Below are 55538 nucleotides of genomic sequence, written 5' to 3' on the forward strand. Positions count from 1 at the left end.
GGTTCTCGACGGAGTTGTTTGAGCGCTACCAGCGTTCGGAGAAGGCATTGGTGTCGGCGCTGGTCGAGATGTACGTGCAGGGCGTTTCGACCCGCAAGGTGAAGGCGGTGACGGAGGATCGGAGCGAAGCGATTTGAATCGCTCGTGAGTCCCCACTTCGTCCGAAGCCATCAGGCTACTGTAGCCGACCGCGTCCGCAACAAGGATAGCAGCTAGTTTGCGCTGCACGTGACCCTTGACCATTTCTGCTCCGTGACGGGTGCGAGAAAGCTCCAGTCTACTTTGTAAAAAATGAGCTGTGGAGCGATTGTTCAGCCCGCGCTGAATGTCGCGCACTCTGCCGTCTTGCTTTGTCTAGATCGGGATTTCGGCGCTGCCTGCTCTTTCCGGTACGCCTTACGACGGTTTAGCGGAGTGTGGGCTGTGATTGTGCCAGGATTGTGATAGTCGAGTCACCGACTGTGGCTAAGTTGGTTAGCAAAATCAGCAGGTTACGGTGCCAATAAATTTTGAGGTTCGAGTCCTCGCCTTCATCTTCGTCTTTCAGGCGCCGAGATAGCAGCCAGCCCGCCCGCCTGCGAAGCTGGGGGACGCGGCTCGTCGGCAAAGAATTGTTCCGGCATCGCTGGCTGGGCGATACGCACCAGATCGTTGAGCGCGGAGCGGATTTGCGGCCAAGGAAACTCAGAGCACTCTTCCCACCCCTCGCCCTCGCGTAACACGGCATCAAGCTTGCCAGCCACGCCGGCGAGAGTCGTGGCGGCGATGGTTGAGAACGCTTCCAGCAGATCCTGCGCCCGGTCGCCAGCCTTGCACTCGGCCCTGAGCGCGGCAATGTACCCGGTCTCCTCGGCAGCCTCATCCCAGCGTGCCTGATGTGCCGCGAGACCAGCTTCGGCTTTCTGGCGGAGACCAGCCATATCCGGCCTTCTGCCTAGCAATTCATTGAGAGCCTCGATTGAGTGGATCGTCACATCCTCCCCCTCGGGCAGGCGGACCGTCGCCCGAGGAAAGCCGACGCTCTCGACAAGCCTCGTCTCGAGGCGCTGCTGCGTGCGGCAAAGCCGCTCGGTCAGCCGGTGGGCTGCCTGCCATTCCCGCCAAAGCGCCAGCGCTGGGTCGGAGAGGGACATCTTCGTCGCGGCAGCGTTGCCGGTGAAAGTACCTTTTTCAAGCATCAAAGCGGTGGACGTGATCATTCCTCCCGCGAGCACTTGCCTACGGGTGACGAAAGGCAGAGTCGTGGTATTGTCGGAATCAGCCATGATCCGAGCTCCTATCAGCTTGGTTATGGTTAGGTCGGGCTAAGCGTGTCAGCGCTCAGCTCGGCCGTTTTAGGGAATCTCATCATACAAATTGATTGACGTCAATCGGATTGTAGCCGTGGAAAATGCGCTAACGATAGAGCAGTGTCGCGGCGCTCGGGCGATGCTTGGGTGGAGCCAAGACGAACTAGCTAGAGCCGCAAATGTGGCTCGGCAGACGATTGCGGATTTTGAGCGTGGGGCGCGCATTCCGATCCCCAACAACCTGATAAGTATAAGGCAAACGCTTGAGATGGCCGGAATCGAGTTCTTGTCCGAGAATGGTATTCGTTTAAGACCCCGCGTCTGAGAACTGTCTGCTACTAGGCTGGGCCAATCGTTGCCGGCGATAGTTGCGAGCCAAAAGTGCCACGTGATGGGCGCTTTCACAGCCCCAGCCCGCGTTTTCTGCCAAAGCTCCATTCGATACCACCGCTGTTTTGCACGAGGCCAGTGATGTGCTGGCCGATGCGCTTCTCCAGCATTGGCTGCCACGGAACGAGCTGAAACCCGAGACCATCGTCCAGCATGGCGAAGCGCCCGCTGGCAAGACTGACCGGGCCGACAAGCGTGCCGCTGACATGGTTGCCGGGCTGGACGGGCACGAAAGTGAGGCCGCGCGCAGCGGCCATTTCCTTGCCGACGCGCGCGACCTCCTGACGCTCCAGCGTGGCAACAAGGTCGCGCGAGAAGGTGATGGTCCCGGTAGTCGCATCGCGTGCGGCATGGCCCATCCTGACGAGCTGGGCAGCCCGTCTGTCGAGAGCGTTGTCCACGTCGAGACCAAAGCCTGACCGGACCAGCGGCACGGGGGTCCTGGCCATCAGCTCCCGGTCGAGCCAGGTGGCACCGTCGCTGCCGATCTGCGCGTCGAGGTCAAGCGTCGAAAGCACGCGGACGGAGAAGTCCTTGCCGCGGTTCTGGCCATCGTAGGCGATGCCGCGCTCGGTCAGGTCTTCAGGCACGCGCCAGTGGTCTTCGTCGATACGTTCGACATGGCCCGCCCGCCGCAGCGCTTCGAGACGGCGGACATGGAAACGGACGAAGGCGTCCGGGTCCTTGCCCCGCTCCAAAAATGCCTCGCGGATTGCCTCCAGGTGTCTGCTCGGACGATAGATGCCGCCCTCGCCCGCTACTGCGCTGATGTTGCGGTCGGCCGCACGCGGCACCTCCTTCGGCAGGATCGGATCAAGCGCGATATGGCCGCGCTGAATGTCATCGAGCTTTGCCGCATCCGCGGTCTCGACATAATGGGTGCGCCCGTCCACGCCATCGATGACAAGCGACAGCCGGTCGCTCATCTCGTCGCCGGCGAGTCCCTTGGCGAGCACTCGGCCGACGATCGGCTCGGTTGTGGTCTGCCGGTGCATTGCGTATTGCGCCGCGCCCCGTTCATCGGCGAGGCCGTGCTCTTCCAGCGCCCGGTGCATGGTCTTGATGATATCGTTGCGCTCGCCAAGCGCCCGCAGCGTGCTTTCGGCTGCGTCGGAGATCACCCACCGGCCGGGCTCGATCTCGCTCGCCAGGCCGAAGTGCTCCAGTCTCTTCGCCCGATCGATCAGCAGATAACGATTGCTGGAAATTGTGTAGCTGTCGCTGGCATTGGGACGGAGATCGACAAGATCGTGCTCCCGCTGTTCGGCAATCAGCATGCGGTCGAGCGGGGTCAGCCGTTCGGCCCCGACCTCATTTGCCAGCTTGCGGGCGACCTCGATCTCGCTTTGCAGCCCGAGTTCCCGTTCCACCAGTTCGCTTGCCCGATGGCGGATGCCATGGGCGATGTAGTCGCCGGCGATGTTCAGGATCTTGCCGTCATCGGTGATGCCGCGCAGCAGCACATGGGTGTGCGGATGACCGGTGTTGTGGTGGTCGACGGCAATCCAGTCGAGGCGGGTGTCAAGGTCGGCTTCCATCTGCCGCATGAGATCGCGGGTGAAGGAGCGCAGATCTTCCATCTCGGCGGCATCCTCCGGCGCGACGATGAAGCGGAACTGATGCCGGTCACCGCGCCCGCGCTCGACAAAGGCTTTGCCGTCGGCCTCGTCCTCGAAGGCCGAGTACACCCTGCCCTTCTCGCCATCCCTGGTCACGCCGTCGCGCTGGAGATAGCGCAGATGCGCATCGACGGCCTTGCTGGTTGTCACAAACTTTTGGCCGCGCCCGCTCGCCTTCCCTCGCCCCGGCAGCTTGACGACGCGTGCCTTTACCACGACGCGGCGGGAGCGAAAGCGGACGCCATTGGAGTCCTGCTTCCACCCGCCGCCGTCCTTTGGCAAATCTGCCGCCATCTTGCCGCCGCGGCCGCGGGCGTTGAAGCGGCCGCTCCCCTTCCCGGCGCTCCTGCTTGCGCCGATGCGATAGGGATTGCCGCCCTGCTTGCGGATCGCGATCTCGACCTGGCGCACGAAGGGCAGCGTCCGCGAATTGACCGGCGCGCCGCCATGCCGCATCCGACCGGTGCGAACCTGGAATCTGTCGCTGTCACGATCTGCCATGACGACAGCATCGGGAATCAGATTCCGCGCTTCAAGATGGCCGGAGCGCATAGCGTGCTACGGCGCGCAAAGACTTGTTGTGGCGAAGAATGGCGGATCGCACATCGCTGCGGCACGATAGTTTTGCTTTTCAGATCAACAGAATAGCCAATAGCCGTGAACACCGCACCTCGCGTCGTCTCGCGTTGCGTCGGCGTCCGCTCGAAAAAACAATGTGCAGACAACAACTTACGAGCGAAGCGAGGGCGAGCGCCAGCTCGCTTTATCTTGTCTTACTAATCGGGCCCCTAATGTCAACTACAATAATGGCTTTCCAGCTGCATGACATCTCCAATTCTACTTCATAGTCACTGTAAACTCGTGCGCACTTCTTGCAACCACGCTTCCCTCGGCAGGGTCCCTGCGTTACTACGCGCTCGGCTCAAATCAGCCGTCGCATGCTCTCCTTCGGGCCGCATTGATGGCCTCATGACGAGACGGTCCTAGCGATCACGGCGCATTCATCCCGGTGGCGGGCGGATGCCGGCAAGATAGCGGACTCAGTCTCATCCAACGCCCTGCCAGGGCGCCGCCCGTGCGCACGGGAACTCTTCGAACTCAGATCTCAGGACCTCCTCTAAACTGTCGAGACGCGCCCATCGTCAAGCCGTTCTCAGCGCCTTCAGCGTCGCGCGCATCGTCGGCGTGACAACCGCCCCGGCGCCTGGATCGAACACACTACCGTCAACCCACATACGGTGCAGGATGGCGGCAAGCTTGCGGGCGACTGCTGTGATCGCGCACAGCATCGAGCGCTTCTTGGCGATCTTGAGCCCCCACCCCTTGAGTGCCGAGCCGCGGCGCGAACGCAGCAACATGGCCGCTGCCGCCTCGCACAGCGCCTCGCGTGCAGTCATGTCGCCCTGCTTCGTGATGCGTCCCGTGAAGTCGATCGAGCTGCCGGACTGATGACGTCTCGGCGTCAGGCCAAAATGCGCGCCGACAGTGCGGGAGCGGCTGAATCGATGCGGATCATCGATCGCAACCTTGTACGTCAGGGCAGCTACCGGTCCGACCCCAGGCACGGTCATGAAGCGCCGGCAGACAGGATCGGCAGCGACCGCATTTAGCAACATCGTGTGCAATCGATCGTAGCCCTCAAGGACCGCGTTACGGACCGCCAGCAAGCTGTCGATCATCCGTTCGAAGACGAAATCGGCGCCGTCCAGCAGTTCGCGCGCGCGGGCCTCGAACTCGTGCCGGCCGATCGCGCCAACCTTCAAGCCATGCACCCGCAGCGAGCCGCGAATATGGTTCTCGAGATCCACCAACTTGCGCTTGAGAAGCTTGCGATTGGCCAGCATCGTGCGAAACCGCTGGTTCTCCACGCCCTTGACGTGGACGGCACGAAACCACCCCATGCGCATCATCTGCGCAATGCCGCGCGCGTCGTTCTTGTCGGTCTTGTTGCGCATCGCGCTCAGGCTCGTGCGCATGTGACGGGCCTCGACGACAATTACCGGCAGCTTCCGCAATAGCAGCTCACGCGCCAGCCAGACGCCTATCGAAGACGCCTCGATGCCGATGCGCTGAGCGCGCTCCACGTAGCCCTTCAGTGCGGAGTGGAGCGCGTCCGGATTGCTCTCCACCTTTGTCTCGAATACGATCTTGCCGTCGCAATCGACGATGCAGATGCTTGTTTCATCCAGCGATGCGTCAAGTCCAATGTAAACCGGGTTGTTCATGAGTCTCTCCTGACTGCAGTGAACAAATACGCTGTCAGGCTCTCAGATTCCTTGCGCCGCTACCACTCTCGGCGGTCGATCTTAAGGGCGAGCCCGATTAGGAGAGCCGTCCCTCTTTGTTTGCATGTTTGCACGCCCTCTCGCCCTCTCTCGCCGTCAACCCTCCCACTGCAACCCCCGCAACGCAACAAGCCGAAATGCATTCGACCGGGAGTGTCACTATCAACGTAACGCTGTAGAAGGGCGCTGGACCAAATGGCTATCTGCGGCGGGTCTCTCGCCAGACACCGGTTCCACCGACAAGTTATCCAGCCGTGGCTCGACCGCAGTTAAGTCAACTACGGCAAAGTTTGTGGAAGACTGAATGTTGGGCGGATGGATCGCCGCGAGCACTGTCTCTGCCGCAACATGCGCGCCACAGTCGCCATGCATTGCAAAGACACTCCGGGTGTCGCCCGTGCGCGCGAAAACCAACCAATGAAGTGCGTTCGCCCTGCTGCATCCTCGCCGTGAGCGCATCGGAATGGGAACCGCAGCAATGATCAGCGGTGCCCGTTTCCTAGCGTAATCGACCGTCTCGCGGCGGTGGGCGGCCGGCGCGACATGCTCTTGATTTCGCCATGATCGGAATTGTAGGCGGCGAAAACGCCGTCGCAGCCGAAGCGGTCGAGCTTCTCGCGGAGATGCGCTGTACGTGCAAACATATTGTCACGCGGTTGACAACGGTCGTCGCCGACGCGGACTTGATGCGCAGCTCCTGCCATGTCGGCGGCATGATCTGCATCAAGCCCATCCTTGCTGCACACCAGATGAACATCGCCAACGCTCTCGACATGCATTATGACGCGAAGCAACCGCTCGGGCGATGGCGAAACGTTCGCGGCTTCCCGGATATGTCGCGATCATGGATCAGCGGATAAAATCGTGCTGCTGGAGCGCTCAGCCGCTCACTATCCGCTCAGGTTCTGCGTAAACAACCGACGCTGAAAGGGTGAGCCAAGCATGCAGACATCATCGTCATGCTGCTGCGGACGACAGTGCATATATCACGCTTCTGATGCGTCGACAGCCTGCGGCCGTGCTCGCTTCCGTCAAGAGCAAGGCTTCGCCGGCCGGACTTGCTTGCCGCAAATTGCGCCGCGATGGGCGTTCTCCGCCATTGGCAAGCGTCCGGCCGCCTGACCTTCGCTGCGCGCGGCGCCCGCCTGACGGGCGATCGGTCGAAGGGCTTGACCGACGCCCGATCGATCGAAGAGCTTGACGCAGCAGAAACGCAGTCGGAGCACCCGACCAGCTTCGTTCATTGCGCCTCGATAGCGGCTCCAAAACAGACTCCGTGCGTCCTTGTCGGCGTCGACTGGAACAGATTGGGGCGGACCGGTTGCGTGAAGACGGTTGTCGATCGAGAGAGATAGGCGCCGACCTTGTCGCGGTGCGATTCCACGCTGCACCAGCCCTCCATGCCTTCGCAGCAGACGCGATGGTCAGGCGCGTTTTCGGCACGGTTGCTGCGAGCCTTCACGGCTCGATCGGGGCCGGATCGTTGGAAACATTCGGCACTGGAAAGGTGGCGTCGGCGCCCAATAGGACCGCGCGACCGATGATCGAAATTTTGGAAGCACGGAAATAGCAAAGCTCAGGTCGTCGCATAATCCCACGGGTGAGAGGCGGTGCCTCGCCCGGGGTGAGGCACCGCGTGTCGATCAGCGGGACCAGATGAGCTTGTGCTCGCCGTTGTCACTCTGGACCAGGGTCGCGTAGACCGGGGCCGTGAAGGAGGGGTCGTCGAGCTTGACCGAAACGTAGTCGGCGCCGGTGTCCTTGGCTGCCTTTCTCCAGCCTGCGCCGAGTTCGACGCCATTGGCGGCGACCCGGTAATCGGGGCCTCGCTCGTTGTCCTTGGCGACGGGCCGGATGGTCGCCTTCATGTTGACGTTGAGGGTGCGGATCGTGCCGGTAAAGGCGCCATCGTCGCTGCGGGTGAAGATGCCGATTTGAGCCATTGTGGTATCTCCTTACTGTTCCTCGAAGCCGCCCAGCGCGGCCTCGATAGCGGTCTTCAGGCGACGGGACGGCCGGCTTGCACCCGTAGGGCCGCAGCGTGAGCGGAGGGCGGCGGCAGCCGAGCTTCTTGGTTCGCGAGGAATGCGCCTCAGCGCAGGGGAAGAAGGTCAGCGAAGCCGTTGGGGGCCTCAGGCCGGTCTGGCGCCAGACCAGCCATGCAGAGAGGCCGCCTGGGCAGCTCCGGGGCACAGTCGCCCGGGAGAGACCGGCGCGGACCAGCTCCGCCGCGGCAGAGCGGCAGAGCACGCCCGCACACGATCCGCCGCGCCATAGCGCCAAGGCGGCCACCGCCAGGGCGATGGCTATGACGGTCCTCTCCACGAGGAGCTACTCGGCCTTGAGCCCGATGATGAAGCTGGCAAAGCTGGCCAACACGAGGGACTGCTCACTGAGGTGTCGAGCCGGTACAGCCGCACTCGTCCTACGGCGCTGCGTGCGCCAGCAATGAAGCGATCAACGCAAATGGCGCCCTGAACCGACCGCGACGCAACTCCGGCGGAACGATGACCTCGACCGTCTCCAGCTCCAGATTTTCGCTAGGATCCATGTGGAGGTAGACTTCGGTCGTGCGGATGTCGGCGTGACCGAGCCACAGCGCCACCTTCCGGATACTTTTTGAAAGGCGTGCCCACTGTAGGACTTTGGAGACTTCCGTGTCGGCCCTTTGGTCCTGAGCTTTTCAAGTTCCAGTCTGCCTTTATGCGACTTTCGAAGCACAGATCGTGAACATAAGAGGCGCACTGAGGCATGTTTTTGTCGTCGACCGCCTTTTTGGCAAGTTTCCGGCGATGAGCGCATTTGGTAGACGAGTGCCCGTCGTTCTTGACGTATCCCGCAAACGCGGAGCATATCAAGTGCTCAAGTTCTCGCGTAGAAATCGAAAAAGTTCTCTGATATGCAGGAGGACCTCGCAAAGGAACGCAAGGCCACAACGCGCCTGTGGGCCAAGCGGGAGGCTCAAATACAAGGCGTAATCGAGTCGACCGTCGGGATGTACGGCGATTTGCAAGGTATCGCTGGAAAGGTGATGCAAGAAATTGAGGGCTTGGAGGTTCTGGCCATCGAAGCATCTCTGCCCGATGCCGAATAGGCAATCGGCATGGAGCAACAGAAAAAGATTGGCAATCTGGAACGGCTAGCCAGACGAACAGGGGACGGACCAACACGCGCACGACGCGGGATGCGTTGCCATGGCCGCTGTGCAGAAACAGGCATCGCAATAGTTCCAATGCATTCGTTGCGTTTGGCGCAAACCGCCACTATGAAACGGACAATTTCGCCGACTGTCTTTCAAGCCGCCATGAGAGTTTCGTGACAGAAGAAGCTGAAAGCAATGCCGACAACCTGATCGAACTCACTGCCGACGTCGTCTCGGCCTATGTCTCGAACAATCCGGTTCCGGTCGGTGACTTGCCGGCCCTCATCAGTCAGATTCACGCCGCATTGATGGGCACCGCCGGCGGCGGTGCTGCGCCGGATAAGTCCCGGGCTCTCAAGGCTGCCGTGCCGATCAAGAAATCGGTCACTCCGGACTACATTGTCAGCCTTGAGGACGGGAAGAAGTTCAAGTCGTTGAAACGCCATCTCGCGACCCACTACAACCTGACGCCCGACGAATATCGCACCAAATGGGGCCTGCCAGCGGACTATCCGATGGTCGCGCCGAACTATGCCGCAGCGCGCTCGGCATTGGCCAAGACGATGGGGCTCGGCCGAAAGCCGAAAGAACCGGAAAAGCCGGCGCCGCTGAAGCGGACGCGCAAGAAGACCGCGGCCTGATTGCTGCAGATCCATCGGCCTATGTAGCCCGGACACAAAATAGGCGGGAGTAACCAGCCTTCCACAGGCGAAGCTGGGGTTGAACGCTTACCAAGGGTTGCCGATCAGACACTCTCAAGTTTTGGTGCGAGAATAAAATCGAAAACGGGCTCGGGCTGGTCAGGCTTTGGTTCTGGCAAAACCCGGGAAGTTACGGCTGCTTCGGCATATTCTGCAAGCGCGGCAGGTGTCATCCCGAGCGCAGTCTCAAAGAGCCGGCTCGGCACCGTCACCACCTGACGAAAAAGCGCGGCAGCTCTTGTGGCATGGCGTACGGCAGCGACCCGCTTTCCCTCGCGTATTTTTACCCCGGCCGCCGCCAATAGGATCAGTCCCTTGAAGAACAGGCGGTGCTGGGTGCTTCGTTTCGCAGCGTGCCAAAGAGGCTCCCAAGCCTCATGGGCTTCCCAGTAATAGCCATGGTTGAAAAGGTCGATTCCCCATCGAAAGACATCCGAGCCTAACGCTTCCCCAAGGGCGACGGGTCGGCGGCGTCGGCGTCGCCAAAAAGCTGGCGGAACTGCTCGGCCTCGGCCCGGATTGAGGCGAGCTCCAGGCTCTCAATGGACTCGCTGGCCAGAACGCCCTCAAGAAAACCCAGCCAGTATGCCTCGACTTTCCGACCATTGCTCTTGGCGTGTATTCGCCCAAGCGTAGATCCGCCGTGCTTTAACTCCGCCATCATCCCCTCCCTGAACAGCAGTTTGTGAAACATATTTGCGACCAGCCTTCGGCGCAATGACATCAACTCACAAATACTGACTTGCCCCGGATAGAGATTTATGACGACCTTCGGCCGGACCGTGAGCGCAATACCAAGGAACTGGTAGAAGCGCTCGCCGACATTGCGACGGCCCGTTCGATGCGCGATCTGCAGCGCTACAGCAAACAGCGTCAGGTCCACTGCGCTCTACGAGTACCCATGCTTAGGGGGGCTATCCCGTCCAAGCCGCGGAACTCGGTCGCGCCTTGCGCCATGAAGCAGTGGTTTGGGGTCTGATCATCGCCGGAACCAATGCGCAATCTAGACAATCCGGACATTCCGGACTATATATGCGGCATACGCAATGGAGGCAATCATGGTCGCAACAGTCCGAAAGTCCGAGGTCGCCAAGCAGGTCACTATGAGCAGCGCTGCGGTTGCCGACATCCTCGACGTGCTGGCTCGACATAACCCGGGAATTTCCAGGGCGGTGCTGAAAGGCAAGAGCAGGCTCGTGGCCGCGGTCACGGCGGCTACCGTTCGGCTTTCCGACGAACAGCAGCGCCAGATTCTCGCTCATGAGAAGAAGCTCGTCGAGGCGATGGGAACGGTCGCAGCCGATCTTGCTGGTCATGACGATCAGGGGCTGGTTCAGGTCGACGTCAAGCTGCCCGTCGAGGTTAGTCAGGGCGATGGCCTCGGCCAGGTGGTGGATATCGAGGAGGGGCGGCGGCGGCTTGCCGCTTTTGCGACGCCGCTTCGCCTCGAAGATTGGGCGGGACCCGTTGCTGGGCCCAGCGAGATCGAGAAGGCGTTTGGCACCCGCCGATCGACCTTGCACGACTGGCACAAGCGCGGCGCGGTCATCGGACTGCTCAAGGGTGAGCGAAAGCATGTCTTTCCGATGGCTCAGTTCGTCGACGGCCGGCCGGTCGAGGGTATGTCCGAGGTCTCGAGGATCATCGGCAATCCCCGTGTTGCCTGGCAATGGCTGGTTCAGCCCAAACCCAGCATCGGGGGAACGCCGCTCGACCGGCTCAAGCAGGGGCATGTGTCCGAAGTTCTCGATGCAGCAGAACGTGATTTTGCCTGATCGTGAAGCTGGATCCAAAAGTTGTCGCGGACCTTGCGCTTCCGTTCTGGCCCAAAGCCTATCTGCGCGTGATGCCCAAGGCTCATGCCGCGACGCCGCTCGGCATGGGGTTCGGGCAGACGCGTTTCGCGGCGCCGGACAATTCGTTCCAGTTGGTCTATCTCGCTCGCAATCTCGCCACGGCGATCGCTGAGACCATCGTCCGCGACCGATTCGAGGGGAAAGCCAAGCGCGTTCTCGACATTACTGAAGTCGAGGACTGGGTTGCGTCGGAAGTATCGGCCAGAGAGCCGCTCACGGTCATAGACCTGCGCACGACGGGCTTGCTCAAGCTCGGCGTGACGACCAATGCCGCACGTGCCAAGCAACAGGCCGCCGGCCGCCGTCTCAGCAAGGCGCTCCATGACCGCTTCGCTGTCGATGGCGTGCTCTATTCTTCTCGCCTGACGTCCGCTGAGTGTCTCGCCGTTTACGATCGTGCCGTGAATTCCAAGCTGCAATCAACTGCGGCAGTAAGCCTTGCGCAGCACGCTGGGCTGATCGCCGCTCTGACGGCGATAAATGTATCGGTGAGGGGGCTCGCATAAATAGAGTCGACATTGGCGAGTCAAATCTCAGGCTCTATGGAAAGCTGAGCGCAAGCTATCGCGACTTTGCGCATGCGCTGCACTGTGCCGACCATATCCTGAAGAAGAAGCTGAACGGGTGGCCCTGGTCGCGGCGCGGCAATATTTACAAAGAACAGACGGCCTACACGACATCGCTCGTCGTATCATACTGCCGACCTTTCACACACAGCCATGGTTGGCCTCAGTTTCCGAATGAGCTTGTGCAGCGCACCGATGACGAGAGCGAGCTGCACGAGCGCCTGCGAGCCTATCGAAATCAGATATTTGCGCACACGGACTCGACACATTTCGAGTATCGGCCGGTGTCCTGGCCGGCAATTGATACGGTCATAACGACCGAGCCGGCATACCGTCTATCACATTGAAGGCACTCCCTGGCGGCTTGGCGGTCAGCTGCTCCTGGAACTTGGCGAAGTCGGCTACCTCCCAGTGCTCGGCGAGCTTTCCGTCGGCGATCCGATAGAATTGAAAAGCAGCGAAATCGACGCGATTGCCGGTCGCCTTGATCTCACCGAAGTCATTTTCACCTGGGTGCCGCTGACGCGATTCATGACCGCCACCCGATCGCCCTCGCCGATGATCTGCTCGATGGTCCAAGTGAAATCGGGAAAGCTGGACTTTAGGCCCTCGAGATAGCCGCGGATGACGTCGATGCCAGAGGATTGTTCATTCAGCTTGTCACCATAGTCCTGCGAAACAATGTCGGCGAGCTGGGTCAGATCACCGGAACATATCGAAATAGCGGCGGACGATGGCTTTATTGGCATCAGAATCGGACATGGGCTGCTGTACCCGGTTCCATTCGCTGGCAGGCTGCATCGTCGGCAGTGACCGTGCTGAGCCGCCTGTGACTCGAAGAGTCGAGTAGATGAACGAGCGCTGGCCACGGCGAGAGGCGGTCGCTTGGAGGGCGGTAGGTCTGGAAGGTTTGGCTTTTGTCTCGCTGGCCGAGAGGGACTTCATGCACGAGCGCAGCAACGGTTCAGGTGGAAAGCGTTTGGTCGTTGCCAAGACCATCGGCGACTTCTGAAATAGCGAGCGGGCGTGCTGGTCCTTCAGGGGATAATTCCCCGAGGGCCCCGGCGTAGCTGAATCTGGCGGGTACCGCAGCATTTCTTGAACTTCATACCTGAACCGCAAGGACATTGATCATTGCCGCCGAGTTGCAGCCGGCCGACCAGGGGCAGCAGCGCTGCTGAAGGCAGGAGCGCTGCCGCAAGGGCAGCCAACTTGCCCGAGATTCCCGGTACGACGAGGCGACGACCGGATTTGAACCCTCGCCACGCCCGTTCGGCCACATACTCCGGATCCACCTTGGGCAAGATGTTGAAGAGCGCCGTCTGATTGGCGCCTGATCTTGCGAGAAACTCCGTCGACACCGGGCCTGGTGCAACGCATGTGACCGTCACACCGGTTCGGCGCAATTCCTGGTGAAGCGCCTCTGAGAAGAAGCGCACGAAAGCTTTGCTGGCGAAGTACAGAGCCATATAAGGCCCGGGAACGAACCCGGCCACGGAACTGAGATTGAGCACCCCGCCCCGTCGGCGCGCCACCATTCCCGGCAGAAAATGGAGGGTCAGTTCTGTGAGGGAATGTATGTTGAGATCGATGATGCCCAGTTGATCATCAATAGGCAGCGCCGTCGTCGCGCCCCGCAGGCCATAGCCGGCGCTGTTGACCAGGACATCACAGACCAGGCCGTGTGTGGACAGAAAGCCCTCCATGCGCGTCGGCGCATCGCCTGCCACGAGATCCAACTCGAGCGTGAATGCCTCGCCGCCCGCCTCCCTAACCTCAGACGCCGCGGCGGCCAAACCCTCGGGCGAGCGGGCAACCAGCACAACCGCACCGCGCTCCCTTGCCGCGACGCTCGCAATCGCCCGGCCAATTCCACCCGAGCCGCCAATCACGACGATAGCTGGCCGGTATTCACAGTGCGAAATCACGTCGCGTTCCTCTGTCTTGCAGGAGCGGAAACTCCTTGACCGAGCAGCATCACTTCATTGGCGACAGTGCCGTTCAGGATCTTTTCGAATCTCTCCAGTGCTCGTGCGACGTTCGCTCCATCCATGACCCGGTGATCGTAGTGGATGCGGACATTCACCGATCCGTCTTTGCCGATCGGACCGTAGTTCAGAAGCGTGGTCAGTGGTGTCAGCGGGTTGAGTGATTCCGCACCGAGACCAGAATAGACCGACAGTTGGAAGGTACCGAAGTAATTTGCCCTTTGCCGGGCGATGTTCAACCCTAGCCACATAAGCAGCCACCTGACTGGCGCGGGCGCACCTGCCACCCGCAAGGCACGCCGAAACTCCGGGACCTCCAGGATCGGCCGTGATCGAGCCGCATGGATGGATCCCTCAAGTTCCGTGATGGAGTAGCGCTCCGGGCACTTGATGCAGCTCAGCAGAACGGCCGGCTCGCCATCATATTCGCGCTCGTGGGCAATCGAGGCTACGCTTGCCGGATACTCATAAAGCTGCGGCCAGGGCAACTTGACATAGGCGCGCCGCAGCTCCGGCATCTCTAGGGCAAGAAGCGCATATCCTTTCAGGAAGATCGCGGTCCAGGAGGGCCTGGTCTGCTGCGCCATTCTAGCCCTTACGAGTGGGCTGAGGTTCATCTGACGCTGCACCGCGACCCGTGGCACGCCGATCGAAAACCTCATCAGATCGCCAACAAGGCGCCGGGGCGCGGAAAGCTTGAGGGCTCGGCCTCGCATAAAACGTACCTCTAATAAAGATAAGGGACTATTCGCCTGGTCTTTTCCATATAGGCACGGTATTGCGGGCCGAAATTCTCCAGCATCATACGCTCTTCCTCGTCCACTCTCAGCAGGAAAAGGACTGCGAACCCAATCAAACCCGATATGCCCGCAATCCAGTTCGCCAGCAAAAAGACCTGGCCGAGGCCAATGAGCAGGAACGAGGTATACATCGGGTGGCGGACCAAAGCGTATGGTCCGGCGCAGATGAGTTCATGCCGTTCGCGAATCTCCAGCGTAATCGACCAGTTCCGGCCAAGTTCCTTATGGGATCTGCGAAAAACCCATAGCGCGGAGCAGAAGATGATTGTGCCGAGAGCCACGGCCCAAACGCTGGCCGGGTGGTCAGCCGCTGCGGGCATGCCGGTGACAACATAGAAGGCAGGCAGGATTGCGAGGCCAAACAGAGCAGATGCAAGCCCGACGATGTCGGAACGTGAGCGGTAGCCAGTTACAATTCGCACGCGCCTTGCCCGGCGCTCGAAGGGATACCGAATCACGTACCAAGCAACGATGCCGATCACCCAAATGACCTCGCCAAGTGAGGCTGCCGCAATGCTCACTTCAGGTCACCAGCGCCCTTTCTGCGATCGCGACTGTAGCAGCTGCCCCTGAGTATGGCCACTTCACCCATCGTCTCGATTTCGTCACCGGCCGACCTTCAGGCGCAGCGATCCTCTCCGAGTTAGCCCGCAGACGCGAAAGCCGGAGGGGCAGTACCGATCGCATTCGGTCCCATTCATCCCTCGAATCTTGGTTATGTATTCATCTCCCGAAGCTCGGTTATGAATTGTTGCGGCCGGAGCTGAATGGCGGGAGTCTTATATCCCATGGAATGAGCGATGTCCGCCACGAAGCCGTTGCAGTTCAAGACCGTCGCCTGCCAGACATGCGAGCTCGCCTGCAGCTTGCGGATGTAGGCAACGACTTTGTCGTATTCGGCCCGGGTCAATATGATTTGCCAGCTTGCGGATCTGTATGGTTCTTCCAGATCACCGTCGCTCCACCCGGTTTCGGCTGGCACCGGCACGATATGGCCCAGAACATAGGGAACCGCACTGTTCGAAGCCGGGTGAAGGCCCGCGACTTGGGGATCGATCATTCTCCCGGCCCGGTCCAGGCGCCCAAAAACTGCGTAGGTGTGGCCGTAGCTTAGGGCGTAGCGGGAGCGGAACTCGATGAAGTACCGCTCGTCGTTTTTTTGAGGCGCAGCTCCGCCATCGGCATAAGATACGAAATTCGGCTGGGGCGGCAGGTCTTTCGTCTGACATGCCGCTGCCGGGAGGGCCACCAACGCCACAAGCAAGAGACGGCTACTTAGAAGCGTCATCGCCGCGTCCATTCCCGAACTTCACAAAGCACAGACCTAATAACGGCCTATGCTCGCCAACCGCTATGAAGCCGGCCAAAGCCCCGGCTGCGTATGTATGGGGAAGGGCTTGGCACCCCTTCCCCATACAAGCCGGTCCTTACTTAATCACTGGTTGCTCTACCGGAGCGGGTGCCGGAGCCTTACCCTTTCCTTTGCCGATCCAGTCGTTCGCGCAGCCGCTCAGGCTGGCAACGGCGAGCACAGCAACCATTGCAATCAATATCCTGTTCATCAAGCAATCCTTTCCCCGGGGGCGGAATAGCCTATGGAATCGCCACAACTAAAACGATATGCAGCCCCGCGAAGTTAGCTGCGATCTACACCAACGCCTAGTGCAGAAATGACACAGTTGGCACCCGGTTGCCGGCGGCACCTTTGCGGTGACGTGCTGGCAGGGTTCACCATCCAACGAAGATCAGGCCTGCCCACCATCAAACAACCACCACCGTCGTGCCCAAAGGAGTACGGTCGTAGAGGTCAATGACGTCGTCATTTATCATACGGATGCACCCGTTCGATACCGCTGTGCCTATCGTCCATGGCTCGTTTGTACCATGTATCCGGAAGTGGGTGTCGCGCCCGTCTCGATAGAGATAAAGGGCACGCGCACCAAGCGGGTTGTTTGGTCCGCCAGGGACCCCCCCTGCATACTGCACCAGGCGCGGCTTGCGCTGCATCATGCTGGCGGTGGGTGTCCACGACGGCCAGTCCGCCTTGCGGCCGACGGTCGCTGTACCCTTGAAGGAAAGTCCCTGCTCGCCGACGCCAACGCCGTAGCGCGTCGCCCACCCGTCAGACTCGACGGCATAGAGAAAACGGTGCGAAGTATCGACGACGATCGTTCCGGCCGGCTCGTTTCCGTCGTACCGCACATGCTGCCGTCGGTAACGAGGATTCAGGCCACGCCTTGGTCCGAACGCGGATGAAATCGACGTGCATCCGGAGATCATCAGAGCCAGACTACCCAGCACGAGCCCCCGGCGCGCAATGTGGTGTTCTTCCATTTGTACCTGCTAGGAAACTGGTCATCTACCGCCGCCCTCGTCTCTACCATTCCGAGGCCTGCGGGCCAAGTCTCGCTGTGTGGTGGCAAAAATGAATTCACAGGATTAAACAAGCGAATTGGAGCGAAACTTCTTGCGATGACCGTCTGCCTCTGTTCGGTTATGTCAGAAATGGCATAGGACAGAGCCGATGAAGCCTGACTTCCATGGTAAAGTCGCGATTGTGACCGGCGCAGGCTCCGGAATAGGTGCGGCTGTTTCACGGCAACTCGCGCAAGAAGGAGCCGAGATTGTTGTCGCCGACCTTGATGCCGAGGCCGCGCGCTGCACAGCCGCCGAAATAAGCTCGCAAGGAGGCAGGGCCTACGACTTTGCGGTAGATGTCACGGATGCGGCAGCAGTGGAAAAGCTGATCGAGTTCACTGTCCAGAAATGCGGCGGACTGGATATGGCGGTAAACAATGCAGGTATCGACGGCATTCGAAAAGCAACGGCAGACTATCCGATCGACAACTGGCACAAACTGATAAACGTTAATCTCAATGGCGTTTTCTACAGCATGAAGTACGAAATCGCCGCGATGCTGGATCGAGGCGGAGGTGCCATCGTGAACATGTCCTCTGTTCTCGGTTCCGTTGGCTTGCCAACTGCGTCCGCTTACACGGCAGCGAAACACGGGGTCGTTGGATTAACCAAGGTTGCGGCGATTGAATATGCTAGGATGGGCATCCGGATCAATGTCGTCGGCCCCGGCTGGATCGAAACGCCTCTTTTATCGGAGCAAATGGAGGCATTAGCCAGCCGGCGCATGGCGGGTCTTCAGCCGATGGGCAGGCGCGGGAAACCGGAAGAGGTAGCGGCTCTTGTGTGCTTCCTGTTGTCCGACCAGGCCAGCTTTATCACTGGGAGCTACCATCTGGTGGACGGAGCTTACACCGCCCATTAGTGCAGTGGAGACCGGTAACTTCTCTGGGGTGAGCGCGGCCACGATTTGTTAGCGTCGACTGGGCCATCACCATCTCTTTGGTTTCGGAGGTAGTGATGGGAATGGAGTGGACGATTTCGATCGAAGGGACGAACGAATTCGGCGACATCTGTCGCCGAGAGGTCCGGATCGACAAAAGCGATGAGCGTCTGCGTGAAGGAGACCTGGGCCTGTCGATCGACGACGGCAAGAAGATCATGGCCACCCTGCAAACAGCGGTTGTGACCCAGGAGGCGGAAGCCTACACCCTGTTTCGACGGGTCTGTCCGGATTGCCACAATCTTCGGCAACCGACAGCAAGTTCCACGTGCGGGTGTCGGCGGCGTGATGCGGCATCCGTCCGCGGAGGGTATGAAATCGCGCAAAATCGTAAAGTGGCGCACAGCACGCGATTCGAACCGCCAACAGGCGCAGGGACTCAATTTAGCAAGTGAATTCAGTAGCAGCACTTGCGCGGCCTGAGACATAGGTGACGTTTTGTACCGGACACATGGGTAACACTTTTGGCTTTTGGCCGGAGGTGTTGATGCCGTGGAGAGAGTGTTCGGTGATGGAGGAACGTCTACGTTTCGTTGCCCGCCTTCTCGCGGGAGAAGGCATGAGCGATGTGTGCCGGGATTTCGGGATTTCGCGCAAGACTGGCTACAAGATCTTCAACCGCTATAGGGAGGAAGGGCTGGAGGCGCTTTGCGACCGCTCGCGGCGGCCGGTGAGGTACGCCAACCAGTTGCCCGAGCAGATCGAGCGGCTGATCGTCGAGACCAAGCGTGAGAAGCCGCATTGGGGCGCTCGCAAGATCAGGGAGTTGCTGGTCAGGAAGCTCGCCGGTGATGTGCGTATCCCGGCCAAAAGCACCGTGCATGCCGTGCTCGACCGTCACGGCCTTGTGAGCCAGGCCCGCAAGAGGAACCGGGCGAGCAAGGCCGTGGGCACGCCATTGTCGCAAGCCGCCGCCCCTAACGATCTGTGGTGCACCGACTTCAAGGGGGAGTTCAGGCTCGGCAACGGTAGCTACTGTTACCCCCTGACGGTCACCGACCAGATCTCGCGCTATGTGCTCGCCTGCGAAGCGCTTGAATCGACAAAGGAGACGCCGGTCATCGAGGCCTTCGTGCGGCTGTTCAGGGAGCGCGGCCTGCCCGCCGCCATCCGCTCCGACAACGGGCTCCCTTTGCTTCGCCTAACGGCCTCTACAATCTCTCGCGCCTGTCGGTGTTCTGGCTCAGGCTCGGCATCGTCATCGAGCGCATCCAGCCGGGCAACCCGCAACAGAACGGCCGCCACGAGCGCATGCATCTGACCTTAAAGAAAGAGACGACCAGGCCGCCCGGCATGAACATCCTCCAGCAGCAGGCGAGGTTCGACGCTTTCATCAGCGAATTCAATGAGGAAAGGCCACACGAGGCGCTCGCCATGCGCACCCCGGCCGAGCTCTACACGCCGTCCTCAAGAGCCTATGACGGCCTGCCGGAACTGGAATACCCCTTCCACGACCGCGACATCCTGGTTACCGCTTGCGGCCGCATCTGCATGCACAGGAAGAGGATCAACGTCTCGACCGTGCTCGCCGGTCAGAGGCTGGGAATCAAGGAGATCGACGACGGCATTTGGCTCGTCAGCTTCATGCATTACGATCTCGGGTATATCGACTTGGAACAGAGGACCTTGCAGACCATCGACAACCCGTTCGGCACGAGGTTGTCACCCATGTCTTAAGTACAATCTGTTACCCATGTCTCCGGGTTGGACAACTGTATTGGCGGTATCTCTCTCCCGACTCGAACCCCTGAACTCACACAACCATCCTATTTATACGCCGTGACCGCAGTTTACCGCAGGGCTTGATCGGCGCCCTTCCGGCGGAGGTTGATACAATCTAGATCCTGATCTCTGAACGGAAGTCCGTGCACCAGGGCGGACACATGCCGGCGGCGAGATCATGAAAAGCGACACCCTTTCCTATCCTCCTCGCGGCCTCTCTCGAGAAGAGGCCGCCCGATATATTGGCGTGGGCATAACCAAATTCGACCAGATGGTTGCTGACCGCCGCATGCCGAAGCCGAAGAAAGTTGACGGCCGCGTGATTTGGGATCGACTTAAACTCGAAGCGGCGTTTACCGAATTACATGGAGACGATGATGAGAATATCGTCGACTTCCTGTTGCAAGGGAATCATCGCAGGGAATAGATTCATTCTGCCATGACCGACAAATATCCAGGCCTCTCCTCCTATACCGATCGCCACGGAAAGCTGCGGTGGCGGTATCGGACGAAGGAGCGTGTGGTCAGTCTGCCGGCCCCCAATCAGCCGGGTTTCAAGGAGGCGTACCAAGCAGCGGTCGAGGGCCGGAAAGTCCCTAAAGCTCCCGTCGTGCGTATGCCTGGAGTCGCCCTGCCCGGGACGTTTGGAGCGGCCTTTCAACGGTTGAAGATCTCGGTCAAGTGGTTGGCGCTTGACGAAGCCAGCAAGCGCAAGAACACGCGGCTGATCGAAGAATTTTTAGAACTGCGCGTGGTCCCTGATCACCCGCTCATCTGGCGGGATGTAGCGGTTAAGAACCTTAGACGTATCCATATTGAAGAGCTTCTTGGCCGCTTCATCGCCACGCCCCACAAGGCCAAGCATCTGTTAGTGGGCATACGCAAGCTGGTCTATGTCGCAATGCGACAAGACTGGATCGAAATCGATCCGACAGCGGCGGTCGAGTGGCGGCCCGCCTATACCGGCTGGAAAGCGTGGCCCCGCGAAGCGATGGCGCAATTCGAAAACCGTTGGCCGCTCGGCACCGCGGCACGCACCTGCTACGGGTTGGCACTTTGGCTTGGCAATCGTCGCGGCGACGTTGCAGGGCTGCGGTGGGACCAACGGGTGACGCGTCGCGTCATCATTGACGGGGTCGAGCGTCAGTTCGACGGATTTGATATCGTTCAGGCAAAGAACAAGGGGCGGACCGGCGGCAAACGGCTCTTCGTGCCCATAACCCCGATGCTTTCGGAAATTCTCGACTCCGCTGACGAGCGCGGGGAAACCGTCTTGGTCAACGCTTATGGGCAGCCGTTCTCCGCCAAGTCACTGACTGGAATGATGGCGCACTGGTGCAAGCTTGCCGGTCTTCCGAAGGGCCTGACCCTGCATGGATTGAGGAAGTCGCTTGGCGTCTATCTGGCGGAGGCAGAGGCCTCAACCAGGCAGCTCATGGATGTGCTGGGTCACGACGACATCGATCATGCCGAACTCTATTCGCGCGAGGCATCGCAGGTTCGGCTGGCGGTGCAGGGCATGGATCGAGTCGTGCGTCTCGTGACGCGCAAGCCGATGCCTGGCGAACCTGTTGGCGAACCCCGTGGCGAACCACCCTATAAAGCATTGATAAATAACGATAATGGTGGGCCCGGAGGATGTGCTAGAAACGTCAATTTGATTGGGTTTTTCGTGGGCCAAAATCAGAAGTATTCCCGTATCGTTCCGTATGGTTCCGCGATGCTCTCACCATCGAATTGGCCGTGCCCTGCTTATATTAGTCCAACAGCAGCCCAACTTCGAAGGTCCGGCATAGCCTCCGCGTGTGTCGGCTGAGCGCACATCTTAGATCACGCGCGTCCTCCGGCGCGGCTCGGCCCTGCAACGGCGAATCTAGGACGATCCGCGCTGCTGTAACGTCGCACGCCCATAGGAATCGAGGACACGGGTGATGCTGCCAATCAGCAGGTCATACGCGACGGGCTCGATCCGACCTGCCGCAACCTCGGCATCGAGTTGCCCCAGATACTGGCTGATCAAAGGGCGGGGAATGTCCCTGTCGCCCAGAAAATCCAGCAGCGTCTGTGCCGCGTGCTGTGCGTCGGGCGTCGGCCAGTAGTAACGGATGCGGTCGCTGAAGGAGAAGTGCCGCTGCACGCGCTGCTCGTCCGGCGTACCCGGATAGTATTTCTGCCAATTGTCCGGCGAGGCAAGCATGACGCGCTCCATCGCCGCCGGTAGGCTTTCACGAGACGGGTCTGGCGCAAGCACGTCGGCGATGTGGCTCAGCCCGTACAACGCCTCGCGCAGCGCGAAGGTGAGCCAGGGTCCAACCTTGAGGATGGCGAAGCCGTCGCGCACCAGAGCCCCAAGGGCCTCGTTTGGCTGGTAGTCGGTCGAATGCGCCTCGAAGACGAATTGCGGCATGCGCCCGAGCACGGCGACCAGCTGCGTCGCCTTCCGCGGCGCGTAGGCGATGATCTCGGCATTACCGAATTCGACGCCCGGCTGGACGACGACGCCGACCGCACGCGCAAAGGCAGCATCGAGGCCGGCGCGCGAAAATGCCTGTCGGTGGATCTCGACGGTGCGCAGGGCGTCATCGGGTTCGGTGACATGCATATGATCGAGCGCTTCGAGCGCGCCGCCCGGCACCGGAACTTCGGTGCCGATGATGTAGACCGGTTTCTCGCCGCCAATGCGTTCGACCGCCGCCTCGGCGACGGCCGCAAGCGCGGCGGCGCGTGCAGCGATGGCCTCGTCGGCAAGCGCGGCTGGATCGTCGGCGCAAGCCATGCTGGTGTCGAGATGCAGCTTGGTGAAGCCGGCGCCGGCGTAGGCGTCGATCATCGCCTTCGCCTTCGTCATCGCCTCGGCGGAAGGAAGATGCTTCCACGGATTGGGACCGAGATGGTCGCCGCCGAGGATCAGGCGATCGAGCGGAAAGCCGGCCCTTTGCGCATGGCCCTCGACGAAGCTGCGGAAGCCGGCGGGCGTCATGCCGGTGTAGCCGCCCTCGTGATTGACCTGGTTGCAGGTCGCCTCGATCAGCACATCGGAACCGCGCGACGCGCCGTGGCGGAGCGCGGCCTCGATCACCAGCGGATGCGCCGAACAGATCGAGGCGATGCCGCCTTTCTCACCCGCGGCGCGCTTCACCGCGATGCTGGCAAATCTCTGCATCGCGGCCCTCACGGCCGGCCCCTCCCGGCGGTGGTTGCGAAAGCCTCAACCTCGGCCAGCGGAAAGATACCTTCCATTGGCCCCTTGCGAGTAACGGCTAGCGCGCCACACGCATTGGCGATCATGAGCGCCTGGGCGGGTGCCGCACCACGAAGCCAGAATGAGACGAAGGCAGCGCCGAAACAGTCACCGGCGCCGGTCGGATCGACCTCGTTGATGGCAAAGCCCGGCAAGGCCACCGTGCCGTGACGGTCGTGGAAGGCGGCGCCGTCGGCGCCCTTCTTGAGGACGACGCAGGAAACGCCGCGCTGCAGGAGATCGTCGACCGCGCCCTTTTCGTCGCCGGCCGACGAAAACAGGAACAGTTCGTTGCCGCTCGGCAGGAAGACATCGGTTTGCTTGAGCACTTGGTCGAGCGCTTCGCGCATGCCGGAGGCCTGCATGATCTCGCGGCGAATGTTGGGGTCGAAGGACACCGTCCCGCCCTTGGCCTTCACCGTTTGGATCGCCGACAACGCGACATCGGTGGCGCGGTCGGAGAACAGTGACGAGCCCATGATATGGACATGGTCGGCGCCGGCCAGCATGCTTGTCGCAGCGGCATCGATCCCGACCAGGCCGGCGGCGCTGTTGCGGATGTTGAAGACAAAGTGCCGGCTGCCATCCGCCCGGTAGGTGACGAAGGCGGTGCCCGTCGCGTGGCCCTTGTGAACCGCGATCGCCGACACGTCAGCTCCCAGGGTCCGCAGCCGCTCGATGTTCAACTGGCCGAAATCGTCCTCGCCGACCGCGCCGATCAGGCCGGCGGGTTGGCCGAGCGCTGCGGCCTGGCCGATGAAGATGGCGGGCGCGCCGGACGGATAAGGCCCCAGCAGCGGGCCCGGTTCGAGAAAGCTCTGGCCGATACGCTCGGCCATGATCTCGACGAGGATCTCGCCGGCTGAGACCAGCTTCTTCATCGCGGAATTCCTCCCGGCGTCTCGCTCTAGTCCGACTGCGGACTTCAGTCGCGCACAATTGTGCCTGGCGGCAACCGACATCCAGAGTCAATACGGCTTGCACTTTTTGCGCCAATTAATAAATTCACGCGTGGAATAATTTTGTTATACGCGTTAAAACAGCTACAGTTTTCTGTAAAATTTTGCCTTGCGGTTGCACGCCGGCGCACCGTAAGTAGGTGCCGGACAGCACAAGGAACGAGGTTTCCGGAAGGCGGGGAATCGCTGGCGATGAAGCACAAGACGATGGAGGATTTCGCCCGCTCCTGTGGCGTCTCCAGGCCGACCTTGTCGAAATATTTCGACGATCCGACCAGCGTCAAGCCGGCGACGCGAAAGCGCATCGAGGAAGCGCTGCGCTCGTCCGACTACCAGCCCAATTTGTTCGCGCGCAACCTCAACCGCAAGCGTACCCGCAGCATCGGCATCATGGTGCCGACGGTGGCCGATCCCTTCTATTCGGAGATGGTCAGCCGCATAGAACTCAGGCTGCGCGACGAGGGCTACTGGCCGATCGTGATCTCCTCGCACGGCTCGCGCGAACTCGAAGTGGAGGCAACGCGAACGATCCTGTCGCTGAAAGTCTCCGGCGCGCTGATCGCACCGCTCGGCGTGCGCTCGGACCACCGCACGCTGGAAAAGCTGACGAAGGCGATCCCGGTCGTCTATTTCGACACCTATCTCGAAGGCGGGACGCCGTTCGTCGGCAACAACAACGCACAGAGCGTCTCGACCATCGTCGATTATCTTTGCCGGTCCGGCGGCGCCCCGGTCTATTTCGACATCCCGCATGTCAACCACAACTCGCCGGAACGGCTGGAGAGCTATGTCGCCTCGATGAAGCGGCTCGGGCATGAGCCGGTCGTCATCGGCAACACCGAGGACTACACTTGGGATTTCGAACGGATCGGCTACGAGCAGACGGAAACGATGCTCGACAATGGCGGCCTGGCGGGAAAGGCCATCCTGTGCAACAATGACCGCTTGGCCTTTGGCGTGATGGCCGCCGCCTATGCGCGCGGACTCAAGATCGGCCGCAAGGGCGATTGCGACCTGCGGGTAGCCGCCCATGACGATCATCCACTCAGCCGCTACACCTGCCCCGGTCTCACCACCATGGCGCAGGACTTCGCCTCGATGGCCGGGCGCAGCGTCGAGATGCTGCTGGCGGTGCTTGAGGAGGACGACACGGCGATCCCACCCAAAGTCAGTCTCGATGCGACGCTGGTGATGCGTCAGTCGGCCTGATCTTTCCCAAAAGCCGAATCGAAGCCGCGCCATGCGGCGACCGCAGCGCCAACGGCCTGTCGCGCTGCCGTGCCATGGCGGCCCATGGAAACAAAACCATGGATCTGGCCTGGCCAACGCCGCAGCACGACCGGCACACCGTTATCTTGCAGACGCCCGGCGTAGGCCTCGCCTTCATCAGCGAGGATGTCGTGACCCGCGATGGCGACGAAGGCTGGCGCCGCGCCCGCGAGGCTTTCCGCCCTGAGTGGCGAGGCGCGCCAGTCGTCGATGTCGGCGGCATAGCGGACATAGTGATCGCGAAACCAGGCCATGGTCGAGGCGGTCAGGCCAAAACCTTCGGCGAAGCGGCGATAGCTGTCCGCCGTCTGCGCGGCATCAGTGTTGGGATAGAACAGCAGCTGCGCGGTCAACGGAATAGGATCGCCCCGCGCGAGAAGACTAAGCACCGTGGCGAGATTGCCGCCGGCGCTGTCGCCGGCAACGGCAATGCGCAGAGCGTCGATGCCGAGATCGCCAGGTGCCTCTTGTATGAAGGAGAGCACGGCGCGGCAATCCTTGACCGCGGCCGGGAATTTGTGCTCCGGCGCCAGCCGGTAGGCGGGCGAAACGACGACGCAAGCCGCCATATTGGCGAACCAGCGGCAGATCTCGTCATGGGAATCGAGATTGCCGATCACCCAGCCGCCGCCATGCAGGTAAAGCAGCGCCGGGGCAGTTGCATCAGGCGCGTCCTGCCCGCGATAGATCCTGAGCGTCAGCGAACCGCCGGGTCCAAGGATGGCGCGCTCAGTGACCGAAGCCACCGGCTCGCGCTCACCCTGCTGGTCCGGAAGGCCTTCTTCGTAGGCACAGCGTGCCTGTTGCGGTGTACCGGTCTCGAATGGCAAGGCGTCGGCCTGCCGGCCGAGCTCGAGCACATGCCGGGCTTCCGGGTCGAGTGGGGACAGGGACGGCGCTGAAGGCGATGTCATCATGGATCTCCCTCCCCATCAGGCAAGCAGACCTGCCGCCTCGTCCTCGCCGAGCAGCGGCGGCTGGTCGACGGTCCCATTGACGGCAATTGAGCCGCGGCTTTCGCCCGAAGCCAGGATCGCCTCCATGATCTCCAGAACATGCAGCGCCAGATCGCCGGAGGCGCGGGGCTTGCGCCCATCGGCCAGCGCCCGCGCAAGATCGGCGACGCCTAGCATGCGGTAGTTGGCGCGGTCGGGTGCGACATAGGGCCAGTTGCGCGCACCGTAGAGTTCGGCCTCGCTGGCGAAATCGGCCCAGTCGTCGCCGCGCGCCGAGAGCGAAACTGTGCCGCCGAATGTGTCGGGATCGGGCAATCGCAGCGAGCCTTCGGTGCCGTGCAGTTCGATCGGATGGTTGGAGTGCTTGAACACGTCCCAGGACGCGCCGAAGGTGACGGTGGCGCCAGAGCGGAACTCCAGCAGGGACAGGATGGTGGTCGGCGTGCCGACCTTGAAGCTGGTGTTCTTGTAAGGACCTTCGGCTGATATCAGACGTTCCTCCTGACCGCGCGTCGCCATCGCCATGACGCGCTCGACCGGGCCGAGCAGGTTGACCAGCATCGTCAGGTAGTAAGGGCCCATGTCGAAGACCGGGCCGCCGCCTGGCTGATAGTAGAATTGCGGATTGGGATGCCAGTGCTCCATGCCGCGCCCCATCATGAAGGCGGTGCCGGTCACAGCGCGGCCGATCGCACCCTCATCCATCAGCCGGCGCGCCCGCCGGCCGGCAGCGCCGAGGAAGGTGTCGGGAGCCGAGCCGAGCTGCAACCGGCGCGCCCTCGCCTCCTCGACCAGCCGGCGGCCGTCGGCGGCCGATGTCGCCAAAGGCTTTTCGGTAAAGACGTGCTTTCCCGCCGAAAGCGCCGAAAGCGAAATGTCGAAATGCGCCGCCGGTATCGTCAAATTGAGAACAAGATCGATGTCCGGGTCGGCCAGCAGCGCGTCGACGCCGAGTGCGCGGATGCCATGCTCCCTGGCGCGCAGCGCAGCCATATCGGCCGAAATGTCGGCGCAGGCGCTGAGCTCTACCCCGCCGAACAGAGCCGCATTGCGCAAATAGGTCATCGAGATGTTGCCGCATCCGATGACGCCGACGCCGAGCTTTGTCTTTGATTTTCTGTGCATTTCAGATCGTACCTCTAACGCGGTCATGGCCTGGCTACGGCAAGGTTCATAGTCGAAAGCCGCTATATAACATTTTAAATCTTGACGCGCGTAAAATTTTTATAGAGCATGTGAAAACGCTGGCGCAGCATTGGAGGCCGCCAGCCTTGAGGAGGAGAACATGACTGACATGAAAAACGGCCAACGGCCGATGCGAATCCCGTGAGTCATGCGCGCACTGGATCTTTCCGTCGCGGTAGGAACCGAGACGGGTTCAGGCATAGATCACCTTGGCCCTGATCCTATCAAGCTGGCTGCGTATTGGACCGGGCAGGCCATCGTCGGTGATCACCACATCGACGGCCGACAGCGAAAATGCCTTGGAGGTCCCGCTGACGCCCCATTTGCTCGAATCGGCGAGGAGGACAACGCGCCGGGCCATGCGAACGAGGTTTCGCTTCGTTCGCGCCATGTCTTCGTTCACGTCGACCACATCCAGTGACGAGTCTATCGCATGCGCTCCAACAAAGACCTGATGCGCCACCAAGCCGCCGAGAGCCGTATCGGCATCGGTGATCAGTGTGCTCACCGTGTCGGGATAGACCCGGCCGCCGATCATATGAACGTCGAGCCCGGGACGATGCATAAGGTGCTGCACGATATTCATGGCCGTGGCCGCGACCACGACATTGCTGAGCGGCGGTAACTGCATGGCAAGCTGCATCAATGTCGAGCCGCCGTCGAAGATGACCGATTGGTTGTCCTCGAAGAGGTCTACCGCCGCCCGCGCGATGCGCTTCTTTGCGTCGAGGTTCGCTTGCATCCGCCGGGCGAACGCGGCCGTAGTCGAATCGGTGGTACGGGTCACCGCCCCTCCACGGGTCTTGGTCAGTAGTCCCTTTCGGTCCAGTATCTCGAGGTCGGAGCGCACCGTGACTTCCGACACGCCAAACCCGTCTGACAGGTCCTTCGTGCGAACCTGTCCGCTGCGTTGCACCTCACCCAGGATCGATTGGCGTCTCTGCTCCGACAACATTGCCCTGCCCTTGCCTCCCTACGCCAAGCAACCGCTCTGGCCTCGGCTCACCTTAGCAAAAATACGCAAATTCGAAAGCTTTCGAAAGATTGTTTTTCTTATTTCTTTCGGAAACACTGGGTCCAGGATTTTGAAATCAAACGATTGGGGAATTTTGCACTCATGAGCCTAGGAACCAAGGTGCGTCTTGCGCGCCTCTTCTCGCATCCATCGGGGAACCTTTTTGGCGGCGCCGTCGACCACTTCGTCGGCTATGGTGACGTGCGCAAAGGCGGCCTTGCCGACCTGCCGGGTGCGCTTGCACGCGTCATGGCGGGCAGACCCGATTACGTCAGCATCCAGCCTGGCACCGCGCGCCATCTGTGGCCGCAATATGCGGGCAAGGCTTCTCTGGTGATTCAGGCGGGCTGCTTCACTCCGGACGATCGCATCAGCGAGTTGATCGCAACGCCCGAGGATGCGGTGCGCGCCGGGGCCGATGCGTTGGCCGTGGCCATTCCGGTGCGCGGCGCGACCGAGGGCAAATACATACGCTGGCTCACCGATTCGGTAAACGCGGCGGCGCGCTACGGCATGCCTGTGGTGGCGCATATCTACCCACGCGATTTCACCGACGGAGCAAGAATCGTCTTCACCCCCGACGAGATCGCCTATGCGGCGCGCATCGGCTACGAGTCCGGCGTCGACGTGATCAAGATCGGCTACACGGGCGATTTCGAGTCGTTCCGAGAGACCGTCCGGACCTGCCCGGTGCCGGTTGTGATCGCGGGTGGTCCGAAAACCGATACGCTGCTCGGCGCGCTTAAGCAGACGGCGGACGCCATCCGTGCCGGCGCACGCGGTGCCGTGGTAGGCCGCAATCTCTGGGGGCATGGCGATCCGGAGAAGGCTGCGCTTGCCTTTCGGGGCGTCATCCATGACGGCCTTTCGGCGCAAGACGCCCTGGCAAAGGCGGGTGCCTGAACGATGCCCACCGTCCCTTCAATCCTCGGCTTCGGCGCTATTGCGATCGACGACATCGTCTATGTCGATCAGCCGTTGTCGGCGGGCAAGGGGAAGGTTCTGCATAGTGCCCGGTCTTTCGGGGGAAATGTCGCGACGGCGCTAGCCGCCGTCGCGCGGCTCGGCGGAAGCGCCGGGTTCGTCGGATGGCTGGGCAGCGCCGCTGACGACGCCGTGCTGCGCGATCTCGTTGCGAGCGGAGTTGAAACCGAATTCGCGCCGCGCCACCCGGACGCGCGCCCGGTGCGCTCGCGCATTACCGTCGGCTCGGACGGGGAACGGTTCATCGCGTATGACGACGACGCGATGCTGGGCACCGCGTCGGACTTCCCGGACGAGGTCCTCAGCCGCGCGACTGTCCTGATCGTCGATAGCTACGCGATCCGGTCGCTGGATGTCGTGGCTCGCGCTCGCGATCTCGGCCTTGCGATCCTCGGCGATATCGAATGGAGCTGCGGCCCAGCCACGGAGCGGCTGATCGCGCTCTGCGACCATCTCATTCTTCCCCTCGGCTTTGCACGGACTGCCACAGGGCGCCGATCGCCCGCCGAGATGCTCGATGCATTGTGGTCGCCGTCGCGGTCCGCCGTGGTTCTGACCGATGGCGGCAGGGGCGTGTACTATCGCGGGCGTGAAGAGACAGGTCTCTGGCATCTGCCCCCGCACCGGGTTGTGGTCGTCGACTCGACCGGCGCGGGTGACTGCTTTCATGGCGCCTACGCGCATGCGTTGATGCGCGGAGCCGACACCGCAGGCCGGGTGGCATTCGCGGCCGCGGCGGCGGCCCTTTCGATAACGGGGCGTGGCGGGCGCGAGGCGCTTCCGACCGACGACCAGGTCACGGAACTCCTGGCATCGACGAACGCGCCGTCAGCAGTCGAACTGAAAAATGCATATGTCGATACTGGAACATAGCCTGAAACTATCCGAGGAAACATTTCGCAGGTGAACACAAGCCGAGGAAAATTATAAGAATCATTGGCTTATACTTGTGGAGGGAGGAAGATGGCAGAAGTCATTCTAGAGAATATCTGCAAAACTTACGGGAACAATTTTCGCGCAATCGACCAATTGAACCTATCGGTCGAGGACGGCGAGTTCTTGATTCTCGTCGGGCCGTCCGGCTGCGGCAAATCCACCGCGTTGCGAATGATCGCGGGATTGGAGGACATCACCAGCGGCAGCCTTCGGATCGGCGGAGTCGACGTCGTCGACATGCCGCCCAAGGACCGCGACATCGCGATGGTCTTCCAGAGCTACGCGCTCTACCCGCATATGACGGTGTTCGAAAACATCGCCTTTTCGATGCGGCTGGCAGGCAAGCCGAAGGCCGAGCGCAAGAAGCGCGTGGACGAGATCGCCAAAACCCTTCAGCTGACGTCTTTGCTGGACAGCAAACCCGCGAACCTGTCAGGCGGACAGCGCCAACGGGTTGCTATGGGCCGCGCCATGGTACGCGAGCCGGCCGCCTTTCTCATGGACGAACCCCTTTCCAACCTCGATGCGAAACTGCGTGTTCAAATGCGCGCCGAAATCACCAGCCTGCAAAAGCAGCTCGGCGTAACGACCATATACGTGACCCACGACCAAATCGAAGCGATGACGATGGGCGACAGGGTCGCGGTGTTGAAGGGCGGCGTGCTGCAGCAGGTCGACACACCCAAGAGACTGTATGAGTCGCCGGTGAATGCCTTCGTCGCCGGCTTCATCGGTTCTCCGTCGATGAACCTTTTCGAAGCGAACCTAAAGGGCGGCGAGCTCGGTTTTCGCGACTTCGCCATCCGATTGCAGGATGCAGCGTTCGTCGGCAGGCCCGCTCTGAGGTCCTATGAGGGGCGCAAGATCGTGTTCGGCATACGGCCCGAGGATCTTTATGACAGCAGCCTCGAATCCGGCCGCAATTATCAGACGATACCCGCAAAGGTGACTTCGATCGAAGAGCTCGGCTCTGAACATATCGTCCACCTGAACATCGACGCGGTCCGGGTGGACTCCGGCGATCCGGACGCAGCGGAGGATTTTGGCCTGGCATCGAACGCGGTGGCGAGATTCGAACCGGCCAGCGCCATCCACTCCGACTCGGAAATCCGGTTGGCCGTGGATGATGCCAAGTTCCATTTCTTCGATCCCGAGACGCATCTGGCGATCTGAATATCTGCAGCAGACCGTAGGCGAGAGGGAGGCGCCTGCGAAAGATACTCGCAAGAAGGCTTCTGAATAAACCAGACGATCGTCCGCATTGTGCGGTCGATCTTGTAGAAGGAGGAGAAAATGATGTTTCGGATACAACCCGCGATGCTGAAAATAGCCGCGGCCGCATGGTTGCTTGGCGCAACCAGCGCCATGGCGGACACAACGCTGGAATTCACCCAATGGTGGGAGCCTGAATTGCCGGCTGGCTCGCTCAGGGCAATCATGGATGACTTCGAGGCCGCAAACCCCGGAATCAAGGTGACATTGGTCAGCGGCCCCTACGCGACCACGCGAGACCAGATCTCGGTGGGTGCCGCAACCGGAACGCTCAGCGACGTCGTCGGTCTCGACGGCGCCTGGGTGAACAATCTGAATGCGCAGAACGCACTCGCCGACATGAATCCGATGATGGATGCGAGTGGTTTCGACAAGAGCCAGGTCGCGGACATCATCAAGGTGGACGGCAAGGCGGTGATGTTTCCCGTGGCTTCCTTCGTCTATCCGGTCTTCGTGAATTTGGACCTCGCCGCCCAGGCAGGCGTGACCAAGCTGCCGTCGACCCGTGCGGAGTTTCTCGAAGCCGCCAAGAAGATGACGCACGCCGACAAGAACCAGTATGGCTGGGTGTTGCCCCTGTCGCTGCAAACGCCATCCGGCGTCCAGAACGACATGATGTCTTGGGTTTGGGCTTCGGGTCAGTCGATGATGGCGAACGGCAAGCCCGCTCTCGAGGGCAAGCCGGTGGTGGATATGCTCACCTTCGTCAAATCACTGAACGACGCCGGCACCGTCTCGCCCGGCATCGCCACCAAGACCGAGCAGGAAAAGGTCGAGGAATTCGTCAACGACCGCGTCGGGATGATGATCGACTCGCTCGCGCATGTGAACCTCATCCGCAAACGCAACCCCAAGCTGAATTTCGACCTCATCCCGGTCCCGGTCGTAGAAAACTATACCGGCAAGCGCGGCCTTCCCTATGCCTCCTGGGGCATCGGTATCTCTGCTGCCTCGAAACATCAGGAGGAAGCCTGGAAACTCGTTCAATATCTAATGAGTGAAAAGGTGAACGCCAAGCTCGTGTCGCTTGCAAACGCCTTCCCGGGCAACGTCAACGCCAAACCCGATTTCGTGACCTCGGACAAAGCTTTCGGCAAGGCTTTCGAAATCTTCAAGACCGGTTATCTCGCCAATGAGTTCACGGGCCTGCCGGTGGCTGAAGACCTGATGACCCAGTTCGACGTTCAAGCCCAGAAGATGCTCGCCGGCGAGCAGTCTCCGGAACAAGCTGCAGCCACCGCTCAGAAGGGCTGGATGGCGAAATTCTGATCGGCCTGTTCCCGTTTGCTATGTTCGACCGGGTGGCCTGACTTCGGGCAGGCCACCCGGCAACAACGGATCGGCAATTTGAGATGGACCTGTTTCCGAAGCTTACCTTCTCGCTGAAGGCCTATCCCAAGGTTGGCACATGACCCGGCAAAAGCGCTCCCACCACAAGCTGAAACGAGCGGTCGCACCCTACCTCTATCTGTCGCCCTCGCTGCTCATAATCGGGCTTCTGATGCTGCTGCCGATGGTGACGGTGATTGCCTACTCGTTCCAGAACAGCGCGGTGCTGCGTCGTGACCCGTCCTTTGCCGGACTGAAACACTACCAGGCGATCTTCGACGACCCCGTGTTCTGGGCTTCGCTGTGGCACACGTTCTACTTCACATGCATGAGTGTGGTTTTCCACATGACCATCGGCATGATCTTCGCGCTCATGCTGAACAGCGACCGCGTCAATCCGACGCTGCGCAATATCCTGCGCGTGCTCTACATTCTGCCCTGGCTGTTCACCGCGGTGATTATCGCCGTGATCTGGCGCCTCCTGCTCGAGCCGAACGGTGTCGTGAACAGCGTTCTCATGCAGATGGGCATCATCGGTTCCAAGGTCGAGTGGTTTTCCTCGCCCGAGACCGCGCTGCACGCCGTCACCTTCGCCAATATCTGGGCGGGCTACCCGCTTTTCATGGTCAGCCTGCTCGCAGGCTTGCAGGGCATTCCCAAGGATTTCTACGAGGCCGCCGATATCGACGGGGCGAAGGCCTACCAGAAGCTGATCTTCATCACGATCCCGCAGCTGATGCCGATCATCATCAGCATCTCGCTGCTCGACTTCATCTGGACCATGCAGGTCTTTCCATTGATCTGGATAACGACGGGCGGCGGTCCGATCTATTCGACCGAGGTCCTCAGCACCTACACGTACAAGCTGGCGTTTTCGAGCTACAACCTGTCGCAGGCTTCGGCGAGCGCCGTGGTCATCCTGCTGATCTCCCTCGGCCTGACGCTGTTCTACATCCGCTATCAAAAGGCTCGGTAGTCACCATGAGGAAAAGGCACTCGCCGAAAGACAGGCTGATCACCGTCGCGCTCCATGTTGCGCTTGCTGCAGGGCTCTTTTTCGCGGCCTTCCCGATCTACTGGATGCTGAGCAGCTCGTTCAAGTCGAATACCGAAATCTTTGCCCTGCCACCAACCGTCCTGCCGAAGGCCTTCACGCTGGAAGCATATGCGGCCATCCTTGGCGACCCGGTAAAGCTGCGCTTCTTCTTCAACAGCTACTTCGTGGCCGGAGCGGTGACAGTGCTGACGGTGCTGATCGCCTTGCTGGCGGCCTATGGATTCAGCCGTTTCAATTTCCGCGGCAAGGGCAGCCTCAACACGCTCATCATCAGCACGCAGACGATCCCGCCGATCACGCTTTTGATCCCCTTCTTCGGGCTTGTCGTCTCGTATGGCATCTTCGACACCTACGTCGCACTGATCCTGACTTACCTGGTATTTACGCTGCCCTACGCGATCCTGCTGATGACGGGATATCTGAACACCTTGCCCCGCGATCTCGATGAAGCGGTGGCTGTCGACGGCGGCAGCAGCTGGACGGCGCTCTGGCGGGTGATCGTCCCGATTTCACTGCCTGGTATCGTGGCGACGTCGGTCTACACCTTCCTGTTGTGCTGGAACGAATTTCTGTTTGCGCTGACGCTGACGAAGTCAACGTCCATGCGCACCGTCCCGATCGGCATCCAGCTGTTGATGGGGCAGCACGCCTTCGAATGGAACCAGATGATGGCGATGAGCGTGCTCGGCTCGCTACCGCTCTTGCTCATCTACCTCGTTGCCCAGAGGTTCTTCCTCGCCGGTATGACCGCCGGCTCGGTCAAGTAGGATGTCCCTCCCACAGAGAACTGATGGAGTAGGCCGCGCATCGAAATCGATGGATTGGACCTTCTCTGCTGGCAGGCGATATCGCCGCGGCCTCAAGCGTCGTCATAGCGCCGCTGATCGTGCTGGAGCCGTTCTTCCAGCGCCACATCATCGAAGGGCCTATGCAGGTGGAATCAAGGAATGAAAGGATGAACGTGAAAGACCTCAAAGTCGGCTGCCAGACCTTCACCTGGGAAATGCTCGGAGACCGTTTTGCCGGCGGCCCCGACGACCTGCTCAAAGCGATCGCCGATGGCGGCTATGCCGGCATCGAGATCACCGATACGATGATCGGCCGCTATGCCGGCAAGCCGGCGGAGTTCGCTGCGGCGCTGAAGACATCCGGCCTGACGCTGGTCTCCTTCGCGTTCGGTTCGGACAGCGGCTTCACACTCAAGGAGAAGATCGGCGCCGACCTCGAGACCGCCAAGCGCTGGATCGATTTCGCCGCCGCCTTTCCGGGCGCGATGGTGTCCATGGGCTCGGCCACCGTCGTGTCGGACGGTCCGCGCGACGACAAGTTCGCCATTGCGGCCGAGGTCTACAACAAGGCTGGTGAACTCGGCCGCAGGGCCGGCGTCCAGGTCGCGGTGCACCCGAGCTCGCATCACAGCACGCTGCTCTACGACCGCCCCGATTGCGACCGCATCTTCGGGCTGCTCGATGCCTCGCTGGTCGGCTGGGTGCCGGACACCGGTCACATCCTGCGCGGCCACAAGGATATGGCCGACACGCTCACCACCTATCGCGATCGCATCTGCTACGTGCACCTGAAGGATGTCGATGCGAGCGGCACCTGGGCGATGCTCGGCAAGGGCGTCTGCGACACCGCGAAGGTGATCGAGATCGCCAGTGCGGCACCCAACTTCAATGGCTGGCTGGTGCTGGAGGAAGAGTCCGAGACCGCCGCCGCCGATCCGGCCGGCGCGGTCAAGACCAACCGCCAGACCATGCGCGGCTACGGAGCCTGAGACGATGATCCGCAAGAAAGACCGTCGTCTTCGTGTCGGTGTGCTCGGCTGCGGGCCGATCGCTCAATTCGCGCATCTGGAATCCTGCGTGAAGGCGAGCAATGCCGATCTCTACGCGATCTGCGACGCAGCACCCGATCTGCTTGCACGTATGGGCGCGACCTACGAGCCGCAGAAGATGTATGGCGACTATGACGCGATGCTCGCCGACCCTGCGCTGGAGGCGGTGATCGTCGCCACCTCGGACGCCTATCACGTGCCGATGTCGATCAAGGCGCTCGAGGCGGGCAAGCACGTTCTCTGCGAAAAGCCGATCGGCGTCTCGGTCGAGGAAGGCCAGAAGCTTGCCGACGCGGTCAAGCGCTCCGGCAAGGTGCTGCAGGTCGGCCACATGAAGCGCTTCGACCCGGCTCTCGAAGCGGCGCGCGATTTCGTGCGCGACGAGATGGGCGAGATCCTGGCGCTGAAGGCCTGGTATTGCGATTCCACCCATCGCTACACCAACACCGACGCGATCCAACCTCTGCCCATTACCAGCAAGCTGGCGAGGAAGCCGGCCGGCAATCCGAAGGCCGATCTCAGGCAATACTTCATGCTGGCGCATGGCTCGCATCTCGTCGACACGGCGCGCTTCCTGTGCGGCGAGATCACCGCTGTACGAGCCCGCCTCAACGAGAAATTCGGCGCCTATTGCTGGTTCGTCGAGACCGAGTTCGCCAATGGCGCGCTCGGCCATCTCGACCTCACGGTTGCCGTGCGCATGGACTGGCATGAAGGTTTCCAGCTCTATGGCGAAAACGGCTCGGTGATCGCGAAGACCTTCAATCCCTGGTATTTCCGCGCAAGCGAGGTCGACATCTTCCATGAGAAGGATGCGACGTCGCGCAAGCCGCTTGGCGCAGACGGCCATTTCTTCCGCCGCCAGCTCGAAGGCCTCGCTGAGACGGTGCTCGACGGCAAGCCGATGCGCGGCGCCAATGTCGACGACGGGCTCGCCTCAATCCGCGCCATGGTGGCGATCGCGCGCTCGGTCGAGAGCGGCGAACGCGTCGAGATTGCTGGCGTGACGGGAGCGGTCTGATGCAGATCGGGGTGTTCGCCAAGACCTTCCCGGGCAGCGAGCCGGCCGGCGTGCTGGCGTCGGTCCGTGACGCGGGTTTTGCGGTCACCCAATTCAATCTCGCATGCGCCGGCCTGCCATCGATGCCGGATGATGTTCCCGCAGCGGCGATCTGGGCAATCAATGCCGCAGTCGACAGCTCCGGCGTCGGTCTCGTGGCGCTGTCCGGCACCTACAACATGGCGCATCCGGACAAGCAGGTACGCGACGATGGCTTGCGTCGGCTGGCGATGGTGATCGAAGCCGCCGCAAGGCTTTCCACGCCGCTCGTCACGCTCTGCACCGGAACGCGCAATCGTGACGACCAATGGGCGCACCATCCTGACAATGCCGATCCCTCGGCATGGACCGACATGGCGGTCGAGATGGAAAAGGCGCTCGAACTCGCCGAGCGTCACGGTGTCAATCTTGGGATCGAGCCCGAACAGACCAATATCGTCACCTCCGCTCCTGACGCGATGCGGCTCATCGCCGAGATGGGTTCGAAGCGGCTGCGCATCGTGCTCGATCCGGCAAACCTGTTCGAACAGGCGGATGCCGCGCAGGCGCGCGCCATGGTTGCGGCTGCAGTCGAGCGCACGGCAAGCCATGTCGCCATGGCCCATGCCAAGGACCGTTTCGCCGACGGCCGGTTTGCCACCGCCGGGCAAGGCGTCGTCGACTTCGCCGACTTCATCGCCCGGCTGAAGGCGACAGGTTTCGACGGGCCGTTGGTGACGCATGGGCTTTCGGCCGGGGAAGCGCCCGGCGTCGCCCGTTTCCTCAAGGGGCTGCTGTGATGGCGCGCCCGACGATCCTGCTCCGCGATGGCGCCGCGCTTCGGGTTTCCGATACGGGCGACGGGCTGGCGGTCGTCGTTCAGCACGGGCTGGGTGGCGGCGAGGCGCAGGTTGCGCAGACCTTCCCCACAGGCTTTCGTCGCATCACGCTCGAATGCCGCGGCCATGGCGGCTCCGGCCTTGGCGAGCGACGGCCATTTTCGTTCGAGATGTTCGCCGACGATGTGCTCGCGGCCGCCGACCAGGCCGGCCTCGACCGCTTCGTTGCCGGCGGCGTCTCGATGGGTGCCGCGATCGCGCTCCGCCTCGCCTGCCGCCATCCCGACCGCGTCGCCGCGATGGTGCTGGTGCGGCCGGCGTGGACGTTCACGGCAGCACCGGTGAACATGCAGCCTATAACCGAGGTCGCCGAACTCATCCTCGACCGTGGCGCCGAGAGCGCGCGGAGTATCTTCGCGCAATCCGAGACGGCGACGCGGCTTTACCGCGAGGCGCCCGACAACCTGTCCTCGCTGTTCGGCTATTTCGACCGGCCGGACGCCCACGCCTTTGCGCAGGTGCTCGCCAACATCGCCGCCGACGGGCCCGGGATTTCCGAGCGCGACGCCGCCGCCCTGCGCATCCCGACGCTGGCCATTGGCAACGCCAGCGACGCGGTCCACCCGCTGTCGGCCGCCTATACGCTCGCCGCAGTCATCCCCAATGCGATCTTCGCCGAGATCACCCCCAAGGCGCTCGACAGCGCCAGCCATTTCACCGAATTACACGCCGAGATCTCGGCCTTCCTTCACGCCCACTCGAACGTCCGGAGCCTCATTCCGTCATGACCAGCAAATCTCTCTCAGGCCCCGCCGCGATAGCCGCTCTGCCGCGCAACCGGCTGCTCGGCGAATTCTCGCTGTGGTCGGCCGATCTCGCCAATATGGAGCGCGACCTGAAGCGCATCGAGGCCCATGCCGATCTGCATCACGTCGACGTCGCCGACGCCCGCTTCACCCCCGGCTTCCTGTTCTTTCCGGATCTGGTGGCACGAATCGCCAAGCTGACGACCAGGCCGATCCATGTTCATCTGATGGTCGAGGCCGAAATCGTCGAGGAGCAGACGCGGCAGCTCATCGAGGCCGGCGCCGACCTGATCAGCGTGCATGCCGAGAATGGTGAAGCGGGGCTTCGCGCCGTGCGGCTGGCGCATGAGCTTGGCGCCGAAGCCGGCGTGGTGCTCAGGCTGGAAACGCCTGTCAGCGTCGTCACGCCTTTCCTGCCTGAAGTGGCGTTCGTGACGCTGCTCGGCACCTCCATCGGCGTCAAAGGGCAGAGCCTGTCCGATCAGGCCTGCCCGCGCCTGATCGAGGCACGCGCGCTGATGCGGAAGGCCGGCCGTGAGGCCGACATCGTGCTTGCCGCCGATGGCGGCATCCGCCACGAGACAGTGCCGCTGCTGCGCGCCGCCGGCGCCGAGACGGTTGTGCTGGGCTCGCTTGCCTTCGGCGATCCCGACCTTGCGCAGCGCATGGCCTGGCTGCACGGACTGAAGGTCGCCGCCTGATGAGCACGCTTGCGCTTGCCTTCGATCTCGGCGGCACGGAGCTGCGCGGCGCGCTCGTCGAACGCAGCGGTGATGTCATCGCCCGGGTTTCGGCACCGACGATGGCAGCCGCGGGATCGGAGGCGGTGATCGGCCAGATCATCGCGCTGGCAGGCACCCTGCTGGCGGAGCATCCGCGGGCAAAGGTGGTCGGCATCGGCATGTGCGCGCCGGGGCCGCTCGATCCCAAGGCGGGCATCGTCATCGGGCCGCCGACCCTGGCCGGCTGGCACAATGTGCCGCTGATCGACATCCTCAGCCGGCAGTTCGGCCTGCCGGTGCGGCTGGAGAACGACGCCAATGCGGCGGCCCTCGGCGAATGGCGCTTCGGCGCCGGCCGCGGCACCGGATCGCTGGTATTCGTGACCGTGTCGACCGGCATTGGCGGCGGCGTCATCGCCGACGGCCACATCTATCACGGCAGGCGCGGGCTGGCGGCCGAGATCGGCCACATGACCATCACCGGCGAAGGCGACCGCTGCTTCTGCGGCGCCGTCGGCTGCTTCGAGGCGGTCGCCTCCGGTACGGCGCTCGGACGCCGGGCGACACGGCTGACCGCGCCGGGCGACGGCTCGCTGCTCCGGCGGCTGTCCAACAATGGCGACGTCTCGGCGCGACACGTCGTCGAGGCCGCGCGGGCGGGTGATGTGGCGGCTCGCCCACTGGTCGAGGCCGAGGCGCGGTGGCTGGGCATCGGCTTCACCAACCTCCTGCATCTCTACTCGCCCGACCTGATCGTCATGGGCGGCGGCCTTTCCAACGGCTTCGACCTCCTGGCACCGACCATCAGGGCGACCGTCGAGCACCGCGCCATGCAAGCCTATCGCGACGTGCCGATCGTTCCGGCCGAACTTGGCGACCGGGCGGGCCTAGTCGGCGCGGCGAGCCTGATCCTATGGGAGGGCGAGCCCGGCACGGCGCTGGCGATGGTGCAGAACGAGGAGACGACAACCGGCGCCAGGGAGGCAAGCCAAGGCTGAGCTCAAGCTGCGCGGCGCGCGCAAATCCTATGGAGCCGCCGAGATCATCAAGGGCATCGACCTCGACGTCGAGGACCGCGAATTCATCGTCTTCGTCGACCCGTCCGGTTGAGGGAAGTCCACGCTGCCGCGCATGATCGCCGGGCTGGAAAGGATCAGCGCAGGCGACCTCATGATCGACGGCGTGCGCGCCAACGACATCGACCCGTCCGCGCGTGGGCTGGCCATGGTGTTCCATTCCTATGCGGCCTATCCGCATATGAGCTTGGCCGAGAATAGGGGGCTTCGCACTGAAGATCGCTGGGGTGCCGCCGCAGGAGCGGGAGCGCAAGGTGAAGGAGGCGGCCGACGTATCCGGAATGGTGGCTCCTGACCGCAGCCTGCGCTCTGCGGAGGATCGACAACGCGCGGATCGGTAGCCGTTTGCGAGAATGTCCATCTCAAGAGTCTTAAGGCGTAATCAGTAGTGCAAAGGTGTCAATGCCCACTCCCAACAATCCTCCGGCCGCGGTCAGACGCCCTGCACAGGCTGGGAGCGAATATCCACGATGCCCGGCGGCGGCTCCCAATGGCGCGGGTGGCGAGCGCGCCTGTACCTCGCGCTCGACCCTGCAACGGGTCGAGGCGGGCGACACGAATGTCAACACCGGCATATATGCCGCCGCAATCACAGCTTCCTTTGGCTCGGAAAAACGGCGCGCGAGCGACGGATGAATCGACCGAGTTGACATCGTGCAACGTTCACCTCATTGCTCTCTAACAATGCTTCCGGGGGGCGGCTTTGCTTTTCTTTCGATCTCTCTGCCGTGCTGTGCTCTTGACTGTGGCCTTTTTTGCAGCACTGCCGAAGATGCCGGCACTGGCATGGGCCCCGGATACTGTCATGACCTTCCAGGTGATCCGGAACTCGGACCCCGCATGTGAACCAACCTGCCCTGCGTGGATCTACGCTGCAGGTTCGATTGAAACCTCGTCCCCATCGGCTTTGCGCAAGCTGCTGAAGAGCCTCGGCGCAGTTCACCTGCCCATCGTCTTGGCATCGAATGGTGGTGACCGTCAGTCCGCCCAGGAACTCGGCAGGATCGCGAGAAAGAACAAGCTGACAATCGCTATTGGGACTTCACCGGTAGTTTGCAAAGACAAAGCCTCGGTCTGTCGCACGATGCCAGAGATTGACGGCCAAGGTCGATTCGAAGAAGCCAACTGCCTGTCTGCCTGCCCCTTGTTCCTTGCTGGTTGCGTCAAAAGGCTCAACAGCGACCGCAACTTTATCGCGGTCCACAAGGGACAAGCCGTCCTGTACTCAAATGGCGACAGGACCTTCACTCAAATAAAGTCCGCCAAGAGGGTTGCCAAAGTTCTAGCCAATGCTCACCTGGAGAAGAAGCAATATCTCCGGGAAATGGGCGTAGCCGTCGCGCTGGAGGATGAGGCTTTCAAGCATGGCGGCGACGACTTTTATGAAGTCCCGATCGATCGGCAGCGCAGTTGGGGCTTGATCACCGGCTCAGTCGAAGAGTTGGATTTCACCGATCCCCAATTCTGCAAAAGACAGCCGCTCCCCGAGAATTGCGTCCCAAAACAAAATGGCCTGCCACGACGTAAGTCATGAAAATGGGTGGCTTATTTCCGCGCAGCCACTCGACCGGAAGAGATCAGCCGCGTATCTCAGTCAAGCAAGCCGCCGTTACGAGGCCAACCGGCTCTTAAGCCGTTTCTCGCGGAGACGGGTGCCAGCCCGCCAGGTGCGGGCGGTTCGTCGTCAGTCGTCTGCTGGGCGATCCGTACCAGATCGCTGAGCGCCGAACGGATTTGCGGCCAGGGAACTCGGAGCATTCCACCCAGGCCTCACCCTCGCGCAACACGGCATCGAGCTTGCCCGCCACGCCAGCGACACTCGTGGCAGGCGTCGTTGAGAGCGCTTGCATCAGATCCTGCGCCCGATTGGCAGCCTCGCGCTCAGCTCGAAGGGCCGCAGCATAGCCGCCCTCCTCCGCAGCCGTGTCCCAGCGTGCCTTATGCGCCGCGAGGTCAGCTTCGGCCTTTTCCCGGAGATCCGCTGTGTCCGGGCGCTTGCCGAGCACTTCATTGAGCGCCTCGATCGAGTGGACCGTCACATCCTCACCCTCGGGCAGGCACACGGTTGCGCAAGGAAAGCCGACGTTCGAGACAAGCCTCGTCTCCAGGCGCTGCTGCTTGCGGCAAAGCCGCTCGGTCAGCTTGTGGGTTGTCTCCCATTCCCGCCAAAGCGCCAGCGCTGGGTCGGGGGGCACATTCGTCATCCTGGCCTCGCCAGCAAACGCGTTCCCTTCAAGGGTCCACGCGGTGGTTGCCGCCACTGTTCCCGCAAGCACTCTCCTGCGGGTGACGAACGGCAGAGTCGTGGTATTGTCGGAATCAGCCATGATCCGAGCTCCAATCAGCTTGGGTGGTGGTCAGGCCGCTCAGGGTGTTACCAGCACCTCGTGCGGCCGCCTCTGTTGCCCTCCTGATATGTCACTTTTTGTGACTTTAATCAAGAAGAATGTCATGAAAAAGGACATATCGGCCCACCAGCTTCGTGCAGCGAGAGCCTTAATTGACTGGACGAGAGAGGATCTGGCCAACGCATCCGGGATAAACGTTCGCACGCTCGTCAGAATTGAGAATGCCCAAACGGCTTCGAGGCAGACCACTCTAGAGGCGCTAACTGCAGCATTAGAAGCTGCCGGTGTCGAATTCATTCCGGAAAACGGCGGCGGTGCTGGCGTTCGCCTGGCGCGTCGATCAGACGATGCAAAAGGCAAACTGTGATCCTTTTGTATGGACCGGCTCCCTTTCGCAAAGGCGTACAGGGACAGGGAAAGTGGCGCAGATGTGTCCGCCCTATGGAGCGGCGCGTTTGTGGGTCGTCGCGGGAGACCTGATACGAGTGAGTGCCCAAGTTGGGAACAATCGACGCACGCGCGGTCGAGACACAGTTCATTCTCCGGCAGATCTGAATTACGGCTCTCGCCCCACCTGCGCATTTTGCGGCGCGAGCATTCCTCACATCCCGATTCCGACCCCGCGTTTTCTGCCGAAGCTCCAGTCGATGCCGCCGCTGTTTTGCACGAGCCCGGTGATGTGCTGGCCGATGCGCTTCTCCAGCATTGGCTGCCACGGAACGAGCTGAAACCCGAGACCATCGTCCAGCATGGCGAAGCGCCCGCTGGCAAGACCGACCGAGCCAAGCAGCGTGCCGCCGATATGGTTGCCGGGCTGTACGGGCACGAAGGTAAGGCCGCGCGCAGCGGCCATTTCCTTGCCGACGCGCGCGACCTCCTGGCGCGCCAGCGTGGCTACGAGGTCGCGCGAGAAGGTGATCGTCCGGGTAGTCGCATCGCGTTCGGCAAGGCCCATCCCGACGAGCTGGGCGGCCCGTCTGTCGAGAGCGTTGTCCACGTCGAGACCAAAGCCTGACCGGACCAGCGGAACGGGGTTTTTGGCCGTCAGCTCCCGGTCGAGCCAGGTGGCGCCGTCGCTGCCGATCTGCGCGTCAAGATCGAGCGTCGAAAGCACGCGGACGGAGAAGTCTTTTGCGCGGCTGCGGGCATCATAGGCGATGCCGCGCTCGGACAGGTCTTTTGGAACGCGCCAGTGGTCTTCGTCGACACGTTCGACATGGCCCGCCCGCCGCAGCGCTTCGAGACGGCGAACATGGAAACGGACGAAGGCGTCCGGGTCCTTGCCCTGCTCCAAAAATGTCTCGCGGATCGCCTCCAGGTGTCTGCTCGGCCGATAGACACCGTCCTCGCCGGCTACGCTGCCGATGTTGCGGTCGGCCGCACGCGGCTGCTCCTTCGGCAGGATGGGATCAAGCGCCACGATATGGCCGCGCTGGATGTCGTCGAACTTTGCCGCATCCGCGGTCTCGACATAGTGCGTGCGCCCGTCCACACCGTCGACGACGAGCGACAGCCGATCGCTCATCTCATCGCCGGCAAGACCCTTGGCGAGCACGCGGCCGACGACCGCTTCGGTGATGGTTCGCCGGTGCAGGGCATATTGCGCCGCGCCCCGTTCATCGGCGAGGCCGTGCTCATGGTCTTGATGATGTCGTTGCGCTCGCCAAGCGCGCGCAAGGTACTTTCGGCCCTGTCGGAGACCACCCATCGGCCGGGCTCGATTTCACTCGCCAGGCCGAAGTGCTCCAGTCTCTTCGCCCGATCGATCAGCAGATAGCGGTTGCTGGAAATGGTGTAGCTGTCGCTGGCATTGGGACGGAGATCGAGAAGATCGTGCTCGTGCTGTTCGGCGATCAGCATGCGGTCGAGCCGGGTCAGCCGTTCGGCTTCCACCTCGTTGGCCAGCTTGCGGGCGACCTCGATCTCGCTTTGCAGGCCGAGTTCCCGTTCCACCAGCTCGCTTGCTCGATGGCGGATGCCATGGGCGATGTAGTCGCCGGCGATGTTCAGGATCTTGCCGTCATCGGTGACGCCCCGCACCAGGATGTGGGTATGCGGATGGCCGGTGTTGTGATGGTCGACGGCGATCCAGTCGAGTCGCGTGTTGAGGTCGGCTTCCATCTGCCGCATGAGATCGCGGGTGAAGGAGCGCAGGTCTTCCATCTCGGCGGCATCCTCCGGTGCGACGATGAAACGGAATTGATGTCGGTCGCCGCGCCCGCGCTCGACGAAGGCCTTGCCGTCGGGCTCGTCGTCGAAGGCCGAGTACACCCTGCCCTTCTCGCCGTCCCTGGTGACGCCGTCGCGCTGGAGATAGCGCAGATGCGCATCGACGGCCTTGCTCGTCGTCACGAACTTTTGGGCGCGCCCGGTGGTCGCCTTCCCTCGCGCCGGCAGCTTGACGACGCGCGCCTTCACCACGACGCGGCGGGAACGAAAGCGGACGCCATTGGAGTCCTGCTTCCACCCGCCACCGTCCCTTGGCAACCCGGCCACCACCTTGCCGCCGCGGCCGCGGGCATTGAAGCGGCCACTCCCCTTCCCGGCGCGACCACTTCCGCCCATGCGATTGGGGTTGCCGCCTTGCTTGCGGATGGCAATCTCGACCTGGCGCACGAAGGGCAGCGTCCGTGAATTGACCGGCGCGCCACCATGCCGCATCCGGCCAGTGCGAACCTGGAATTGGTCGCTGTCACGATCTGCCATGCCGACAGCATCGGCAGTCGGATTTGGTGCTTCAAGATGGCCGGAGCGCAGAGCGTGCTACGGCGCGCAAAGACTTGCTGCGGCGAAGAATGGCGGATCGCACATCGCTGCGGCACGATAGTTTTGCGTTTCGGATCAACAGCATAGCCATAGCCTGTCAGCCCCGCACCTCACGTCATTCTGCCTGAGGTCGGCACGGGCAGGAAAAACAATGTGCAGACAAGCACTTACGAGCGAAGCGAGGCGAGCGCCAGCTCGCTTTATCTTGCTGTCCCTCTCCGCACTCTGTAACCGTCCGGATCCTGCACACCTAGTGCAATCTCGCAACGTGTGGGGTTCCTTCTTATCGAGGAGGATCTTCGGCGGTGCCTCGACGTTCCTGGGACAAGGCCGACAACTCGTACTGGTCGACGCATGTCGCGACCTGGTATCGGGGGCCGTTTTGAGGTGGAGGAATATTGCCGCCGGCGCAAGCTTTCGATGACGACTTTCAAGCTGTGGGTGCGTCATCCGGTGAGCGCGGAAGATCGGCGCAAACGTGCGGAATATCTGCGGAAATTGCGCGGGGAAAGCCGCAAAAGCGGGGCAAGAAAGGGCCGCCGAAGCGACGCAAGAGCCCGCGCCGCTACTGCTACAGCGTGCGTACGGACACGATCCGATTTGCTCTGCAGGCGTTCTGGGGCATGCATGTGGAGGCGATGAACTGGAGCGGATTGGGGCCTGCCGAATATGCCGTGGCGCTCGGGCTTTCGCCCCCATGCGCTGCGCAAATGGCGCGCTCGTCTTGAGGAATTCGAATTCGAACTGGACTGGCGATCTCTGTTGCATCCGAGTGCCCGGGCTCAATTAAGCAGCGCTGATTGCGTGCGGCGCCAATCGCTTGAGACTGCGGGTTGACGGGCGGTCGGACCGGCGCCGCTTCAGCGACGCGCAGAAGCAGGCGATTGTGCAGGAGACGGAGAAGCCTGGTGTCAGTGGCGGAGGTTGCCGCCGCCATGGAGTCGCCACCAGCACGGCCTTCCGCTGGCGTGTCGAGTTTCGGCCTGACCGCTCGCAAGACGCCGCAATTGGCAACTGTTGCGCTCATCCATGGGGCGAAAAAACGAACGCCGGCGACGGCTCCCCTGTGCAATCTCGTGCGGCCGCCGGACGGCATGGTGGCAGTCCGACTGGACAACGGGCGGCGCGTCTTTGCGTCCGTCGGCAGCAATGCGGATGCAGTCAAGCGGCATCTCGCGGTAAGGGAGAACGCATCATGATCGTCGTTGCGGCGGGTGTGAAGATGCATCTGGCGCTCGGTCATACCGACCGTCAAGAGGCTCGACGGGCTCGCCATACTGATCCAGGAGCAGCTGAAAGATGGATCCCTTCTCGGATTCCGAGCGCAATGGACCCCGACCACATCGAACGCGATATCAGCGAAGGCGCGACCATCACTCCGCGCCGTAGCGAACCCGGAAAAGCGCAACCAAAGCGCGGGCCGCTGCCCGATCATCCGCCGCGCGTTGTTGCGGCGGCACCCTGCCCAGCATCTGCGAGAGCATTAGCGAGATCCTCGACTATACCCAGGCGCGGTTTAGATGTAGCGCCACGCCGCCCGAAATGTGCCTGCCGGACCCGTTGGCCCGAACAGGTTCAGGCAACTTGAACGTCGCCGACGCGTTCCAGATGAATTGCGCCCGAAGCTCCAATTCACCGCCGCCGCCGCGAGGAGGACCGCGCCGCCAAGTGCCGAGAGGATAAAGATTGTACGCGCATGTTCATCGCTCGATCTGCGGTGCAGCAGCTTTCACCGGTTTATCAGCAACTCTGTCCGCAGCCGGGCAGAACGATGGAAGCGAAAGCTTGCCGGCTTGATATTTGCGACGAATGAGGTTTGTTGCGGAACAACGAATTATTTGCCTGATTGGCAATAAACAGCCCATCCGTTTCAACGCGCGCTATTAGAGCCGTCAGACAAGAGGAAAACTCGATGACCGTTTCTCCAGACCCAAGCGACCAGGCTGATCTCGTATCAATCACCGCCGACATCGTTTCCGCCTACGTTTCGAACAATCCGCTGCCGGTCGGCGAGTTGTCGAAGTTGATCGGGGATGTCTATGTCGCTTTGCAAGGGATCGGCAGACCTGTGGCTGCGACCGCAGCCAAGCTGGAGCCGGCGGTGTCGATCAAGAAGTCAGTGTCACCTGATTTCATCATATGCCTGGAAGACGGGAAAAAGTTCAAATCCTTGAAGCGGCATATCGGAACGCATTACAATCTGAGTCCGGACGAATACCGGCAGAAATGGAACCTGCCCTCCGACTATCCGATGGTAGCGCCGAACTACGCGGCCACCCGCTCGGCCCTGGCGAAATCAATAGGCCTGGGACGCAAGGCGGCAGCGCCAGAAACAGCTGCGGCAGAAAAACCAAAACGAGCTGCTCGCGCGGCAGCAGCGACAACAGCCGCAAGGGCAGTCAAGTCGCCGGTGAAGAAGGCGCGCAAGACACCCGTCAAAGCGTAGCGTGCTGCAGCTGGCGGACGTGCCACGCTGTAGGACCTGAACCATGGCGAAGCCCCGCCTTGCGCGGGGCTGCGTGTTTAGTCGGATCACTGTGCGGTGCGGCGGGACCAGATGAGCGACAACTCGCCCTCGGTGGCGGTCTCGACCAGGCTCGCATAGATCGGAGCGGGGAAGCTCGGATCGTCGAGCTTGACCGAGTGGTAGTCGCGGCCCTCGCGCGAGGTCTTCTTCCATGCCGCCCCGAACTCGATGGCGCCGGCGAAGATGCGGAAGTCCGGACCTTTTTCATTGTCGCCTTCGGCTGGCGTGAACGTCACCGACTTGACGTTGAGGTTCAGGGTTTTGACTGAGCCGGAGAAGCCGTTCGCGGTGCGGGAGAATGTGCCGATCGTCGCCATTGTGATGGTTCCTTCTGTTTCTCGGGCCGCGCCTATCGCGGCCTCGATGGTGGTCTTGAGACCGGGGGCGATCGGGCCGCACCCAAAGCAGCTGAAACGAAGTGGAAGACGGCGCCGCGAGACTTTCTTGGGCCGCGAGGAATGGACGCAAACCGGGGTCCCCGCCAGGTGTGCCGGGTGGGGTGGTACGGCCAGGGGAAGAAAACGAAGCGCCGTCGTTGCGGGAAGACGATCGAGGTTGAGCCAAGCGAAAACGGTCTTCGGTCAGACCCAATCCATTCGAGGGCGCCATGGGCGTAGCTAGGATGGACAGACAGTCACAACGGCGACCGCGATCAGTCACCCGCTTCCCAGCCCTGTCATGAGCGCTTTGGCGGTCAATACAGCTAACCCACACCTCAACCATGAGAATGATGATGCCGCTCCAGGTACCCGCGCCAAGATGGCCGGCGAGCGGAGCTGGGCCGCGCCGTGAAGCTGGGCGGACCGGATCAGTTCAGTTCAGTTCAGGAGGTGGGTGACGCGCTCCATTGCGAGTGGGCGGCCACGCTCTGGTACAGATTGTATTTGTGCGAGCGATGGCCAAAGCCATTTCTCCATCGGCGGCTCATTTGCCTTATGCTTCGTCAATGATCCGAAATCCGCGTTCCAGACTGCAATCCTATGCTGCTTGACCCTATATTGATCAGCGATCTTGCCCCAAGGCATCCATTCCAAACGGCACAACGCGCCACTTGCTGACGCAGTGCGCCGATGTACGAACGTCTCGATATTTTGGGGCCGACAGCGGAATGGCGGCTTTTGGCGTCCGAAGAACGATAGCGGACGTTCAGCGGGTGGGTCCGGCCGCAGCAAACTTGAACTGGCCATTCGCAACCCCGTAAACAGTCTCCATGACAGCGAGGCGCTGGCGGGACGTTCGGCGTAGCAAGTTTTGCGCTCGCTACCTACGCAAATTGGGCGTATCGTGGCATATCGTCTGTTGCTAATAAATGAGCCGGCGACTGAGAGCGCAAGACTCTCGCATCGGACTAGGCGCGCTAGGTTCCACAACTACTCGTCGCGCTCACCAGACCATCTGCCTCTGCTGAAACCTCTTTTCCTCGGTTCCGGCCAGTATTGCTTTTGCCAATCGGAAGAGGAGCGTTCTGATGCAGATCATCCAAACCCGCCGCCGGTTCCTAGCCGGCGCTGCAATGGCAGGCGCTGCCGGTATCGTCGGTGTTCCAGGGTCACTCCACGCGGAACCGCCGTTGGAAACGACCACGGTTCGTCTGCCGCTGTGGGTCGGTAGTTCCTACTGTTGGGCAGGTGCGTACATCGCCGGAGAACTGATGCGCGCCGAGGGTCTTACCGATGTCCGCTACATAGAAGGCGACAGAAGCGTCAACCAATCGGTATGGATCGCACGCGGTGAGACCGATTTCTCCGTGAACTTTGCGCCGAACCAGGTCGCGTCGATCGCCGCCGGCGTGCCGATCAAGGTGCTGACCGGCTTGCACTCGGGATGCCTCGAACTGATCGCCAAGGAGAGCATTCGCAGCGTCACGGATCTGCGGGGCAAGAGAGTGGGCGTGAACGGTTTCAACAACTCGCGGCACGTGTGGCTGTCCCTCATGTCCGCTTATGTCGGACTCGATCCAGTGAACGATATCCAATGGGTCTTGACTAACGACGTCAAGCCGACGGAACTCTTCGTCGAAGGGAAGATCGACGCATTCCTCGGGACGCCGCCCCAGCCGCAGGAGCTGCGCGCCAAGAAGATCGGCCACACGATCCTCAACAATGCCGTCGACCGCCCGTGGTCGCAGTATTTCTGCTGCATGATCTCGGCCACGACGGACTATGTGACAAGATACCCGGTGGCGACCAAGCGGGTCTTGCGATCCATCCTCAAGGCCGCCGACCTCTGCGTGTCAGATCCCGAAAGTGTGGCCCAGCAGATGGTCGATCGCGATTTTGAGACCAGCTATGACTACGCGCTCCAAACTCTGAAGGACATTCGGTACGACCGCTGGCGGGAATTCGATCCCGAAGACTCCTTGCGGTTCTACGCACTGCGCATGCAGGAGACCGGCATGATCAGGTCCAGCCCACAACAGATCATCGCCAACGGAACGGACTGGCGCTTCCTCGACGAGTTGAAGCGTGAGCTGAAAACCTGATCCCATCTGGTCTCGAGGGGAGACGTAGACATGCAAATCATTCAGAGCCGCAGGCGCTTCCTGGCCGGCCTGACGGCTGCCGGCACCGCAAGCCTCGTCGGCGCTCCAACTCGAGTTCTTGCCGAGCCAGGGCCGGAGACCACACGCATTCGCTTGGCCAAGATCCCTAGCATCTGCGTGGCGCCACAGTATGTTGTAGAGGACCTGCTGCGCGCTGAGGGCTTCACCGAGGTTGCCTATGTCGCGGCAGGCCCCGGTGCGGCCACGGCCTCCGCGGTGGCGAATGGCGAGATCGACTTTAGCCTCAACTTCGTGACAAATTCGATCGTCGCCTTGGACTCCGGTGCGCGGCTCACTCTGCTCGGGGGCGTCCATCCCGGTTGCTTCGAGCTGTTTGCCAAGCACGGGATCGACAGCGTCGTCGATCTGAAAGGCCGGAACGTCGGCGTCCAGGGGCTCGGTTCGGGGCCGCATCTGTTCCTCGCCAGCATCGCCGCCTATGTCGGGCTCGATCCGGCGCGCGACATCAACTGGGTGGTGGACCCGGCGGTCAAGCCCAAGGAGCTGTTCGCGCGGGGCGAAATCGATGCATTCCTGGGCTTTCCGCCGGACCCGCAGGAATTGCGGCGCAGCAAGGTCGGGCACGTGATCGTCAACAGCACAGTGGACCGACCTTGGTCGCAATATTTTTGCTGCATGCTGTCCGGCAACAGCGATTTTGTGGCCGCGCATCCGGTTGCTACCAAGCGGGTGCTGCGCGCCATCCTCAAGGCCGCGGATCTATGCACCGCCGCGCCGGCCTTGGTTGCCGAGCGCTTGGTCGCGGGCGGATTCGCCAGCCGCTACGATGACGCGTTCGCAGCGATCAGCGAGTTGCCCTACCGGAAATGGCGGGACTACGATTCAACTGACACCGTCCGCTTCTATGCGCTGCGGCTGAAGGAAATCGGTTTGATCGGGTCCACACCCGACAGGATCATCGCCAACGGAACAGACTGGCGCTTCCTCAATGAGCTAAAGCGAGAGCTGAAGACGTAGACCTATCGCCAATACGCGTTGCCTTTTCAAGGGAAGGAGAGACTCGTGCAGATTGTCCAGAACCGTCGCCGTTTCCTTACAGGCCTGTCTGCGCTCGCAGCCGCGGGTCTTGCAAAGGGCCGCTACGCGGCCGCCGCCGAAGCGGCACCTGAAACCACGACCGCCCGCTTTGCGGCGGCGCCTGGTATCTGCATCGCTCCGCAGTACGTCGCCGAGGATCTGATCCGCGCAGAGGGGTTCTCAGATTTCGGCTTCGTGGCCGCCGAGGCCGGTATCGCCCAGACCGAGATGCTGGCGCGCGGGGACATCGACTTCGGCATTGACTTTGCCACGGCCCTAATCATTCCGGTCGACACTGGCGCACCGATCAAGGTGATCTCCGGAGTGCATGTCGGCTGCTACGAGTTGTTCGGACGCGAGGACATCAAGAGCATCGCGGATCTCAAGGGCCGCAAGGTCGGCGTCGGCGGCAATCTATCGTCGGATCCACATATCTTCGTCAGCGCCATGGCGACCTATGTCGGCCTCGATCCGCAACGCGACATCGAATGGATCGTCGGCGAGGCAAAGCCGGCGGAGCTCTTCGCCGATGGCAAGGTCGACGCCTTCCTGGCTTTTCCGCCTGAGGCTCAAGACCTCCGCGCCCGCAAAGTCGGCCACGTCATCCTCGACAGTTCCAAGGACCGACCGTGGTCGCAATATTACTGCTGCATGCTGGCGGTCAACGCCGCGTATGCCGAGAAAAATCCAGCCGCCACCAAGCGGGTCATCCGGGCGATCATCAAATCGGCCGACATCTGCGCGGCTGAACCGGAACGGGTGGCACGCCTTCTGGTGGATCGCGGACACACCGAACAATACGACTACGCTTTGCAGTCGCTCCGCGAGCTCCCATACTCTAACTGGCGCGACTTCGATCCCGAGGACACGATGAGGTTCTTCTCGCTGCGGCTGCATGAAGCCGGGATTGTCAAGTCGAGCCCAAACGAGATCATCGCGAACGGCACGGATTGGCGCTTTTTCAACGAGGTCAAGCGCGAGATGAAAGGCTGAGTCTGCTCGTGCCGAGGGAGAGGAGACGTGACATGGAGATTGTCCAGAGCCGCCGCCACTTCATGATGGGCCTGTCGGCGGTCGGCGCCGCGGGTCTCGTCAAAGTGCCGACATCGGCTCATGCCGAGCCGGCGCCAGAGACCACGACAGTGCGTTTGCCAAGGACGTTCCGCGCCCTTTGCGAAACACCCAAGAATATCGCCGGGGAGTTATTGCGGGCCGAAGGGTTCACCGATGTACGCTACATAGACTTGGCCGCCGACTCCGATCCGTTCGCGATGCTCGCAAACGGCGAACTGGATTTCGCCACCGACTTTCCGCCACCGCACATCATGGCGATCGAGGCCGGCATGCCGATAAAGGTGGTCACCGGCCTGCACTCCGGCTGCCTCGAACTGATCGTCAACGAAAGCATTAACAGCATCTCCGACCTCAAGGGCAAGAGGGTGGGCGTGTTCGCGCTGACGTCAGCTCCGCACATGCTCGTAACCCTCATGGCCGCCTATGTCGGTCTCGATCCCGCCACCGATCTCAAGTGGGTCGCGAACCCGGATGTCAGCTCGATGCAACTATTTAACGAAGGAAAGGTCGATGCCTTTCTGGCGGTGCCACCCGAGCCGCAGGAGCAGCGCGCCCGGAACGTCGGCCACACAATCCTTAATACGACCGTCGACCGGCCATGGTCGCAACACTACTGCTGCATGCTTGCCGGCCGCGCGGACTATGTCGACAGACACCCGGTGGCGACCAAACGCGTGCTGCGAGCCATCCTCAAGGGCGCCGACATCTGCGTGTCGGATCCGCAACTGGCTGCGCAACTATCGGTCGACGGCAAGTTCACCGATCGATACGACTATGCATTGGAGGGCTTGCGAGGAGCGCGCTACGACGTGTGGCGGGAGTTCGACCCCGAAGACACGATGCGCTTCTACGCACTGCGGATGAACGAAGTCGGCTTCATTGAGGCCGGCCCTAACAAGATTATCGCCAACGGCACGGATTGGCGCCTCCTCAACGAGATCAAGCGCGAGATGAAAACGTGAGCGAGTGGCCGGCGCGCATCTTGGTGCTGGCGCTGATGGCCGGGCCGGCACACGCGCACGACGCGCGGCACGACGAGCGCCTGCCGACGATCGGACAGGCGCCGGACTTTACCTTGGTATCGCAGGATAGTGTGCGCGTGTCGCTGCACGACTTTCGCGGCAAGGTGGTCGCCGTCTCATTCATCTATACGCACTGTACCGACGTCTGCCCCATGCTGACCGCCCATATGGCCAGCGTGCAGGAGGAGTTGGGTAATGCGTTCGGACCCCAAATCGCCTTCGTTTCGATCACCGTCGACCCGGAGCGCGACACCCCCGATGTTTTGAAGGAATATGCACAGAATTTTGGCGCCGATCTGAAGGGCTGGTCGTTTCTTACCGGTGATCCGGCGATTGTCCATGAGGTTGGACGGAAATACGGCGTCATCGCGAAGAAAACGGTGAACGGAGATGTCGACCATACCTTGCTGACGTCGCTCGTAGACCCCAATGGCATCTTGCGAGTACAGTATCTTGGCGTCCGGTTCGACTTGGAGGAGTTCCGGGATGACCTTGTCAGCCTCTTGGACGAATCCAAATAGCATAACGAACCGGCTCGTTGGCTGGGTTGCCCGGCTGCCGGCGCGCGTCCAGACCAAGCTCTTGATCGCGTTCCTGTCGATCGTCGGCCTGCTGATCGTGCTCGGGGCCGTCGGGTTGCAGGTGCTGAGTGGGGTCAACGATCAGACCAACGAGCTGATCAAGCTGCAGCGCAGGATCGCGGCCTATCGCCAGGTGCAGCACGATACGACCACCCAGCTCTACGGCATCTCCACCGCCCTGTTGCTTCAGGACAACCGGATGCTGGATGGGGCGCTGCGCCAGCTCAACCAGTTTGGCTATGACCTCGACCGCATGGAGTTCGTCGCTGAAACTGAGGCGGAGGTGCTGGGCCAGGTCCGACAGGAATACGAACGGCTCGCGGCCGGCGTGACGCGTGTCGCGGAGCTCTTCCGCGCCGGTCGCACGGACGAAGCGCGCAAGGTTCAGCTGGACGAGATCATGCCGTCGGCCGACCGCCTCGAGCGGCTGACGAACCAGTTGGTCAACATGGCCGAAGCCGACATGGTCGTGGCCATCGAAGCGAGCGAGGGGGCGTACGGCACCTCCCAACTGGTCGTGGTTGCTTTCGCTGTGGGCAGCATCCTGCTCGCGCTTGCGCTTGGCTACATAATCTCATGGTCGTTGATCGAACCGGTCAAGAAGATCGAGACGCGTCTCAGTCAAATAGCGGCCGGCGACTTCGCCCAACACGTTGCCGTCGCCAATCGCGACGAACTTGGAGTGCTCGCCGCTAACGTCAACCAGACCTCCGACCAGCTGGGGCGCCTATATCAGGAGATTGAGACGCGCACCCAGCAGCTCGACGAGGCCCTTCAGCAGCAGACAGCCACTGCAGATGTTCTGAAGGTCATCAGCCGCTCTACCTTCGATCTACAGGTCGTGCTCGATACGTTGGTGGAATCGGCTGTCAGGCTCTGCCGTGCCGACAAGGGTGGTATCGTGCAGTTGTTGGATGGCGTATTCCGCTATGTGTCGACGCATGGCTACCCGCCCAGTTTCCGCGCTTATGTCGACGCCAATCCACTTCCAGCGCTTGCCGCAGGCCGAGGCTCCGCCGTAGGGCGCGTAATCGAAGAACGTCGGATCGTGCAAATCGAAGACGTGACCGCTGATCCGGACTACCGCGTGGCCCTGATCGCTGAGGCAGGCGGGTTCCGCACCGTCCTCGCTGCCCCGCTGTTGCGGGAGGGTGATCTCGTAGGCGTATTCGTCATGACCCGGGTTGAGCCGCAATCTTTCAATCCCAAGGAGATCGCGCTCGTCGAGACATTCGCCGACCAGGCGGTGATCGCCATCGAGAATGCGCGGCTCTTCGAGGCGGTGCAGTCACGAACGCGCGAGCTTGCCGCGTCTGTTGGTGAGCTCGAGGCGCTTGGTGAGGTGAGCAAGGCGGTCAATTCGACGCTGGATCTCGACACGGTGCTGAAAACAATCGTCGCC

Annotated in this window: 56 protein-coding genes and 7 pseudogenes (1 of these 63 running past the window's edge); 38 read left to right on the top strand and 25 right to left on the bottom strand. The window is 61.6% G+C overall.

Annotated features, from left to right (window positions below; translation table 11 throughout):
• Nucleotides 1-119, top strand: a pseudogene (locus NKH33_RS27820) (transposase); the annotation flags it as partial.
• 411 nt (nucleotides 120-530) lie between these two features.
• On the opposite strand, the gene NKH33_RS27825 reads toward NKH33_RS27820, so the two are convergent.
• Complete coding sequence (locus tag NKH33_RS27825) at nucleotides 531-1265, bottom strand: hypothetical protein (RefSeq protein WP_352922445.1); 735 nt, start codon at nucleotides 1263-1265, stop codon at nucleotides 531-533.
• A 163-nt stretch (nucleotides 1266-1428) separates the two neighbouring features.
• Here NKH33_RS27825 and NKH33_RS27830 point away from each other — a divergent pair, with 163 nt between their 5' ends.
• Nucleotides 1429-1614: a helix-turn-helix domain-containing protein gene (locus NKH33_RS27830; protein WP_352922532.1), complete on the top strand. Its 186-nt coding sequence runs from the start codon at nucleotides 1429-1431 to the stop codon at nucleotides 1612-1614.
• A 76-nt stretch (nucleotides 1615-1690) separates the two neighbouring features.
• Here NKH33_RS27830 and NKH33_RS27835 read toward each other — a convergent pair whose 3' ends face one another.
• From NKH33_RS27835 to NKH33_RS27860, 6 genes are all read right to left on the bottom strand, one after another.
• Entirely contained in the window at nucleotides 1691-3799 is a 2109-nt protein-coding gene (locus NKH33_RS27835) for a DUF3363 domain-containing protein (RefSeq protein ID WP_352922447.1), read from the bottom strand.
• Nucleotides 3800-4440: 641 nt separating this feature from the next.
• Entirely contained in the window at nucleotides 4441-5523 is a 1083-nt protein-coding gene (locus NKH33_RS27840) for an IS110 family RNA-guided transposase (RefSeq protein ID WP_352922449.1), read from the bottom strand.
• A 542-nt stretch (nucleotides 5524-6065) separates the two neighbouring features.
• On the bottom strand, nucleotides 6066-6362 hold the full coding sequence (locus tag NKH33_RS27845; protein WP_352922452.1) for a lysozyme family protein: 297 nt from the start codon (nucleotides 6360-6362) through the stop codon (nucleotides 6066-6068).
• Nucleotides 6363-6823: 461 nt separating this feature from the next.
• Nucleotides 6824-7045 carry a hypothetical protein gene (locus NKH33_RS27850; RefSeq protein WP_352922454.1) on the bottom strand — a complete coding sequence of 74 codons (222 nt, stop codon included), beginning with the start codon at nucleotides 7043-7045 and terminating at the stop codon, nucleotides 6824-6826.
• 181 nt (nucleotides 7046-7226) lie between these two features.
• A complete protein-coding gene (locus NKH33_RS27855; RefSeq protein ID WP_352542906.1) occupies nucleotides 7227-7526 on the bottom strand; it encodes a DUF736 domain-containing protein in 300 nt (99 codons plus the stop codon).
• Between the two features lie 482 nt (nucleotides 7527-8008).
• On the bottom strand, nucleotides 8009-8188 hold the full coding sequence (locus NKH33_RS27860) for an integrase (RefSeq protein ID WP_352922457.1): 180 nt from the start codon (nucleotides 8186-8188) through the stop codon (nucleotides 8009-8011).
• Nucleotides 8189-8467: 279 nt separating this feature from the next.
• On the opposite strand from NKH33_RS27860, the pseudogene NKH33_RS27865 reads away from it, so the two are divergent.
• A pseudogene (locus tag NKH33_RS27865) lies at nucleotides 8468-8677 on the top strand (DUF2130 domain-containing protein); the annotation flags it as partial.
• A 221-nt stretch (nucleotides 8678-8898) separates the two neighbouring features.
• Nucleotides 8899-9366 (top strand): Ros/MucR family transcriptional regulator, encoded by a 468-nt coding sequence (locus NKH33_RS27870; protein WP_352922460.1) that lies wholly within the window; start codon nucleotides 8899-8901, stop codon nucleotides 9364-9366.
• A 104-nt stretch (nucleotides 9367-9470) separates the two neighbouring features.
• On the opposite strand, the gene NKH33_RS27875 is transcribed toward NKH33_RS27870, so the two are convergent.
• The gene (locus NKH33_RS27875) at nucleotides 9471-9842 is read right to left on the bottom strand and encodes a DUF309 domain-containing protein (protein ID WP_352922534.1); all 372 of its coding nucleotides are present in this window, start codon (nucleotides 9840-9842) and stop codon (nucleotides 9471-9473) included.
• Between the two features lie 23 nt (nucleotides 9843-9865).
• Nucleotides 9866-10309 (bottom strand): hypothetical protein, encoded by a 444-nt coding sequence (locus tag NKH33_RS27880; protein WP_352922462.1) that lies wholly within the window; start codon nucleotides 10307-10309, stop codon nucleotides 9866-9868.
• A 175-nt stretch (nucleotides 10310-10484) separates the two neighbouring features.
• On the opposite strand from NKH33_RS27880, the gene NKH33_RS27885 reads away from it, so the two are divergent.
• Together NKH33_RS27885 and NKH33_RS27890 are read left to right on the top strand one after the other, a co-directional pair.
• Nucleotides 10485-11201, top strand: a complete 717-nt coding sequence (locus NKH33_RS27885; RefSeq protein ID WP_352922465.1) for an antitoxin Xre/MbcA/ParS-like domain-containing protein — start codon at nucleotides 10485-10487, stop codon at nucleotides 11199-11201.
• 2 nt (nucleotides 11202-11203) lie between these two features.
• A complete protein-coding gene (locus tag NKH33_RS27890; protein WP_352922467.1) occupies nucleotides 11204-11788 on the top strand; it encodes an RES family NAD+ phosphorylase in 585 nt (194 codons plus the stop codon).
• Nucleotides 11789-12157: 369 nt separating this feature from the next.
• Here NKH33_RS27890 and NKH33_RS27895 read toward each other — a convergent pair whose 3' ends face one another.
• A complete protein-coding gene (locus NKH33_RS27895; protein ID WP_502906778.1) occupies nucleotides 12158-12337 on the bottom strand; it encodes an ester cyclase in 180 nt (59 codons plus the stop codon).
• Here NKH33_RS27895 and NKH33_RS33320 point away from each other — a divergent pair.
• The gene (locus NKH33_RS33320; protein WP_502906779.1) at nucleotides 12260-12466 is read left to right on the top strand and encodes a hypothetical protein; all 207 of its coding nucleotides are present in this window, start codon (nucleotides 12260-12262) and stop codon (nucleotides 12464-12466) included. The genes NKH33_RS27895 and NKH33_RS33320 overlap by 78 nt on opposite strands.
• Here NKH33_RS33320 and NKH33_RS27900 read toward each other — a convergent pair.
• Nucleotides 12406-12597 (bottom strand): annotated as a pseudogene (locus NKH33_RS27900) (hypothetical protein); the annotation flags it as partial. The gene NKH33_RS33320 and the pseudogene NKH33_RS27900 sit on opposite strands and share 61 nt — an antisense overlap.
• 101 nt (nucleotides 12598-12698) lie before the next feature.
• On the opposite strand from NKH33_RS27900, the gene NKH33_RS27905 reads away from it, so the two are divergent.
• Nucleotides 12699-12860, top strand: a complete 162-nt coding sequence (locus NKH33_RS27905; protein WP_352539229.1) for a hypothetical protein — start codon at nucleotides 12699-12701, stop codon at nucleotides 12858-12860.
• A 25-nt stretch (nucleotides 12861-12885) separates the two neighbouring features.
• Here NKH33_RS27905 and NKH33_RS27910 read toward each other — a convergent pair whose 3' ends face one another.
• The 6 genes from NKH33_RS27910 to NKH33_RS27935 all read right to left on the bottom strand — a co-directional run bounded on the left by NKH33_RS27910 (nucleotide 12886) and on the right by NKH33_RS27935 (nucleotide 16970).
• On the bottom strand, nucleotides 12886-13776 hold the full coding sequence (locus NKH33_RS27910; protein WP_352539230.1) for an SDR family NAD(P)-dependent oxidoreductase: 891 nt from the start codon (nucleotides 13774-13776) through the stop codon (nucleotides 12886-12888).
• Nucleotides 13773-14552, bottom strand: a complete 780-nt coding sequence (locus NKH33_RS27915) for a hypothetical protein (protein WP_352539231.1) — start codon at nucleotides 14550-14552, stop codon at nucleotides 13773-13775. The genes NKH33_RS27910 and NKH33_RS27915 overlap by 4 nt, the downstream gene beginning before the upstream one ends.
• A gap of 11 nt (nucleotides 14553-14563) precedes the next feature.
• Nucleotides 14564-15151 (bottom strand): protein-S-isoprenylcysteine O-methyltransferase, encoded by a 588-nt coding sequence (locus tag NKH33_RS27920; protein WP_352922536.1) that lies wholly within the window; start codon nucleotides 15149-15151, stop codon nucleotides 14564-14566.
• Between the two features lie 200 nt (nucleotides 15152-15351).
• Nucleotides 15352-15924 (bottom strand): hypothetical protein, encoded by a 573-nt coding sequence (locus NKH33_RS27925; RefSeq protein WP_352503882.1) that lies wholly within the window; start codon nucleotides 15922-15924, stop codon nucleotides 15352-15354.
• Nucleotides 15925-16063: 139 nt separating this feature from the next.
• The gene (locus tag NKH33_RS27930; RefSeq protein ID WP_352503875.1) at nucleotides 16064-16198 is read right to left on the bottom strand and encodes an ABC transporter; all 135 of its coding nucleotides are present in this window, start codon (nucleotides 16196-16198) and stop codon (nucleotides 16064-16066) included.
• Between the two features lie 199 nt (nucleotides 16199-16397).
• Nucleotides 16398-16970 (bottom strand): L,D-transpeptidase, encoded by a 573-nt coding sequence (locus NKH33_RS27935; protein ID WP_352503876.1) that lies wholly within the window; start codon nucleotides 16968-16970, stop codon nucleotides 16398-16400.
• A 190-nt stretch (nucleotides 16971-17160) separates the two neighbouring features.
• Here NKH33_RS27935 and NKH33_RS27940 point away from each other — a divergent pair, with 190 nt between their 5' ends.
• The 5 genes and pseudogenes from NKH33_RS27940 (at nucleotide 17161) to NKH33_RS27960 (ending at nucleotide 21532) form a co-directional block, all read left to right on the top strand.
• Nucleotides 17161-17916 (top strand): SDR family NAD(P)-dependent oxidoreductase, encoded by a 756-nt coding sequence (locus NKH33_RS27940; protein WP_352922473.1) that lies wholly within the window; start codon nucleotides 17161-17163, stop codon nucleotides 17914-17916.
• A 95-nt stretch (nucleotides 17917-18011) separates the two neighbouring features.
• Nucleotides 18012-18389: a hypothetical protein gene (locus NKH33_RS27945; RefSeq protein WP_352922476.1), complete on the top strand. Its 378-nt coding sequence runs from the start codon at nucleotides 18012-18014 to the stop codon at nucleotides 18387-18389.
• A gap of 92 nt (nucleotides 18390-18481) precedes the next feature.
• Nucleotides 18482-19671 (top strand): annotated as a pseudogene (locus NKH33_RS27950) (IS481 family transposase).
• A 223-nt stretch (nucleotides 19672-19894) separates the two neighbouring features.
• The gene (locus NKH33_RS27955) at nucleotides 19895-20143 is read left to right on the top strand and encodes a hypothetical protein (RefSeq protein WP_352922479.1); all 249 of its coding nucleotides are present in this window, start codon (nucleotides 19895-19897) and stop codon (nucleotides 20141-20143) included.
• A gap of 12 nt (nucleotides 20144-20155) precedes the next feature.
• Nucleotides 20156-21532 carry a tyrosine-type recombinase/integrase gene (locus NKH33_RS27960; protein WP_352922481.1) on the top strand — a complete coding sequence of 459 codons (1377 nt, stop codon included), beginning with the start codon at nucleotides 20156-20158 and terminating at the stop codon, nucleotides 21530-21532.
• Nucleotides 21533-21589: 57 nt separating this feature from the next.
• Here NKH33_RS27960 and NKH33_RS27965 read toward each other — a convergent pair whose 3' ends face one another.
• Nucleotides 21590-22879: a D-tagatose-bisphosphate aldolase, class II, non-catalytic subunit gene (locus NKH33_RS27965; protein WP_352922483.1), complete on the bottom strand. Its 1290-nt coding sequence runs from the start codon at nucleotides 22877-22879 to the stop codon at nucleotides 21590-21592.
• An 8-nt stretch (nucleotides 22880-22887) separates the two neighbouring features.
• Nucleotides 22888-23838 carry a sugar kinase gene (locus tag NKH33_RS27970; protein ID WP_352773587.1) on the bottom strand — a complete coding sequence of 317 codons (951 nt, stop codon included), beginning with the start codon at nucleotides 23836-23838 and terminating at the stop codon, nucleotides 22888-22890.
• 264 nt (nucleotides 23839-24102) lie between these two features.
• Between NKH33_RS27970 and NKH33_RS27975 the strand changes: the two genes are divergently transcribed.
• Nucleotides 24103-25125 (top strand): LacI family DNA-binding transcriptional regulator, encoded by a 1023-nt coding sequence (locus NKH33_RS27975; RefSeq protein ID WP_352922538.1) that lies wholly within the window; start codon nucleotides 24103-24105, stop codon nucleotides 25123-25125.
• On the opposite strand, the gene NKH33_RS27980 is transcribed toward NKH33_RS27975, so the two are convergent.
• The 3 genes from NKH33_RS27980 to NKH33_RS27990 form a co-directional block, all read right to left on the bottom strand.
• Nucleotides 25113-26102 carry an alpha/beta hydrolase gene (locus NKH33_RS27980; protein ID WP_502906777.1) on the bottom strand — a complete coding sequence of 330 codons (990 nt, stop codon included), beginning with the start codon at nucleotides 26100-26102 and terminating at the stop codon, nucleotides 25113-25115. The two genes, NKH33_RS27975 and NKH33_RS27980, sit on opposite strands and share 13 nt — an antisense overlap.
• 15 nt (nucleotides 26103-26117) lie before the next feature.
• Nucleotides 26118-27266, bottom strand: coding sequence for a Gfo/Idh/MocA family protein (locus NKH33_RS27985; RefSeq protein WP_352819272.1), 1149 nt, complete (start codon nucleotides 27264-27266; stop codon nucleotides 26118-26120).
• A 253-nt stretch (nucleotides 27267-27519) separates the two neighbouring features.
• A complete protein-coding gene (locus tag NKH33_RS27990; RefSeq protein WP_352501408.1) occupies nucleotides 27520-28281 on the bottom strand; it encodes a DeoR/GlpR family DNA-binding transcription regulator in 762 nt (253 codons plus the stop codon).
• A gap of 162 nt (nucleotides 28282-28443) precedes the next feature.
• Here NKH33_RS27990 and NKH33_RS27995 point away from each other — a divergent pair, with 162 nt between their 5' ends.
• From NKH33_RS27995 to NKH33_RS28065, 15 genes and pseudogenes are all read left to right on the top strand, one after another.
• Nucleotides 28444-29244, top strand: coding sequence for a beta/alpha barrel domain-containing protein (locus NKH33_RS27995; RefSeq protein WP_352501446.1), 801 nt, complete (start codon nucleotides 28444-28446; stop codon nucleotides 29242-29244).
• Between the two features lie 3 nt (nucleotides 29245-29247).
• Nucleotides 29248-30198, top strand: a complete 951-nt coding sequence (locus tag NKH33_RS28000) for a PfkB family carbohydrate kinase (protein WP_352922487.1) — start codon at nucleotides 29248-29250, stop codon at nucleotides 30196-30198.
• Nucleotides 30199-30288: 90 nt separating this feature from the next.
• Nucleotides 30289-31434, top strand: coding sequence for an ABC transporter ATP-binding protein (locus NKH33_RS28005; protein ID WP_352773594.1), 1146 nt, complete (start codon nucleotides 30289-30291; stop codon nucleotides 31432-31434).
• Nucleotides 31435-31554: 120 nt separating this feature from the next.
• On the top strand, nucleotides 31555-32802 hold the full coding sequence (locus tag NKH33_RS28010; RefSeq protein WP_352922490.1) for an ABC transporter substrate-binding protein: 1248 nt from the start codon (nucleotides 31555-31557) through the stop codon (nucleotides 32800-32802).
• 139 nt (nucleotides 32803-32941) lie between these two features.
• Complete coding sequence (locus NKH33_RS28015; RefSeq protein ID WP_352922492.1) at nucleotides 32942-33838, top strand: carbohydrate ABC transporter permease; 897 nt, start codon at nucleotides 32942-32944, stop codon at nucleotides 33836-33838.
• Nucleotides 33839-33843: 5 nt separating this feature from the next.
• Complete coding sequence (locus tag NKH33_RS28020) at nucleotides 33844-34686, top strand: carbohydrate ABC transporter permease (RefSeq protein WP_352922494.1); 843 nt, start codon at nucleotides 33844-33846, stop codon at nucleotides 34684-34686.
• 188 nt (nucleotides 34687-34874) lie between these two features.
• Nucleotides 34875-35696, top strand: coding sequence for a sugar phosphate isomerase/epimerase family protein (locus tag NKH33_RS28025; RefSeq protein ID WP_352922496.1), 822 nt, complete (start codon nucleotides 34875-34877; stop codon nucleotides 35694-35696).
• A 4-nt stretch (nucleotides 35697-35700) separates the two neighbouring features.
• Nucleotides 35701-36777 carry a Gfo/Idh/MocA family protein gene (locus NKH33_RS28030; RefSeq protein ID WP_352685812.1) on the top strand — a complete coding sequence of 359 codons (1077 nt, stop codon included), beginning with the start codon at nucleotides 35701-35703 and terminating at the stop codon, nucleotides 36775-36777.
• On the top strand, nucleotides 36777-37595 hold the full coding sequence (locus tag NKH33_RS28035) for a sugar phosphate isomerase/epimerase family protein (protein WP_352685814.1): 819 nt from the start codon (nucleotides 36777-36779) through the stop codon (nucleotides 37593-37595). Before NKH33_RS28030 ends, NKH33_RS28035 begins: the two co-directional genes overlap by 1 nt.
• On the top strand, nucleotides 37595-38422 hold the full coding sequence (locus tag NKH33_RS28040; protein WP_352922498.1) for an alpha/beta fold hydrolase: 828 nt from the start codon (nucleotides 37595-37597) through the stop codon (nucleotides 38420-38422). Before NKH33_RS28035 ends, NKH33_RS28040 begins: the two co-directional genes overlap by 1 nt.
• A complete protein-coding gene (locus tag NKH33_RS28045; protein WP_352922500.1) occupies nucleotides 38419-39141 on the top strand; it encodes a ribulose-phosphate 3-epimerase in 723 nt (240 codons plus the stop codon). The genes NKH33_RS28040 and NKH33_RS28045 overlap by 4 nt, the downstream gene beginning before the upstream one ends.
• Nucleotides 39141-40160, top strand: a complete 1020-nt coding sequence (locus tag NKH33_RS28050; RefSeq protein WP_352922502.1) for an ROK family protein — start codon at nucleotides 39141-39143, stop codon at nucleotides 40158-40160. Before NKH33_RS28045 ends, NKH33_RS28050 begins: the two co-directional genes overlap by 1 nt.
• Nucleotides 40161-40167: 7 nt before the next feature.
• A pseudogene (locus NKH33_RS28055) lies at nucleotides 40168-40513 on the top strand (ATP-binding cassette domain-containing protein); the annotation flags it as partial.
• A gap of 127 nt (nucleotides 40514-40640) precedes the next feature.
• Nucleotides 40641-40835: pseudogene (locus NKH33_RS28060) on the top strand (hypothetical protein); the annotation flags it as partial.
• 208 nt (nucleotides 40836-41043) lie between these two features.
• Nucleotides 41044-41772, top strand: coding sequence for a hypothetical protein (locus tag NKH33_RS28065; protein WP_352922504.1), 729 nt, complete (start codon nucleotides 41044-41046; stop codon nucleotides 41770-41772).
• Between the two features lie 94 nt (nucleotides 41773-41866).
• Here the strand turns inward: NKH33_RS28065 and NKH33_RS28070 are convergent, their stop codons facing one another.
• Nucleotides 41867-42565, bottom strand: coding sequence for a hypothetical protein (locus NKH33_RS28070; RefSeq protein WP_352922506.1), 699 nt, complete (start codon nucleotides 42563-42565; stop codon nucleotides 41867-41869).
• Between the two features lie 124 nt (nucleotides 42566-42689).
• On the opposite strand from NKH33_RS28070, the gene NKH33_RS28075 reads away from it, so the two are divergent.
• Nucleotides 42690-42953, top strand: coding sequence for a helix-turn-helix domain-containing protein (locus NKH33_RS28075; protein WP_352922508.1), 264 nt, complete (start codon nucleotides 42690-42692; stop codon nucleotides 42951-42953).
• Nucleotides 42954-43187: 234 nt separating this feature from the next.
• On the opposite strand, the pseudogene NKH33_RS28080 reads toward NKH33_RS28075, so the two are convergent.
• Nucleotides 43188-45292: pseudogene (locus NKH33_RS28080) on the bottom strand (DUF3363 domain-containing protein).
• 946 nt (nucleotides 45293-46238) lie between these two features.
• On the opposite strand from NKH33_RS28080, the gene NKH33_RS28085 reads away from it, so the two are divergent.
• Both NKH33_RS28085 and NKH33_RS28090 read left to right on the top strand, forming a co-directional pair.
• Complete coding sequence (locus tag NKH33_RS28085) at nucleotides 46239-46940, top strand: hypothetical protein (protein ID WP_352922543.1); 702 nt, start codon at nucleotides 46239-46241, stop codon at nucleotides 46938-46940.
• Between the two features lie 324 nt (nucleotides 46941-47264).
• On the top strand, nucleotides 47265-47798 hold the full coding sequence (locus NKH33_RS28090; RefSeq protein ID WP_352542837.1) for a Ros/MucR family transcriptional regulator: 534 nt from the start codon (nucleotides 47265-47267) through the stop codon (nucleotides 47796-47798).
• Between the two features lie 86 nt (nucleotides 47799-47884).
• Here the strand turns inward: NKH33_RS28090 and NKH33_RS28095 are convergent, their stop codons facing one another.
• Nucleotides 47885-48196 carry a DUF736 domain-containing protein gene (locus NKH33_RS28095; RefSeq protein WP_352922510.1) on the bottom strand — a complete coding sequence of 104 codons (312 nt, stop codon included), beginning with the start codon at nucleotides 48194-48196 and terminating at the stop codon, nucleotides 47885-47887.
• 1151 nt (nucleotides 48197-49347) lie between these two features.
• On the opposite strand from NKH33_RS28095, the gene NKH33_RS28100 reads away from it, so the two are divergent.
• The 6 genes in view from NKH33_RS28100 to NKH33_RS28125 are tightly spaced (at most 45 nt apart) and all read left to right on the top strand, a layout consistent with a single transcriptional unit that may run on beyond the window.
• Nucleotides 49348-50361, top strand: a complete 1014-nt coding sequence (locus tag NKH33_RS28100) for an ABC transporter substrate-binding protein (RefSeq protein ID WP_352542839.1) — start codon at nucleotides 49348-49350, stop codon at nucleotides 50359-50361.
• A 30-nt stretch (nucleotides 50362-50391) separates the two neighbouring features.
• The gene (locus NKH33_RS28105) at nucleotides 50392-51399 is read left to right on the top strand and encodes an ABC transporter substrate-binding protein (RefSeq protein WP_352542840.1); all 1008 of its coding nucleotides are present in this window, start codon (nucleotides 50392-50394) and stop codon (nucleotides 51397-51399) included.
• Nucleotides 51400-51444: 45 nt separating this feature from the next.
• A complete protein-coding gene (locus tag NKH33_RS28110) occupies nucleotides 51445-52452 on the top strand; it encodes an ABC transporter substrate-binding protein (RefSeq protein ID WP_352922513.1) in 1008 nt (335 codons plus the stop codon).
• Between the two features lie 32 nt (nucleotides 52453-52484).
• A complete protein-coding gene (locus NKH33_RS28115; RefSeq protein WP_352922516.1) occupies nucleotides 52485-53495 on the top strand; it encodes an ABC transporter substrate-binding protein in 1011 nt (336 codons plus the stop codon).
• Entirely contained in the window at nucleotides 53492-54076 is a 585-nt protein-coding gene (locus NKH33_RS28120) for an SCO family protein (RefSeq protein ID WP_352819248.1), read from the top strand. Before NKH33_RS28115 ends, NKH33_RS28120 begins: the two co-directional genes overlap by 4 nt.
• Nucleotides 54042-55538: the 5' portion of a GAF domain-containing protein gene (locus tag NKH33_RS28125; RefSeq protein ID WP_352922518.1), read on the top strand. Its footprint extends 1158 nt past the window's final position; 1497 of the gene's 2655 nt are visible here — the first part of the coding sequence; the start codon lies at nucleotides 54042-54044; its stop codon lies off the right edge, out of view. Before NKH33_RS28120 ends, NKH33_RS28125 begins: the two co-directional genes overlap by 35 nt.

Source organism: Mesorhizobium sp. M1182 (assembly GCF_040318335.1).
Classification (GTDB): domain Bacteria; phylum Pseudomonadota; class Alphaproteobacteria; order Rhizobiales; family Rhizobiaceae; genus Mesorhizobium.

What these genes read in the sequence shown, in the direction of transcription:
- NKH33_RS28115 (WP_352922516.1), top strand. Translation starts at nt 52,485, where the DNA reads ATGGAGATTGTCCAGAGCCGCCGCCACTTCATGATGGGCCTGTCGGCG.
- NKH33_RS28095 (WP_352922510.1), bottom strand. Translation starts at nt 48,196, where the DNA reads ATGGCGACGATCGGCACATTCTCCCGCACCGCGAACGGCTTCTCCGGC.
- NKH33_RS27995 (WP_352501446.1), top strand. Translation starts at nt 28,444, where the DNA reads ATGAGCCTAGGAACCAAGGTGCGTCTTGCGCGCCTCTTCTCGCATCCA.
- NKH33_RS27835 (WP_352922447.1), bottom strand. Translation starts at nt 3,799, where the DNA reads ATGGCAGATCGTGACAGCGACAGATTCCAGGTTCGCACCGGTCGGATG.
- NKH33_RS27930 (WP_352503875.1), bottom strand. Translation starts at nt 16,198, where the DNA reads ATGAACAGGATATTGATTGCAATGGTTGCTGTGCTCGCCGTTGCCAGC.
- NKH33_RS28005 (WP_352773594.1), top strand. Translation starts at nt 30,289, where the DNA reads ATGGCAGAAGTCATTCTAGAGAATATCTGCAAAACTTACGGGAACAAT.
- NKH33_RS28065 (WP_352922504.1), top strand. Translation starts at nt 41,044, where the DNA reads ATGACCTTCCAGGTGATCCGGAACTCGGACCCCGCATGTGAACCAACC.
- NKH33_RS28105 (WP_352542840.1), top strand. Translation starts at nt 50,392, where the DNA reads ATGCAAATCATTCAGAGCCGCAGGCGCTTCCTGGCCGGCCTGACGGCT.
- NKH33_RS28020 (WP_352922494.1), top strand. Translation starts at nt 33,844, where the DNA reads ATGAGGAAAAGGCACTCGCCGAAAGACAGGCTGATCACCGTCGCGCTC.
- NKH33_RS28050 (WP_352922502.1), top strand. Translation starts at nt 39,141, where the DNA reads ATGAGCACGCTTGCGCTTGCCTTCGATCTCGGCGGCACGGAGCTGCGC.
- NKH33_RS27840 (WP_352922449.1), bottom strand. Translation starts at nt 5,523, where the DNA reads ATGAACAACCCGGTTTACATTGGACTTGACGCATCGCTGGATGAAACA.
- NKH33_RS28070 (WP_352922506.1), bottom strand. Translation starts at nt 42,565, where the DNA reads ATGGCTGATTCCGACAATACCACGACTCTGCCGTTCGTCACCCGCAGG.
- NKH33_RS28075 (WP_352922508.1), top strand. Translation starts at nt 42,690, where the DNA reads ATGAAAAAGGACATATCGGCCCACCAGCTTCGTGCAGCGAGAGCCTTA.
- NKH33_RS27885 (WP_352922465.1), top strand. Translation starts at nt 10,485, where the DNA reads ATGGTCGCAACAGTCCGAAAGTCCGAGGTCGCCAAGCAGGTCACTATG.
- NKH33_RS27990 (WP_352501408.1), bottom strand. Translation starts at nt 28,281, where the DNA reads ATGTTGTCGGAGCAGAGACGCCAATCGATCCTGGGTGAGGTGCAACGC.
- NKH33_RS27830 (WP_352922532.1), top strand. Translation starts at nt 1,429, where the DNA reads ATGCTTGGGTGGAGCCAAGACGAACTAGCTAGAGCCGCAAATGTGGCT.
- NKH33_RS28040 (WP_352922498.1), top strand. Translation starts at nt 37,595, where the DNA reads ATGGCGCGCCCGACGATCCTGCTCCGCGATGGCGCCGCGCTTCGGGTT.
- NKH33_RS28100 (WP_352542839.1), top strand. Translation starts at nt 49,348, where the DNA reads ATGCAGATCATCCAAACCCGCCGCCGGTTCCTAGCCGGCGCTGCAATG.
- NKH33_RS28045 (WP_352922500.1), top strand. Translation starts at nt 38,419, where the DNA reads ATGACCAGCAAATCTCTCTCAGGCCCCGCCGCGATAGCCGCTCTGCCG.
- NKH33_RS28035 (WP_352685814.1), top strand. Translation starts at nt 36,777, where the DNA reads ATGCAGATCGGGGTGTTCGCCAAGACCTTCCCGGGCAGCGAGCCGGCC.
- NKH33_RS27985 (WP_352819272.1), bottom strand. Translation starts at nt 27,266, where the DNA reads ATGCACAGAAAATCAAAGACAAAGCTCGGCGTCGGCGTCATCGGATGC.
- NKH33_RS28030 (WP_352685812.1), top strand. Translation starts at nt 35,701, where the DNA reads ATGATCCGCAAGAAAGACCGTCGTCTTCGTGTCGGTGTGCTCGGCTGC.
- NKH33_RS27965 (WP_352922483.1), bottom strand. Translation starts at nt 22,879, where the DNA reads ATGCAGAGATTTGCCAGCATCGCGGTGAAGCGCGCCGCGGGTGAGAAA.
- NKH33_RS27955 (WP_352922479.1), top strand. Translation starts at nt 19,895, where the DNA reads ATGAAAAGCGACACCCTTTCCTATCCTCCTCGCGGCCTCTCTCGAGAA.
- NKH33_RS28010 (WP_352922490.1), top strand. Translation starts at nt 31,555, where the DNA reads ATGATGTTTCGGATACAACCCGCGATGCTGAAAATAGCCGCGGCCGCA.
- NKH33_RS28025 (WP_352922496.1), top strand. Translation starts at nt 34,875, where the DNA reads ATGAACGTGAAAGACCTCAAAGTCGGCTGCCAGACCTTCACCTGGGAA.
- NKH33_RS27940 (WP_352922473.1), top strand. Translation starts at nt 17,161, where the DNA reads ATGAAGCCTGACTTCCATGGTAAAGTCGCGATTGTGACCGGCGCAGGC.
- NKH33_RS27970 (WP_352773587.1), bottom strand. Translation starts at nt 23,838, where the DNA reads ATGAAGAAGCTGGTCTCAGCCGGCGAGATCCTCGTCGAGATCATGGCC.
- NKH33_RS27915 (WP_352539231.1), bottom strand. Translation starts at nt 14,552, where the DNA reads ATGCGAGGCCGAGCCCTCAAGCTTTCCGCGCCCCGGCGCCTTGTTGGC.
- NKH33_RS28090 (WP_352542837.1), top strand. Translation starts at nt 47,265, where the DNA reads ATGACCGTTTCTCCAGACCCAAGCGACCAGGCTGATCTCGTATCAATC.
- NKH33_RS28000 (WP_352922487.1), top strand. Translation starts at nt 29,248, where the DNA reads ATGCCCACCGTCCCTTCAATCCTCGGCTTCGGCGCTATTGCGATCGAC.
- NKH33_RS27855 (WP_352542906.1), bottom strand. Translation starts at nt 7,526, where the DNA reads ATGGCTCAAATCGGCATCTTCACCCGCAGCGACGATGGCGCCTTTACC.
- NKH33_RS27825 (WP_352922445.1), bottom strand. Translation starts at nt 1,265, where the DNA reads ATGGCTGATTCCGACAATACCACGACTCTGCCTTTCGTCACCCGTAGG.
- NKH33_RS27925 (WP_352503882.1), bottom strand. Translation starts at nt 15,924, where the DNA reads ATGACGCTTCTAAGTAGCCGTCTCTTGCTTGTGGCGTTGGTGGCCCTC.
- NKH33_RS27935 (WP_352503876.1), bottom strand. Translation starts at nt 16,970, where the DNA reads ATGGAAGAACACCACATTGCGCGCCGGGGGCTCGTGCTGGGTAGTCTG.
- NKH33_RS28015 (WP_352922492.1), top strand. Translation starts at nt 32,942, where the DNA reads ATGACCCGGCAAAAGCGCTCCCACCACAAGCTGAAACGAGCGGTCGCA.
- NKH33_RS27845 (WP_352922452.1), bottom strand. Translation starts at nt 6,362, where the DNA reads ATGCATGTCGAGAGCGTTGGCGATGTTCATCTGGTGTGCAGCAAGGAT.
- NKH33_RS27905 (WP_352539229.1), top strand. Translation starts at nt 12,699, where the DNA reads ATGAACGAGCGCTGGCCACGGCGAGAGGCGGTCGCTTGGAGGGCGGTA.
- NKH33_RS27945 (WP_352922476.1), top strand. Translation starts at nt 18,012, where the DNA reads ATGGGAATGGAGTGGACGATTTCGATCGAAGGGACGAACGAATTCGGC.
- NKH33_RS27980 (WP_502906777.1), bottom strand. Translation starts at nt 26,102, where the DNA reads ATGATGACATCGCCTTCAGCGCCGTCCCTGTCCCCACTCGACCCGGAA.
- NKH33_RS27960 (WP_352922481.1), top strand. Translation starts at nt 20,156, where the DNA reads ATGACCGACAAATATCCAGGCCTCTCCTCCTATACCGATCGCCACGGA.